Raw genomic sequence first — 57,671 nt, 5'->3', positions numbered from 1 at the left:
ACTACCGGTTGCAGGCGTGGCTTCAGAAATTTCTGGAGTCACCGCTGTTTATTGCGGTGATGGCAAAATCTTAAGTCCAGACTCAATACAATGTGGGAGGGAGCAAGCCCCTCCCACATCAGGCCTCTATTGTCTGAAGCTCAGTGCTGAGTCTTGTGATCCAGCGCTGCATAGAAATTGGCACTCTGTTGCAGGTATTTCTGGGTGTAGGCCGTGACACTGGATTTCTTGTCAGTGACTTCCACACTGGCGCTGGCAGGCAATGCCACGGTGGCGGAAACAGCGGAAGCGGCGATGATGGAGAAGAGATTCAAGTTCATGGCGGTAACCCTTGTGTTCGTTTGGTTGAGTGGCCGGTGGAGGCCTTGGAACCAAACTTACGCCCGAGGGTTGGACCTTAGAAATGCTTTGAAACAGTAGCCGCTATCAACCGAATTAATACAAAGGCTCAGGCCCCGCACTGCGGGGCCTGTGGCTTATTCACGCACCAGGAACTTGAGGTCGCTGGGGGCATCGATCGGCAATTGCTGCACGGTTTTACCCAACAAACCGGTCTTGGGGTCGCGTTCAACCACCACGATTTCATTGCTTTTCTGGTTGGCGATCAGCAGGAACTTGCCGCTCGGGTCGAGGCTGAACTCACGAGGGTGATCACCTTCGACAGAGCGACGCTGGATCTCCTTGAGGTGCGCGGTGGCCGGGTCGATGCTGAACACCAGCAACTGATTGGCCGTACCGCGGTTGCTCACGTAGAGGAACTTGCCGTCGCTTGACGCATGCAGCGCCGCGCCGGCTTTGTCGGACACCGGTTGGCCAGCGGCATAGTCCAGCAGTTGGGTTTGCGTCAGCTTGCCGTCGCTGTAATCGAACACCGCGACCTGAGCGCTCATTTCGGTGGTCAGCCAGGCGTGTTTGCCGTCGGCGCTGAACAGCAAATGACGTGGGCCGCTGCCGGGTGGCAGTTGCACCGAGGCCGGGTTGGCCGGCGTCAGCGGCAATTCGTGATTGGCCTTGGGATCGTACTGGTAGACAAACACTTTGTCCGCGCCCAGGTCCTGCACATATACGTACTTGCCATCCGGTGACGACACCACGGAATGCACGTGATTGGACGCCTGGCGCTCAGGATTTACCCGGCTGGCCGGATGCCCGCTCAACTGCACCGGGGCCGACAGCTTGCCCTCGGCGCCTATCGGCAGCACCGCCAGGCTGCCGCCCGGGTCTTCGAGTACCGAATAGTTGGCAACAAACAGGTGACGCCCATCGGCGGCGACGCTGGAATGGGTCGGCTCGTTGCCCAGGCTCTGCACCTGGTTGATCAGGGTGAGCTGATGATTTTGCGGGTCGATGCTGTAACTGCTGACACGACCCACCGGGTCTTTCTGGCCTGGACCGTTCTCGTTGACCACAAACAGGTACTTCTGGTCCTTGGAAACCGTCAACCACGACGGGTTGGCCGTCTTGGCAGCCAGCACCGGCTTGCCGCTGAACTGCCCGGTGCGGCTGTCGAATTGCAGGCGGTAGATACCTTCGCTGGTGCCGGCGGTATAGCTGCCCACCAGCAGCTCATAGGTGTCAGCCGGTGCAGCCTGCACCGACATGGCACCGACACTGCCCGCCATCAGCAAGGGCCAGAATTTACGCATCATCATCGGCTACATCCTCATCGTTATTGTTGCCGGTGAAGGCGCTCATGCAGATCAAGCGGTGCTCGCCCGATTCACCGGTAAGGGTCCAGCTTTGCAGGGTGCCGTCGAACGTGGCCGCCTGCACCTGGGCCAGGCTGAACGCCCAGCGTTTTTCTGCACGGCCGTCCATGGCGGTGATCAGCAACTTCTCGTTATCGAGTTCGAAGTCAAAGGCGTGCAAGCCATCGATTTCAAGCATGTCGCTGGTTTCAAGGGTGTCCGGCAGGGTGGCAGATTCGGCAGTCATCACATCAGTCGTTCAGAGGAAAGACCTCATGATAGGCCAAATTGTTGCATCGGCCTAAACGCTGCGTTCAACCATCGGGGGCGTTCACATGCCGCCATAATTACTCCCCCCTACGTCGGACTGCGCATTATCAGCTTTTGCCGCTGATACAGCGTTGCCGGAAACAGCTGATTACTCATTGTTCATTTGACGGTTAAGCACCGGTCGTTAATTTTCGCTCGCCTGTTCGCTTTAGGCGTTCAGGGTCAAATCGCTACGCCGAGCAAGATCTCAACGACAAGGAAGCTACACGATGATCCATGGAAACCACCCTCCAAGACTTTCCGACTACACCTTGAGCCCCGTACCGCTCCCCCCCGTTACCCACAAGTCGGGGAAAGTGCTTGAAATACCCCCTGGCAGCCACTCCGAGGCGTCGCTCCAAACGGACCACGATCAATCACTGCGCAGATCCCGGCGCGATACCAGCGTCCATTACGAAACATCGCCTCGGTCGTCATCGCTCAGATCCGGCTTGAACTTTGTGCCGCTAAGCCCAACGCCGGCCGCTACGGTCTCAACGCCGCAGCCCGCTGCCGACATCACAGCCAATACGGTTGCACACCAGTTCGCTGGCCGGCCCACGTTGCGCTCAGTGGTGTCGAACCTGCTCAGCGACGCCATCAAAAACCTGTATCCCACCCTGGCGTTTGACCCTCGATACACAGCGTTGGCCGAACCCATTTCCAACAATCCCCCCCAGTACTGCTTGACCCCTTTGCTGGACGTAGCACTCAAGCACCTGACCCGCGACGGCGAGCTGGACTTTACCGATAAACACTCACTGGCCTGCACGCTGATTGATCAAGCCACGGGCCATATGCTCAAACCGGGGCCCTTGGCGGGAGCGCTGGTGCCGGGCATTGATATGCAAGCCATCGAATTGATCATCCGCAGCCTGCGAACCACTCTCAAAAGCGGTTTCGAACAAGCGCTGGTTCGCCACTTCAACGGCAACGCCTATAACACCCAGGACATCCCCAACCTTGAGACAAACCGTTGGCTATGGCTGAGCGACACACTCAGGGACACCTTGCGAACCGCCGCATTGAAACAACCCGGGCTCACCGACACGCAACGCGAGACTCTCGATCAGCTCGCCACCTACCCGGATCAAGTGCACCGCCAAGCCGCAAAAGGCAACGCAGCGGCCAAGGTATTTATCCTCGACACCACCGTAAGCCATGGCGCCAGCAATTCAGCTCAACTGAGCCCGGATCTGTTGATCACACGAGAAGTCGACGGCCGTACGCAAGTGCTGCATACCACCCCCGCTGGAGTCGTCACACCGTATGACTCGTTGCAAGCATTCGGCGAAGCCTGGGGGAGAAACCTGGAGAAAGTGTTTGTTTTCGACAGCCTGAATTGGAAGCGCCAGGAAATCGATACAAACATTTTTGATACACAAGCGGCGCTCATCCTCAATGCCATGGTGGAAAACGTCGCATCCATTGAGCTCCCAACGTCGGGCACGCCTGATCAACTGGAGCAGGCCTTCTTCCGTGCAAGCGACCCGAGCCCCTGGTTCACCGGAGCCTATGCTGCAAATGCGGCCGAGCTTGGGCGGCTGCGCGATAATTTGCCAGGCTGGCTCAAAAACGCCAGCGAAGCAGATCGTGACACTTACCGGCGTCACTCGTTGGCACTGGCCAGCAGCGTACAACGTAACAACGGCCGGACGTTTCTCGACGGCATTCCCGATATCCGCACCTACGCCCAGCAGCAACTGGACGAGCAATTGTCCGGTAAGGGCTACACGGCAAAGGATGTGGAGGTGGTGTTCAAGGTCGCCGTGGGTAATCTGGGCAGCGGCTACATCGAGCGGGTGAAGATGAGCCTGGTGGATATGGCTCTGAACAATCTCGCCGGCTTGCCCAAGGGCGAGATGGAAGTCCATCTGCGTGGGCAACCGGTCAGCGATCCGCAAATGCCGCAGATGCTCAAGAACCTGATCAGCAGCGTGGATATCGGTCGCCACTACCCACAACTGCTCAATCGCGAACTGCTCAGCGAGACCCAGCAATCCCGGGACCGGGCAGCGCGTTTTGTCGAGCAGGTACCGATCCAGCTCGCCATGCAGGCGCTGGAGCTCAAGCTCAAGGGCGAAGCCAGCATGAGCGCCCAGGGTTACCGCTTTATTGAAGCACTCACCCAGCCCGGTGCGGGCAGCAAACAGGTGGACGGACAGGAGATTACCGTGCGCCCCCTGGCATTTGTGCGCAAACCAGGGGCAACGCCAGACGTTGTCGACAACATGTTCATCATCGAACCAGTGGCCGGCACCAGCGGCCCACATATTCTCTATCGTGCGCAACTGAAGCCCGCGTTGCTGGAGTTTGCAAGCCGCGACGCGCTGCTGGAAGCCATCCGCCAGCCGGGTGCGTTGCAAGACAGCGTGCTGGCCTGGTTGAAGGATGACAAGGTCAGAGCGGTGTATGGCAATGGCGGTTTTCGCACCCCCAATATTGCACGCTTCACCGTATTCAATGAGTTCGACCCACCCACCACGCCCAAGCCCACCACCCTCGCCGTCGACGGCTATGCTGAGGCCACCACGCTACGCCAGGACCAGCTCAACGGTGGTCTGTTCACGCATTGGTTCCGATCCAACGCCAACAGCCTCGTCACCCTGGCGGAAGGCCAATCCACCTCCGACGCTGAAAGCCGCTGGGCCTCGCACAAGGAACTCGGTTGGCTGCTGTTCAACACGTTGCTGCCGGTATTGCGCGGGCCGGGGGCTATGGCGGGCTGGTTACTGCAATTGGCCAACAGCGAAGAAGACATCAAGCGGCTCTCCACATCAAACGACCCGGACCCGACGTCGGCAGTGGTCGACCTGCTGATCAACCTGGGCATGACACTGGGCCACGCCTCCAGCGCGGAACCCGGCAAACCGGCGCACACGTTTGAACGCTTTGAGCCAGACTCTAATCCCGACCGTCCCGGGCCTGGGCGCCGTGACACTCAAGAGCCCGTTGTTCACCAAGCTGTCATCCGCCAGGACCCGCTCCCCCCTGTCACCACCAGTTTCGGTGGCGACGGTGCGGCCATCGATATCCGCCTATCCAGCCCACGCGGACTAACCCCAAGCCTGCTCGCACACATAGAGTCATTCAAAGTTCCTGCGCCTCAGCACCCTGGTTCCCCCATCGCTGAAGGCAGCAAAAAAGGTCTGTATCAAGTCGGTGACAAGGTATACGCCAACATAGATAACCAATGGTTTCGCACAGCGACTGATTTGGACGGTACCTTCATCATCGATGAACAAAACAAGTCACGTGTAGCCCCCTCAATAAAGAACGATGCGCAAGGCAAGTGGCGCTTTGATGTGGCGCCCAAACTCAAGGGCGGCATGGAGAACGCTGACAGGGCGACGACCAGTTTCAATAAAGCGTTTCAAGCGAAACAGCAAGCAAATGCTGCTTTTCAGCGCCTCTATGCGAAAGTTGGAAAAATTGCAGAAAGCCATACAGCGCTAGTGACCAAAATCGAAGTTGACATCGAGCAGTACAAAAAAGCTCGATTGAAACTCAAGACGCTTCGCAGCCTGGCCGTCACACAACCCGAGCGATTCAATGAGCCTTATCGACAACAGTTGCAGCAGACCGCAGTATTGATGGGCAACCTGAATCAACAACTTCGGGCACTGAAGACGTTGACACAAACACTCGTGGACACCAGCAAAAGTGCCGTTGACGCCATCGCTCCCAAGAAAATTGGTGGCATTGACGACATCACCGAATTCCAGAAAGCGCGCTCCCTGGAGTACCAGTACACCCTGCAAGCCATATCTAAAGTCATTAACCTGTACGAGAGCCTGATGAGTGACACGCGCATCCACGGAGTAAGTGGTGCCTCGATAGGTGATCTGGACCAGACGGCGATGACCGGTTCCCTGGAGGCTTACGGCGAACTGACTGAAGCGGTAAAAAAGATTTATCTCGAAAATGAACAACTACTGGAGTCGACGCAGGTATTCAATTCCGTATTGGAACGTTGGAAAAGCGATTCGCCCTTTGGCAAAAACAAAGCAGAAGAATTCCTCAATCACATGACCGGCAGGCCACTTGCCCAACATATGCTAATAAATAAGTTGAACCGCCTGGCCTATCTCAAGCGACTGACCACGACATGGGCTGGGCTGTCAGAGGGCTCTAAGCATTTACAGATGAGCAGGCTGTTGCATGAAAACCTGAAAACCGAAATTGTCGCTTTCACGGAATTACGTAACTACAGTGGCTATACACTGAACGAACAAAGTGCCACCTTGAGTAGCGTGATTACCAAGTTCAAGCAGGTAATGAACGATAGTCTCCTGATGCAAGAGGAACACCCAGAGTTTTTTCGTGCCGAGTATCAGCAACGTTTCATCGAGGTGCTCAAAGAGCTCATCGCGCAAACGGAAGCCGAGTTGACCGACGTTGTCAAAGAACAGCAGGTTCTTATTCCTGCAGCGCCCGAGCGCAGCGCCCGACGGACCAAACCGCAGAATCAACGCGTGTTCAAAACCGAACATCAGGAGACGCTGATCGGCACCCTACGGGCACCGCAGGCAGGTCAAACCGTCAACATCATTGATGTGGTCGACCCCACTAGCGGCCAACCGATCGCTAGCTACAGCGAACATCCCGGTGAGCGCGGCTGGGTGAAGATAGTGCGGGGGCAGCCCGTACAACCGCCTCACGCATTCCCGCCCAAATCCCTGGCAAGCTACCGCAGCGAGGCTCAGCGGTTGATTGACGGCTTACCAGCCATAGAACAGACGATTCTTTTCCAGAAAAAGAAGCTTGAAGATCCCTCCAGGCGAAACACCGTCAGCCCCCGTGATTGGAACGATATGCTGGAAACCCAGGCCGACCAGCTCAAGAAGATCGCGCAACAAGCAGAAGCCAGCCAGGGCGCCAAGACGGAAACCGCCGAATGGATTGCACGCTGGCGTGCAGCTGCCGATGAAATGCTTCAAAAGGCACGCCGACACACCGCCGATGGCTATCTGGTACAAACGCCTACCGCAGAAAATGTCGACTATTTATGGCGCCATGGTTTTGTCGACATCAACCTGGTCCGACGAGACATCCCTACAAAAAGTGGCGATGTATTCACTGAGTACGCCGTACGTAAAAAAGGCAAGGTCGACGTATTGTGGTATGCCCACTTCCACTATCCAAAAATGGGCACTCCAAGGGCCGATCACACAGCGGCGCACCTGAAAATTCCGTCCCAGCGCACCAAGACCCAAAAGGACTTGATCGCCGAGGCGGGAAGCAACGGTATCGTGGAGCAAATCATCAAATCCAGAATTACGCCGCCTTTGGATGAAAAACTGTTTCTACAATTGTGAGTCCGATCGACTGATGCACGAAAAAAAACCGCACTACGTGCGTTTTTTTTTCAGGGCTCAGTGGGCAAACAATGAATTGCCCTTCTGCCCCGCAAGCTTCTCGGGCTTGATCAGAAACCTTGCCAGTGCCGGCAACAGCCACAGCGCACCAAACATGTTCCACAGCAGCATGAAGGTCAGCATCAAGCCCATGTCGGCCTGGAACTTGATGGCCGAAAAGATCCAGGTACACACACCAATGGCCAGGCACAGGCCGGTGAACAGCACGGCTTTACCGGTGGACTTCAATGTCTGGTAGTACGCCTCTTGCAGCGGCAAACCTGCACGCAGGAAACTTTCCAGACGGCTGTAGATGTAGATACCGTAGTCCACGCCAATCCCCACGCCCAGGGCCACCACCGGCAAGGTCGCGACCTTGACGCCAATACCCATGAACGCCATCAGCGCGTTACCCAGCACCGAGGTCAGCACCAGCGGCAGCACAATGCACAAAGTCGCCGCCCAGGACCGGAAGGTGATCATGCACATGGTCGCCACACACAAGTACACCAGGATCAGGATGATCAGTTCCGACTCCTTGATCACCTCGTTGGTGGCCGCTTCGATCCCTGCGTTACCAGCAGCGAGGATGAACTCCAGGCCGTCCTTGTTGTTTTCCTTGGCGAATTCCTGCACAGCGTGCACCGCACGGTCGAGGGTTTCGGCCTTGTGATCGTTGAGGAACACCAGCACCGGCGCCAGGGAACAGTTGTTGTTGTACAGGCCATCGGCACGGGCGATGGAGTTGTTCAGCACATCGGGGTTGCGCGACAGGGTTTCCCATTTCAGGTTGCCCTCGTTCATGCCTTTGATCATTTGTTTGGATACGGTCACCAACGAGATCGCCGACTGCACCCCCTCGGTGTTCTGCATCTTCCACATCAACTGGTCGATGGGCGCCATGGCTTCATAGCGCGAGCAGCCTTCGGCACGGGTCTTGACCATCACTACCAGCACGTCGGAGCTGGTGGAGTAGTTGCTGATGATGAAGTTGTTATCTTTGTTGTAGCGCGAGTCCGGGCGCAGTTCCGGTGCGCCTTGGTCGAGGTCGCCGATCTTCAGGTTCTGGCTGTACCACAGGCCGCCGCCAAAGGCGACCAAGGCCAGGAAAATCGAGACCGGCGCGACTTTCGGGCTGGCGAATCCGGACAGCAGGCGCCAGAACGCATGTTCACGGTTCGCATCTTTCTTGCTTTTGGCGATGGCGCGTTTGCTGATGCCAACGTAGGAAATCGCCACCGGCAGCAGGATCAGGTTGGTGAACACGATCACCGCCACGCCGATCGATGCGCCGATGGCCAGTTCACGGATCACGCCGATATCAATGATCAGCAGGGTAATAAAGCCAACCGCATCCGCGAGAATCGCGATCATCCCCGGCAGGAACAGTTGCCGGAACGTGCGGCGCGCAGCCGTCAGGGCGTTGTCGGCCTCACCGGATTGCAGGGCGATGCCATTGATCTTCTGTACGCCGTGGGAAATACCGATGGCGAAGATCAGGAACGGTACCAGCATCGAGTAGGGATCCAGCCCGAAACCGGCGGCATGCATCAGGCCCAACTGCCATACCACCGCCACCAATGTGGTGCTCAACACCGCGATGGTGCTGCGCAGGCAGTTGGTGAACCACAGCAACAGGATCAGGGTGATGCCAAAGGCCACGCCAAAGAACAGCACCACCATGATCAGGCCGTCGATCAGGTCTCCGACTTTCTTGGCAAAGCCGACAATGTGGATTTTTACATTAGGGTTTTGCGCCTCGAACTTGTTGCGGATCTTGTCCTCAAGCTCGTGGGAAAACTTCTGGTAGTCCAGGGCCAGTAGCTTGCCCTGGTCCTGCGGGTCCGGGTAGGACTCCAGCAACGGGATATCGACAATGCTCGACTTGAAATCGTTAGCCACCAAACGCCCGACCTGGCCGGACTTGAGCACGTTGTTGCGCAGTTGGTCGAGGCTTTGCGGCGAGCCGTTGTAGCTCTGCGGGATCACTTCACCGCCGGCAAAGCCTTCTTCGGTCACTTCGGTCCAGCGCACGCTGGGGCTCCACAGCGACTTGAGGCCCGAACGATCGACGCCGGAGATGTAGAACACCTCGTCATTGATCTGACGCAGAGTCTCCATATAGTCCTTGGTGAAGATATCCCCATCCTTGGCCTCCACCGAAATGCGCACGGTGTTGCCCAGGTTGGCCAGGTCACTGCGGTGCTCCATCATCTTTTCGATGAAGGGGTGCTTGAGGGGGATCATCTTTTCAAAGCTGGTAGACGGGCGAATCAACGTCGCCTGCCAGAACAGGAAAATACTCACCAGCAGGCAGATGACGATCACCGCCGGGCGATTGTTAAAAATCAGGCGCTCAAGAAAGGTCGCTTTATCGTTGTGATGACTGCTCATGCGTTCCCCGCCCTTCTTATTGTTTTACGAGTTCGGCGCCGGCTGGCGTGGCGACACGAACGCCACCCTGCCCCACCAGAATCAAGTTGCCATTGCCTGCGGCTGTGACTGCCGAGAGTGAAATCCGGTCCGGGCGATTGAACACGCTGAACGTCTGGCCGTCGTCATGGCTGACCACCACGCTGCCACCGTTGCCGACGACGACGATGGCGCCATCATCAAGCAAGGTGGCGCCAGACAGGCCGAACTCAAGCGCACCGCGTGTGGCATTGAGTTCGACCTGTTCCCAGGTGCTGCCGAAATCCGTGGAGCGGTAGAGATTGCCGCGCAAGCCATAAGCCAGCAGGGTCTGCGGCTGCGCCGTACTGATCACGCCAAACAACGAGCCCTCGTAGGGGCCTTCGAGTTTCTCCCAGGTTTGGCCATCGTCGCTGGAGCGGAACATGCTGCCCTGTTCGCCGACGATAAACAGGCCGGCGTCCTTGATCCGGGCGATGGCGTTGAGGTGAAACTGGTCTTCGTTATCGAGGCGGTCACTGACGTCGGCCCAGGTGGTGCCGCCGTCGGTGGTTTCAATCAACGCACCGTAGGCGCCGACGGCCAGTCCGTGCTTGGCATCGTTGAACCACACATCGAGCAACGGCGCTTCGCGCTTGAGGTCTTCATATTGCTGGGTCCACGTGGCGCCGCCATCGGAACTGGCAAGAATTTGCGCATCATGGCCGACGGCCCAGCCCTGTTTGTCATCGACGAAAAACACCGCCGTGAGCAGTTGCCGGGTGGGGACTTTGGCTTGGGTCCAGGTGTTGCCCTGGTCATCGGAATACAGGATATGCCCACGATCACCGACCGCCACCAGGCGCTTGCCGGCGTGAACCACATCGATCATCAAGCCTTTGGCGGCCTTGGGGGATTGAATCGCAAATACCGCGGCGGCGGAGGTATCGCTGGCGGCCAGCACGGGCGTAGACAACACCGCACCGGCAAGCAGCGAGAGCGCTGTGGCCAGCAACGCAACCCTGCGTGCGGCGCGTGGGCGGCAAACAACCCAACCCATGACAGGCTCACTCATAGACCTTTCTCCCATTTATTATTGTTAGGTCGGCTTATCTTCCAGGACGTTGAAACCTGCAATCTAGAGCGCCTGGAGTCAGCACGGGCCATCCTATCGGGCTTTGGAATCGTCTGACAATCGGCGCTACGTTATCTTTTGTTAACTGGCGGCGTTTGGCTACGGCTGAATAGGTTCATATCAACTGAAGTGATGAGTGAATTTTTATTCCAACTATTGATATTTGCGAATTTTTATTCCATTAATGCCATCCCTGAAAACAATAATCAAAGGACCACGGCTATGCGTGAACTCGGAATCGGCTTGATCGGCACAGGCTTCATGGGCCGTGCCCACGCGTTAGCGTTCAATAACGCGCGCACAGTGTTCGAGTTGCCGGTACAGCTAAAGCTTGCTGCCCTGGCCGATGCCGACACCGAGCGAGCCCAACGCTGCGCCACGGCCTGGGGGTTTGACCAGGCTCATGGCGATTGGCAGGCGCTGATCGAGGACCCCAAGGTCGATGTCGTGGCCATCACCACCCCCAACCACCTGCACTACCCCATGGCCATGGCCGCGATTGCGGCGGGCAAAGCGGTGTATTGCGAGAAACCCCTGGCCATCAGCCTGGAGCAAGCCGATGCCATGCGCCGTGCAGCCAGCAACGCCGGGGTGGTGACGCGAGTGGGCTACAACTACCAGCACAACCCGATGATCGTGTTGGCGCGCCAGATGCTAGCCCGGGGTGAGCTGGGCCAGATCATCAGCTTCCAGGGTGAGTTCAGCGAAGACTTCATGGCCGATCCGGTCTCGCCGTGGTCGTGGCGTTGCGAAGTGGGACACGCCGGTGGTGCTCTGGCTGACCTGGGCAGCCATTTGCTGTCGATGGCGCGTTACCTGGTGGGCGATGTGATCAGTGTGTGTGCCGATACCCAGACCGTGCATGCTCAGCGCCCCACTACCCAAGGCAGCACTGATTTGAAATCCATCGCCGTGGATGACCATGTGCACGCCCTGCTGCGCTTCGCCAACGGTGCACGCGGCACGGTGAGCAGCAGTTGGCTCAAGCACGGCTACAAAAACCACCTGTGCTTTGAGATAAGCGGGACCAAAGGCACCTTGGCGTTCGATCAGGAGCGCTTGAATGAACTGCGCCTGCACCGCGTCGGCCAGGCCGGCTTTCAACGCGTGTTGGCAGGCCCTGCGCTGCCCGGCTATGCGGCGTTCAGCCCGGCGGCGGGGCATCAGTTGGGCTACAACGAGTTGAAGACGCTGGAGGTGCAGGAGTTGATCATGGCGCTGGCGGGGCAAGGTGCGGATGGCACGGACTTTGATGCTGCATGGGAGGTGGAGCGGTTGGCGACAGCGATTCGCGTGGCGGCCCTGGAGGAGCGCTGGGTCAAGGTCAGCGCACTTTAATCAATCACGGTGCTAGTAATCAATCACGTCGCCCTGTCTACGGGCGACGTCACTCACTGTTGCATGTTCTTTGCACGCACTCAGTGCTTGTTTTCTAAATAACGAAAATATGAGCGCACGAGCCATTCAACGCCCATTCCATCTGACAAGATAACCGTCGCCCTTCGCTTAAATAGCTTGGCACCTCCCCCACAAAGTAATTATTCCGACAACGCTTAGCACACTAACAACATGATCACAGTTACCTAACAACACAATCATATATCGAAATACTGTACCCCTAGAGCAGCCTCCCAAAAGCGTCTAACTTACCCCCACCTTCAACATCAATTGCAAGCATGGCCAGCAACTAACACCCACTTACTCAAGAGCCTCAATCATGTCGTCGATTCGCGCTTACTGCCCGCCCGCAAAATCGTTCTCTGTGACAGCCGAAACTTCCAACTTGTCCGCTAGCAACTCACTCTCTTCCGATCCTCCCAATGAAGTTGCTAAAAGTCTCACTCGCAGCAACTATAAAATACAAGATCGCAATGGTGACGGACAACTCACTGTGTCTTATGCATTTACCGAATTCAGCGAGACCAAAAAGAGAGCATTCAGGCAGGCACTTCGGTCTTGGGAAGATGTTATAAAAGTCAATTTTGTCGAAAATGGCAAAAATGCTGACACTCACCTGTCAGTTCGGGAAGTCTCAGGTGGGGGCGGTGACGCTACGTTGCCAAATGCTTACGGCGCTCAGGACGTAAATATCGGAAAAAATGAAGGGGCCGGGCTGCATGCGGCAATGGTCCACGAGATCGGGCACACCTTGGGACTTGAGCATCCGGATCTTGACCTCCCTCAAAGCAGCGACGTCTATAGCACTATGAGTTATAAATTCAGCTTGTTTCGCCCCAATGGAAATAATAAAAACTCGTTCGTATCGGACTCTTCCCAAACCCCGATGATGCGCGATATTGCCGGCGCTCATCTGCAATACAAGGCCAACGACGAAACCCGTAAAGGCAATACGACCTACGGTTTCAACTCCAACACAGAGCGCGACCACTACACGTTGACCTCCCCCAACGACTTGCCGTTCTTTTGTATCTGGGATAACGGCGGCGAAGACACTCTGGATTTTTCCGGATTCAAAAAAGATCAAAGGATCAACTTGAACGCGGGAAAAATCTCAGATGTCGGCGGCCGTCAGGGTAATGTATCAATCGCCAAGGGCGTTGTTATTGAAAATGCCATTGGCGGCTCGGGGCACGATGTGCTGATCGGCAATAATGCCAACAACCGCATGAGGGGAGGTGCTGGCGGCGACACGCTGACCGGTGGAGGTGGCGCAGATACGTTTGTATATAACAGTGTCAGCGACTCACCTGGTGAAAACCCCGATACACTCACAGACTTCACAAGTGGCATCGACAAGATTGACCTGACAACCATGTTGAAAGATGCGGGCATCCAGAAACCCAAGCTTGTTGACTGGCACACGGGGAAGAAAGGTGAACTGACGCTGGACTACGATGAGAGTATCAAGCGCTACAGGCTGATCATGAATGTAACTGGCGACCCCTATTCCATGCTGGTGATTCTGAGTGAAAAGCCCATAAAGCCCAAAGATATTTTGACGAATGCCACCCCAGTGGTGCCACCTGAATCAAAACCTACACGCCCTTCCGTTCCCACTCCGGTACCCACGACGCCACCCCCGGTTACGCCTCCACTTGCGCAATCCACAGCCGCCGACACTGTCTACGGCTTCAACTCCAACACGGGCAAGCCTGAAACCAGCCTTACGTCTCCCACCGACAGGCCCGGTTTCAGCGTGCACGACAAACAAGGCAATGACACGCTGGACTTCTCTGACTTCGCGCAAAACCAGCGAATCAACCTGACCCCGGATTCACGCTCCAGCGTGGGTGGTTTGACTAACAACGTGCACATCAGCGCCCAAACCCTTATCGAAAACGCGAAAGGCGGCACAGGCAACGATCGTATTACCGGAAACAGTGCGGACAACGTCCTGACTGGAGGTGGCGGAGCCGACATACTGACCGGCAACGGTGGCTCCAACACGTTTACTTATCATGCCGCCGGCGACTCCCCGCGCAACAACGCTGACTTGCTTATGGACTTCACCACAGGCCAAGACAAAATCGACTTGAGCAGCCTGAGCGAAAATTCGCAAGTCCAACTCAACTACGTCAGTCAGTACAGCGGACAACCGGGCGATACCATCCTGACATTCAACCCAAAAACCAATAGGTACTTCCTCGGTGTCGATTTGACGGGAAATGGCAAGACTGATTTCTTGATCAAAAGCATCCGACCGATCCACAGCCAGGATGTCATTGGTCTCAATTTCCCCGACGATGGTTACCTCTGACGATTGGCCAGCCCCGGTAAACCGAGTCAGCGCAATGCGCGCCGCAGTACCTTGCCAACCGTCGTCTTGGGCAGCTCGGTACTGCGGAACTCCACATACCGGGGCACCTTGTACCCCGTCAGGTATTCCCGGCAATGCGCAAGAATCTGCTCCTGGGTCAGGGCCGGATCCTTGCGCACCACGATGATCTTGACCTTCTCCCCACTCACGGCATCTTCCACACCGATCGCCGCCACTTCCGCGACACCCGGGTGCATCGCCACCACGTCCTCGATTTCATTGGGGTACACATTGAAACCCGAGACCAGGATCATGTCCTTCTTGCGGTCCACCAGGCGAATATAGCCGCGCGCGTCCATCACCCCGATATCACCGGTGGACAACCAACCGTCGGCATCCAATACCTCAGCGGTTTCCTTGGGCCGCTTCCAGTAGCCCTGCATCACTTGCGGGCCGCGTACTTGCAGCTCGCCTTGCTCGCCGATGTCAGCCAGCTCGCCGTCTTCGCGCATGAAACGCACCCAGGTCGACGGCAACGGCACGCCGATGCTGCCGGTAAATTCCATCTCGCGCATACGCGAAATATCGATAGGGCTGATGCTCACCACGGGCGAACACTCGGTCAGCCCGTAGCCTTCGATGATCGGCAGCCCGGTCACCTCCTTCCAGCGCTTGGCCACCGCGGTGTGGGTGGCCATACCGCCGGCGATCACCAGGCGCAGGTCGGAAAAATCCCGCGAGCAGAATTCCTTGTTCTCCAGCAAGCCATTAAACAGCGTGTTAACCCCGGCAATCCCGTTGAAGCGCTCCTTGCGCAGGATCATCTGCACCCGCTTCACGTCCCGCGGGTTGGCGATGAGGATATTGCGCCCGCCCAGGCACATGAACATCAGGCAATTCACGGTCAGCGAAAAGATGTGGTAAAGCGGCAGCAGGGTCACATTGGTTTCCTGCTTGTGCTGGTCCAGTTGGTCGCCGACCCAGGCCTTGGCTTGCAGCAGGTTGGCAATGATATTGCGATGGCTGAGCATCACGCCCTTGGCATCGCCGGTAGTGCCGCCGGTGTACTGCAGGAAGGCCAGCTCATCGCGATCCAGCGCAACCGGCAAGTGGTGCAGCCCCCTGCCCTGTTCAAGCACCTGATTGAAGCGCAGCGCACCGGGCAGCTTGAAAGCCGGCACCTGCTTCTGCACGCGGCGCAGGATAAAGTTCATCGCCGCGCCCTTGAAGGTCCCCAGCAAATCACCGATAGCCGCTAGCACCACGCGCTTGACGCTGCTGCCGGCCATGGCTTTTTCCAGGGTGTGGGCGAAGTTCTCGAAGATCACCACGGTTTCGGCGCCGCTGTCCTTAAGCAAGTGCTTGAGTTCATGGGCGGTGTACAACGGGTTGACGTTGACCACCACGGCACCGGCCAGGATCGTGCCCAACAGGCAGATCGGGTACTGCAAGCAGTTGGGCATCATCAGCGCCACGCGGTCGCCCTTCTTTACGCCCTGGCCCTGTAACCAAGCGGCAAAGGCGATGCCCTGAACCCGCCAGTCGGCGTAGGTCATTTCGGTGCCGATGCTGACGTAGGCCACCCGCTCGCTGAATTTTTCCAGATGCTCCAGGAACACTTCACGCAGCGACGGATACTCCTCGATCCCGGTCTCGATATCGGCTGGAACGCCGGGCAGGTAAGTGTTCAACCAGATACGTTCGGTATGTTCCAGGCTGATAGCGTTCATGGCAGTGTCCTTATTGTTGTTTTTAAAAGCGTTACTTTTCGACGATGGCGGTAATGCCCAATCCACCCGCCGCACAGATCGAGATCAGGCCGCGGCCACCACCGCGTTCATGGATCGCCTTGGCCAGCGCCGCCAATTGCCGACCGCCAGTGGCCGCGAACGGATGGCCGCAGCCCAGTGAGCCACCGTTGACGTTCATCTTGCTGCGCTCGATGGTGCCCAAGGGCGTCTCAAGGCCGAGCCGCTCGCGGCAATATTCAGGGTCTTCCCACGCTTTGAGCGTACACAGCACCTGGGCGGCAAACGCTTCGTGTATCTCGAATAAATCAAAGTCGGCAAAACTCAAGCCTTCCCGTTGCAACATGCGCGGCACGGCGTAGGCCGGTGCCATCAGCAGGCCCTCGGTGCCGTCGACAAAATTTACCGCCGCCGTCTCACCCGTGCGCAAGTAGGCCAGCACCGGCCAGCTATTGGCGGTGGCCCATTCTTCACTGGCAAGCAGCACCACCGAAGCGCCATCGGTCAAGGGCGTGGAGTTGCCGGCAGTGAGGGTGCCGTTCTGGCGGTCGAATACCGGCGACAGGCCCGCCAGTTTCTCCAGGCTGATATCGGAACGCAGGTTATTGTCGCGGGCCAGGCCGCGATGGGGGCTGATCAGGTCGTCGAAAAAACCGCGGTTGTAGGCCGCGTCCAATCGTTGGTGGCTGGTAAGGGTCAACTCGTCCTGGGCCAGGCGCTTGATCTGCCAGCGCTTGGCCATTTCTTCGCAGTGCTCGCCCATGGACAGCCCCGTACGCGGCTCGCCATTGCGCGGCAGCAGCGGCTTGAACAACATCGACGGGCGCACGTTGAGGAGTTGCTTGAGCTTGTCGCCCATGCCCTTGGCGCGATTGGCCGCAAGCAAGGTATGGCGCAAGGATTCGTTGATGCCGATAGGCGCGTCGGAGGTGGTGTCGGCGCCACCGGCAATGCCGACTTCGATCTGGCCCAGAGCGATTTTATTCGCCACCAGCAGCGCAGCTTCAAGCCCGGTGCCGCAGGCTTGCTGCACATCATAGGCCGGAGTTTGCGGCGACAGTGTGGTGGACAACAGCGCTTCACGGGCCAGGTTGAAATCCCGCGAATGCTTGATCACTGCCCCGGCGGCAAATTCGCCCAGGCGTTGGCCATGCAGGTTGTAACGGTCGACCAGGCCCTGGAGAGCGGCGACCAGCAGATCCTGGTTGCTGTCATGGGCATACACCGTGTTGGAGCGAGCAAACGGAATGCGATTGCCGCCGATAATCGCCACGCGGCGAGTTGGCGCCGGGTTGAAGCTGTAGTCACTCATCACGGGTTCTCTTTCCAAATAAACAGCCCGCGCATATGGGGTTTGTCCCCGGCGAAATTGCGCACTTCGAACTCACGGCGTGGGCCGGTCACCGGGTGGCTCCACAGGGCGACCTGGCCAGGCAGGAAAATCGGCAACTTGAAATCGCAATGCGCTTGCGCCTGCTCCAGGCCACCGGGCGGTTGTTGCGCCGCCAATGCACGGCCCAGCGTCCACATGCCATGGGCGATGGCACGGCGAAAACCAAAAAGCCTGGCCCCAATCACCGAGGTGTGAATCGGATTGAAATCCCCCGAGACCTTGGCAAAGCGTCGCCCCAGGTCGGCGGGAAGCACCCAGCGCTGGGTGCGCAACAAGCCTTCCTCCTGCAATGGCAATGGGTCATTCCATGGCTCACCCACGGGGTTGTTGACGTTACGGCGCAGGTACAGGCTGTCGCTTTCCCACACCAGCGCGCCCGCACTGAAGGCACGGGTGGCGATGCTCAATGCCTGCCCCTTGGGATGGGCGACCCAGCGCTCGCAGTACACCTCCACGCGCAACGCCTGGCCCTGGTGCAGGCGCTGGTGCTGACGAATACGATTGGCCAGATGCACCATGCCGCTGGCCGGGTACGGGAAGCTTGGCCGGGTCAGCAGCATCAAGTGCAAGGGAAAGGCCAATACATGGGGGTAGGACAGCGGCACGCCCTGTTCGGGACGAAAGCCACAGGCCCGTGCGTAAGCGGCGATACCCGCGGGGGAAAGCGCCACTGCAGAGCGCACCAGGCACGCCGTGGGTAACAGCGGCGCACCGTCGAGCTTGGGCTTGCGCATAGCGCGCATACCGTCGAGCAGCAGCTGCGTGCGCGACGGCAGCGGGTCGATAATCTGCGTCACATAGTCCATCGCTTCAGGCTCCCAACAGGCTTTGGCCACACACTCGCACGACCTGGCCATTCACTCCGCCCGACGCAGGATGAGCGAGCCAGGCGATGGTCTCGGCCACATCAATGGGCTGCCCGCCCTGGGACAATGAATTCATGCGCCGCCCCGCCTCACGGATCATCAACGGGATCTTCGCGGTCATCTGGGTCTCGATAAAGCCGGGCGCCACCGCATTCACTGTGACCTGCCGGGCCGCCGCACGCGGTGCCAGACCTTGCACCAGGCCAATCACGCCCGCCTTGGAGGTGGCGTAGTTGCTTTGCCCCAGGTTGCCGGCAATCCCTGAGATCGACGACACGCAGATGATGCGCCCACCGGCGTTGATGCCCTGGTTGTCGAGCAAGGCTTCACTGAGCTGCAACGGTGCCTGCAGGTTGACCGCCATCACGCTGCGCCAGGCGGCTTCGGTCATCTTGGCGATGGTCTTGTCACGGGTGATCCCGGCGTTGTGCACCACCACATCAAAGCCACCGTATTGGCTGACATGGGCTTGCAACAGCGCGGCGGTGTCGGCGGCGGTGATGTCCAGGGGCAACGACGACCCGCCGACGCTGGCGGCGGCCTGTTGCAAAGCTTGCTGGGCCTGGGGCACGTCCACGCACACCACATGGGCGCCGTCACGCGCCAGCACCTGGGCGATAGCCAGGCCGATGCCTCGGGAAGCACCGGTGACCAAGGCACGGCGACCGGCGAAGGGTTTGTCCCAATTGACGGTGGTGTTGCCATCCACAGGTCTTTCCAGGCGCACCACCTGCCCCGAGACATAGGCAGAGCGGCGTGACAGGAAGAAGCGCAAACTGCTGTCCAACGCCTCCTCGGCACCCGGCGCCACATACAACAATTGCACGGTGATCGCCCGACGCAGCTCCTTGGCCAGCGAGCGCACCAAACCCTCGAGGGCGCGCTGGGCGATGGCTTGGGGCAAGTCCTGGCAGTGTTCCGGCGCGGTGCCGAGCACCACCACTCGGCCATGTTGGCCTAGGCGTTTGGCATTGGCGTGGAAGAACAGGTAGAGCTCGTCCAACTGTTGCAGATCGACCACGCCACTGGCATCAAACACTGAGCCTTGCACCTTGACCGTGGATGGCGCCTTGAGGGTTGCCGCTGTGGCGGCGACGGTGTCGGTGGCGCTGAAGATACGCAGCACCGACGCCGCCAGGCGCCCTGCCCCGGCGATGATCACCGGGTTGGCCAGCCCGGCCTGGCCGCTGCGATGACGCTGCAGCGGCAAGGGTTGCGGCAAGCCAATAGCCTGGGCCAGGCGACGGCCCCAGGGGGAGTTGACGAATGAAAGGTAGTTGTCACTCATGGTAAGCACTCACTCACGCCACACATTTGCCTTGTAAACCCAATCAAATGTGGGAGGGGGCAAGCCCCCTCCCACACTGTCAATTCACCGGGGCGTTTTCGCTTTGGCTGCTGCGCCGTTTGGCGGCCGGTTCGAGCGCCTGCTTGCGCTGCTGCAACGCCTCCAGCAAACCAAAATCCTGGGGGAAGTCATCCACCTGGATACCGTGATCGGCGTATTCCACATAGCGGCCCAGCAAGGCGTCCTCGTCGTCGCTGATCAAGTCCAGCGCCCGCGCCTTGACGCGCCATTCGGTAAAGGCCGTGGCCGAAATCGGCAGCGGGCCAAGCAAACCTTGCTTGATGGCGGGTTTAAGCCGAGCCTCGATCGACTCCACCTGTGGCAGTAAACGAAAGCCCAATTCGCCGTAGGCCAGCTTGTCGATTTCCGGGCGCGGGATGTAGGAATTGGCCAGCAAGCGGTCGCGGGTTTCCCCAGGGGTTTGCACCACATCGGCCACTTGCGCCAACAGACGATCCGACGGTTTGTGCAGGGGAATGCCAAACGGAAAACTCAACGCGCGCACCACCGTCGCCGCTGGTTTCGACGGGTAGTTGTCGAGCACTTCGGCCAAGGCTTCATGGGCGCGCAGCAACGCGTCCTGCGCCGCCCAATGCACCAGCGGCAGATCTGCCTGGGGCCGGCCGTCGTCCTCGAAACGCTTGAGCACGCACGACAGGATGTACAGCTGCGACAGAATATCCCCCAAACGCCCGGTGATACTTTCCTTGCGCTTGAGGGCCCCCCCGAGCACGCCCATGGAAATGTCCGAGATCAACGCCAACACCACCGACAGCCGATTGGCCTGACGGTAGTAGGACGCCAGCGCCGGGTCGGTCTTGGCTGGCGCGGCGAGCAGGCGCCCGCCAGTCAGGGAATGCACCGCTGCGCGGACGGTGTTGGCCAGCACAAAACTCACATGGCCGAACATCGCGCTGTCGAAGTCTTCCAGCGCCTTGCGCCGGTCCGGGTTGCGCGCCGCTTCCATTTCGCGAAACACATAGGGGTGGCAACGAATCAGGCCCTGGCCAAAGATGATCAGGCAGCGGGTCATGATGTTGGCGCCTTCCACCGTAATGGCGATGGGGCTTTGCTGATAGGCACGGGCGAGGAAGTTATTGGGCCCCATGCAGATGCCCTTGCCGGCGACAATGTCCATGCCGTCGTTGACGATGATGCGCGCGCGCTCAGTGACGTGGTATTTGGCAATGGCTGAGATCACTGAAGGTTTCTCACCGGCATCCAGGGACGCTACCGACACCTTGCGCACCGCATCGCAGGCATACAGGTGCCCGGCCATGCGCGCCAACGGAGCCTGCACCCCTTCGAACTTGCCGATGGGCAAGCCGAACTGCTTGCGCATCGCCGCATAGGCTGTAGTGCCGCGCACGGCGACCTTGCCCAGGCCAACGTTAGCCGAAGGCAGGGAAATAGCCCGGCCCGCGGCCAGGCACTCCATCAACATGCGCCAGCCGTTACCGACTTGTTCACGGCCGCCAATCACCCACTCCAGTGGAATGAATACGTCCTTGCCGGTGGTAGGACCGTTCTGGAACACCGCATTCAGCGGCCAGTGACGACGACCGCTGTTCACCCCTGGATGAGAAGTCGGGATCAGCGCACAGGTAATACCCAGGGAACCGGCCGCGCCAAGCAGGCCGTCCGGGTCTTCGGCGCGAAATGCCAGGCCCAGTACCGTGGCAATCGGGCCAAGGGTGATGTAACGCTTGTCCCAGGTCACTTTGAAACCCAGCACTTCTTCGCCTTCGTGCAGACCTTTGCAGACAATGCCCAGGTCCGGGATCGCACCCGCGTCAGAGCCGGCATACGGGCTGGTCAAGGCAAAACACGGGATGTCTTCGCCCCGCGCCAGGCGCGGCAGGTAGTAATTGCGCTGGGCGTCGGTGCCGTAATGCAGCAGCAATTCGGCCGGGCCCAGGGAGTTGGGCACCATCACCGAAATCGCCGCCGCCGAGCAGCGAGTCGACAGCTTCATCACCACCTGGGAGTGGGCGTAGTGGGAGAAGCCTTTGCCTCCGTACTGCTTGGGAATAATCATGCCGAGGAACCCGGCGTCCTTGGTGTATCGCCAGCCTTCGGGGGACATGTCCTGCCAGACTTGGGTGGTTTCCCAGTCGTTGGCAATGTCGCACAGGGTTTCGACCTCATTGTCGAGAAAGGCTTGCTCCTCCGCACTCAGGCTGGCCGGCGCGGCTTGCAACAGGCGCTGCCAGTTGGGCTTGCCGCTGAACAGCTCGGCATCCCACCACACAGTGCCGGACTCGATGGCCGCACGCTCGGTGTCGGACATCGCCGGCATGATCGTGCGAAACTGGCCTAGGGCCTTGCTGGTCAACAGCGTGCGGCGCAGGGGTTTGAGCGCCAGCACCAGGGCCGGCAACACCACCAGTACCGCCGCGACGGCGGTGCCCAGGCCGGCCACGACGTTGAACAGGTAACCCGCTGCCAGCCAAACCAGGCCAGTGACCAGCCACAGGGTAGCGGCGGCTTGTCGATACGCCAGGGCAATCGCTGCTGCGAAACCCACCAATAACCAGATAAGCATAGGGATACCTCTACTTGATTCGAGATGTGGCCAAAGCACAGGCAGGTCGAGCTGCGCGGCGGCGTAAAACCACACTACAAACTTGAAAGACCAAATTCAAATTTTGTTTTGAAATTTTTATTTAGTCATTGAGCGCAATAATTTGAGGCCGAACGAAGGCCTCAAAACAGTTATCAAAATCGTTGAGCAGCGAGCACCAGATACTCTGGTACTCGCTGTCAGGATGGGCTCAGAACTTGTACGTGGCTGACAGGCTGACAATATCGCCTGAGGACTCGGCCTTGCCGTCAAGCCTGCCACCGCCCAGTCGGTCTACGTTCTGGGTCTTGATGTTGACCTTCTCGACAAATTGATGCGAGTACGCGGCGTCCAGAGTCAAGCCAGGAACGGCTTTGATATCGTAGCCCGCACCCAAAGAGAGAAAATAACGGTCACCGTCAGGAATACGCGGATCGCGCGTCGAATTGCGGGTTGGCGTTTGGTCATAGGCCACACCAGCGCGCAAGGTCAGCTCGTCCGTTGCCTTGAAATCTCCCCCCACCGAGTACATCCACGCATCTTTGTAGTTATAGGGAATGGCGACGATAGTCGAACCCTGAGACTTGAGCGTGAGGTCCTTGAAGGACGACCACTGGGTCCACATGGCGCTGACACCCAAGGTCCAGCGGTCGTTGAACTGGTGCACCCAGTCGAGCGCCGCGGTGGCTGGAATATCCAACTGAGTACTGGCATGGGCGCCACCGGGGTAAAGCGTCAGGCCCGGATAAGCCGTTTCGACCAGCGTCTTGCCGTTACCGAAGATCGTATCGTCAGTCATCAGGCCATTGTTCAAGGCATCAGCCCGGACGCTGTATTTGCCTGTCAGCTTGTTTTTGATTTTGGCGTGATAGTTAAGGCCCAGCGAGTCTCGATCAGTCGGCTTCCAGACAACACCGGTAAACCAGCCAGTGGAGATGTTATCGACCTTCACCCGCATCAGCGCGGTGCCGACGCCCGCCGGAAATGCCCCGTTACCCAAGCCTGGTGAGACTGACGCGGCCGAAAACAGGTCAACATTCTGGCTGACGAAGCCTTGACTGCGCTGAACGATAAGGCCCCCGCCGATGGAGAAGTCGTCACGCACCTTGAAGGATAAGGAGCCCGTCAGACCGACGGTCTCGATTTTGGTGTCCACGGCGAAGTCGCGAAACTTGGAGTTTTCATTCCAGGTGGTGCGCATACCTTGCGGCACGACCTGACTGAGGCCGAATGCAAAGCGGTCACCGATTGGAATAACGAGGAAGCCAGTAGGCAACCAGGCGGTGAAACCACCCTGGCCGCCATCGTTGTTATTGAGTGTTGCAGTGCTGGGGTCAAAGCTGCCATCAGGCATTACCGCCGTATTACTGACCGGGTTACCGGTGTAATCATAGGCTTGGCCGCTGTATTTGATTTTGACCCGGGCATAGTCAACGGTCTGTTGAACCACGGACTGGTCGACGAACGCCATGGCCGCCGGGTTGTTGTAGGCAGAACTTGGATCATTCTTGAACAGAGAGCCGCCGCCGAATGCCCGGCCCCAGCCTGGAGCACCATAAGTCGGCGTGGAGAAACCACCCGCCTGCGCGGGCGCAGTCGTCATCAAGCCTCCCAATATTGCCAGCCCCAGCAGTGTTTGAGCCTGTTGTTTCTTACTGATCATGCGGCACTCCTTATTATTATGCGCTCCCGGCATGGCCGGCTTTCCACGTCAGCCGGCACCTCTGGCGAGGTACCGGCCTTTCAGCGGGTGATCAACCCTTTTATCCTGCAATAAGCAGCCGTTATGGATTGACGGTCAGGCCAGCAGCAGTGGTGGTCAGCGAGACCACGTTGCAGCCACCGCTCAGAGCCTGGTTGGCAGCCGTAAGCGTGTGAGTCGCAGCATTCCAGGCCACGCTGATAGTGGATGGACCGCAGTCGGTACCTGGGATTACGATGGTCTTTTTAATGGTGTAACCAACGTTCTCTACTTGGCCGGTAGTGCCCGACAAGGCCGTCAGCTTCCAGCCTGGCGACGGGATGCTTTTCAAGGTGGGCAATGCACACAGGCCACCGCCGGTCAGCGAGGCATTGTTGATAGTCGCAACGCCGCCGCTGACATTGCCGCTGAAGGTAATGCCACAGGTCACAGGGCCCCCGAACGACGACGGTGACTGCACCACGATGGAGCCTGCGGTCGTGGTGAAAGGGCCTTCCGGGCTGATTGAAGCCGCACTGGCCATCGAAGCAGCACCCATGCAAACAGCCAGGGCAGTCAACGACACGAGAGTTTTCAAGCTTTTCATTGTTTTTCCTCACATGTTATGGCGATTCATTTCGCCAGGGGTAATGGCCATGATCGAGAGGTCACGGTGAAACTGCAGAACTTCCCTTTCCAGCCAAATTTCAATGCATTTACCGCTGCAACAGTTGGAACGGTTTATTCGACCACTTTGAAGTTGGGCGGCATCTTGATGGATACCGTGTTGATCTTGCAGTCTTCGCCAATAGCAACATTGGCGGCTTCCAACTTGCCGGTGGCGTTATCCCAAGTACCGTCGGCGGTTGAAGGGCCGCACTTGCCGCCCAGGCCAAAGGCGTGCACATCGACGCTGATCCTGGACATCGAGCCACTCTTTGTATCTTTGGCGACCAGCACCCAGGGCAAATTGATCGCTTCGACACGGCTGCATTTGAGGCCACCGTCAAACTCGACTTTATCGACATTCACCGATGAGCCATCGGCCGCGACCTTGCCGGCCACCTTGATCGTGCAGTCGGCGCTGATCAGCTTGCCTTTGGAAAAGCTGATGGGCCCTTGAGCCGTGAAGGCACTGCCAGCAGGTTCGATACGAGCAGCCTGGGCCTGGTGATAAACAATCAGGCCCATCGCTGCCAGCAGGATATGGGCGGTGAACTTGGCAGAACTTTGCATGGTGTACGTCCTTCCCTTGAAATTATTTTTGTAGGGTCAAACCACGTTCTTGCACCTGATACTGGGGGCGACAAGGACCTGCGCGATACACAGATCCCGAGTACGCCCGTACTGCTTACTTCATCTCAAAACGGCTTGGCGCTGTTGCTGTACTTCTCCAGATACTTCAAACGCTGTGACGGTTGAAGATTGGTCAGGGTGATATCCCCGGCATAATGATTGAGTACCCGATGGTCCATACGACGTCGCCACAGGTAAGGCACATAGGCCCAGACAATCATGCTCGCGTAACCATACGGAAGTTGCGGTGACTCATCGAAGTGGCGCAACGACTGATAACTGCGCGTGGGGTTGGCATGGTGATCGGAATGCCGCTGAAGTTGGAACAGGAAGATATTGGTGACAATCCGGTTACTGTTCCATGAATGGCGCGGCGAGCAGCGTTCGTAACGGCCATTGGGCAACTTCTGGCGCTTGAGGCCGTAATGCTCGACGTAGTTCACCACTTCCAGCAACGAGAACCCGTAGATGCCCTGGATGATCAGGAACGGAATCACCGCCGCGCCCAACCAGGCAATCATCGCGCCCCACAACACCACGCTGTACATCCAGGCACTGAGCACGGCGTTCTTCCAGTGCAAGGCCGGCAAACCGAGTTTGCGCAGGCGTTCGCGCTCCAAGTTCCAGGCCGACACGGCGCTGAACCACACCGAACGCGGCAGGAATGCCCAAAAACTTTCCCCCAGCCGCGAACTGGCGGGATCTTCCGGGGTGGCGACCCGAACGTGATGGCCGCGGTTATGTTCGGTGTAGAAGTGCCCGTAGAACGTCGGCGCCAGGGTGACCTTGGCCAGGAACACTTCCAGGGGCTTGGGTTTGTGCCCCAGTTCATGGGCGGTGTTGATCGCGATGCCCGTGGCAGCGCCGGTGGACATTGCCATACCCAGGTAAGTGAACACGCTGATGTGGCCATGCAGTTCAGTGCGTGCGGTGACGAATGCAGCAGCCTTGGCCAGCCAGCTCGACGGCTCAAGTGTGGCCGTGGCGTTCAGCAGGCCGCCGTTGATGATCCAGTCGATGCCACCGGCGGCCAGCCAGCCGGTGATAATCACTGAAGAGATCACAAACAGCACGCCGGTGTAGACGATCCAGCGATAATAACGTTGGGATTCAAGGTTGCTGACGGCAGATTCAGGCGGGTTGCTGACATCTTCGCCGAGCAAGCCGTCGATCAGGGGGATCAAGCCGAAGATCACCAGCACACCCACCCACCACAATTGCTGTACGCCCGTGCCGATCGCCAGGGCGCCGGAGAGCAAGGGGGTTGCCAGTGGCATGATGCCGAGCCACCACAGGTGGCGCTTTGCGTCGGTCCAGACGTGCGGGGCGGCCAGGGTCTGATTCATGGCAACCTCCGTACACATCCGGTGTGCATTGGGGCAGCAAACAGGTTTACGGAGCGCTGACTGCCCCGAGAAATCAACCATGCGATAAAAGGCGTTTTTTTCATTATTTTATTCGCTCTTAGGCATTTCAAAAATAATTTCAAATTACACATTGAAATAATTTTTTTAAATAAATAGCGCGGAATCGTTAGGTCGTCAACTAGTTTCTCCCGCCCTTTTTACCGTGACCGGGCAGTCTCTTTTTCAGCCGTCTGGTCAGGTGTCTAGGACAGGCATCAACGCCTTTGAACCGCGAGTCGGGTGCACCCTTATCTACTCGCCAGGGCCTTGGGAGGGTGCAACAGCCGGATGCCTGCCCCGGGCCTGACGCGCTTGGCGACCTGCTCCACCAGCGCCACCACTCGCTCTGTCGCGGTGATCGGCAACATATGCCCACAGCCTTCGACCACTTGCATTTTCAGCCCTGGCACCTTGCTCGCCAGGGCCTGGCCGTGTTTCTGAAAGTCGAGCACCTTGTCGCGGGTGCCATAGATCAGCCCGATGGGCAAGGTCAGTTGCGGGTAGCGCTTGACCATGTCGGGCAGGTGGTCGTTGACCCGGTTGATTTCGGTGGACGCGGCATAGAAGTTGTCTGGACGCATGCCCAGCAGCCCGCCGCCCCGGGTGGCGAAGTCCGGCGGTGCGGCATCGGGGCCGAAGACGCCTTTGACCACTGCATTTTTACTCAGCAGGCCAACGGGCATCGTCAGGGTGTGGGCCATCCAGCGTCGCAGCCAGGCCGGGCGCACCGATAATGACAGGAACACCAGCGGCAACATGCGTTGCGGGTGAGTCAAAGGCGCTACCAGTACCAACCCGGATACCGCATGGGGATGGTCGAGGGCCAGCGCCAGAGCAACCGCGCCACCCAGGGAATGGCCCAGCACCAACGGCTTGCCCAGGTCGAGCGTGTCGATAAAGGCCGCGATTTGTCGGGCCTGGCCCGGTAAGTCTGCGGCCGTGCCGCTGTGTCGGCTGGAATAGCCGGACCCCGGCCGGTCAAGGGTGATCACGCGAAAATGCTCTCGCAACTGACCGGACAAGGCATACGTGAGGTTACGGCTGCTGCCCATCAGCCCGTGGATCATCACCAGCGGCGGGCCCTTGCCCTCTTCGACATAATGAAAGCGCTCGCCATCCACCTCGACGAAACGCCCGTTGATCGGAACCCGCGCTTCAATGCGCCGCGTCATCCAGGCACTCAAGCCCCATAACGCCACGCTGGCGCCGGCCAGCACACCCGCAGCGACAACCCATTCCACAGCCATAGCTCGGTCCTCTGCTTCCCTGCTGCTGGCGACCCGACCGGAATTGATCAGGGCCTCAGCCATCGTCCACCCCTTGGACCTGGGCGCCCTGCATACCACGCTCGTCCGTCGGACAAATCGCACATGCGGAACAAGGTCCTAGCGTAGGCGAAATTTTCAGGTAGATTATTTAAAATCTTTTTTAAAATAATTAATTCAATTTTCCTTTGCAATGGTGTTCTATCTAAAAGACAAAACAAAAAGAGGAGCACATCCGATGCCCACCCGCTTTCTATCTATGAGGCACGCCCATGACTGCCCACAGTGATTCAATTGACATTGCCATCATTGGCTCGGGATTCGCTGGCCTGTGTATGGCGATCAAGCTCAAGGAAGCCGGGCTCACCGACTTCTTCATCGCCGAACAGGCCGAGACCCTCGGCGGTACCTGGCGCGATAACCACTACCCGGGTTGCGCCTGTGACGTGCAGTCCCATGTGTATTCATTTTCCTTCGCGCCCAACCCGGACTGGTCGCGACAGTTCGCGACACAACCTGAGATCCGCGCCTATCTGGAACACTGCGCCACACGTTTTGAGCTGGCGCCCTATCTGCGTTTTGGCATGGCCCTGCAACGTGCGGTGTTTGATGAGCAACAGCAGCGCTGGCACCTGAGCTTCAGCAATGGCCGCCAAGTCAGCGCACGGGTGCTGGTCTCGGCCATGGGCGGGCTGTCTCGCCCGGCGCTGCCGGATATCCCGGGGCTGGACAGCTTCAAGGGCAAGCGTTTTCACTCCCAGCAGTGGGACCATGACTACTCGTTGAAAGGCAAGCGCGTGGCCGTGATCGGCACCGGCGCCAGTGCCATCCAGTTCGTGCCGCAGATCGCGCCACAGGTGGCGCACCTGGACCTGTTCCAGCGCACGCCGCCCTGGATCATGCCCAAACCGGACCGGCCGATTTCAACGCTTGAACGCTGGCTGTTCAAACACTTGCCGTTCACCCAAAAGCTGGTGCGCGGCGCGTTTTATTGGGCACTGGAAGGCCGGGTGGTGGGTTTTGCCTTGCACCCACGCCTGATGAAGATGGTGCAGAAAATCGCCCTGCGGCATCTGCGCAAACAAGTGGCCCGCCCTTCCCTGCGCAAGACGCTGACGCCGGACTACACCATCGGCTGCAAGCGCGTGCTGATCTCCAATGACTACTACCCGGCGCTGTCGCGCAGTAATGTCGAGGTGGTCACCGACAGGGTGCTGCGCATCGAAGCTGACGGTGTGATCACCACCGACGGGATCAAGCATCCCGCTGACTGCCTGATCTTCGGCACCGGCTTCCAGGCCAGCGCCCCCTTGCCGCGAGACTGCATCATCGGCCGCGACGGCATCGACCTGATGGACGCCTGGAGCGACGGCGCCCATGCCTTCAAAGGCACCACCGTGCCGGGCTATCCCAACCTGTTTCTGATCGTCGGACCCAACACCGGCCTGGGGCATAACTCGATGATCCTGATGATCGAAGCTCAGGTCACCTACATCCTCGATGCCTTGAAACATATGCGGCGCCAGCGCATTGCCACGGTCGAGGTCAAACCCGCCGTAGAGCACGCCTACAACCACCAGTTGCAGGACAAGCTCAAGCGCACCATCTGGAACACCGGCGGCTGCCAGAGCTGGTACCTGGACCCACGCACCGGCAAGAACACCACGCTGTGGCCCGGTTCTACCTGGCGTTTCAAACAGCTCACCCGTCACTTTGCGCTCAAGGACTACGTCGCCAGCCCGTTGCCGGCGCCCGCTCTGCCACGTCCCGTACCAGCCCCTCACTCCGCAACAGAAGGCAGCCTGTCATGAAGTCATTCAATGGCCGCGTTGCGGCGATCACCGGTGCAGCCTCCGGCATGGGCCGCGCATTGGCTTTAGCCTTGGCACGCGAAGGCTGCCACCTGGCCTTGGCCGACAAGAACAGCCAGGGGTTGGAACAGACCCTGGAGCTGATCCGCACATCGACCTTGTCGCCCGTGACCGTTACCACGCAGGTGCTGGACGTCTCTGACCGCCAAGCCATGCAGGATTGGGCTGCACGCTGTGCCGCGGAACATGGCCAGGTCAACCTGGTGTTCAACAATGCCGGGGTGGCGCTGTCGAGTACCGTCGAAGGCGTGGACTACGCCGATCTGGAATGGATCGTCGGCATCAACTTCTGGGGCGTGGTGCATGGCACCAAGGCGTTCCTGCCATATCTCAAGGCCAGCGGCGAAGGCCACATAGTCAATACTTCCAGCGTGTTCGGCCTGTTCGCCCAACCCGGCATGAGCGGTTACAACGCCACCAAGTTTGCTGTGCGCGGGTTCACCGAGGCTCTGCGCCAGGAACTCGACCTGCAACGCTGCGGCGTATCGGCCACCTGTGTGCACCCCGGTGGCATTCGTACCGATATCTGCCGCAGCAGCCGTATCGACGCGAACATGACCGGTTTCCTCATCCACAGCGAACAACAGGCCCGCGCCGATTTCGAAAAGCTGTTCATTACCGACGCCGACCAGGCCGCCAAAGTGATCCTGCTAGGTGTACGCAAAAACAAGCGCCGTGTGTTGATCGGCCGCGACGCCTATTTTCTCGACCTGCTCGCCCGTTGCCTGCCTTCGGCCTATCAGGCACTGGTGGTGTTTGCCAGCAAACGCATGGCGCCCAAGCCGCGCACACAGGTCTTTGAAACCAACGACCAGTCCCATCTCTGAACAGGAGGACGCAGCATGTTGCCGATCCGTCGCGATATCCGTTTTGCCTTGCCTGCCGAGCGCATCAAAGACTGGCATGAACAAGGGCCGGTGATCAGCCACTTCTTCAACGCCCTGTCGTTGCTGTTTCCCCAGGGCGAGCTGTTTTTCATGGACAGCGTGCGCCACTACCGCGGGCAGATCGACGATCCCGAACTGAAAAAGGAAATCCAGGGTTTCATAGGCCAGGAGGCCATGCACAGCCGCGAACATGTGGCCTATAACGACCTGCTGCAAGCGGCGGGCTTGCCGGCGCACACCCTCGACCGACGCCTGAAGTTCTTCCTCGACTTGCAGAAGAAACACCTGCCGCCGTCGTTCAACCTGGCGGTGACCATCGCCCTTGAGCACTACACTGCGATGCTGGCGGAAATCCTGTTGAGCGACCCCTCGCGCTTTGGTGATTCACTCAAGGGTTACCAGCAGATGTGGTATTGGCACGCCTTGGAAGAAACCGAACATAAAGCCGTAGCCTTCGATGTATGGAACCAGGTGATCAAACCTGGCCCCGCACGCTACCTGCTGCGCACCGGCACCATGCTGACCACCACCGTCATGTTCTGGCTAGTGGTGCTGGACTTCCACGTGCGGCTGCTGATTGCCGACCGCACCTCGGGCGGCACGCTGAAGGGGCTGTGGCGCATGGTCAAATACTTGTACGGCCCCAAGGGCGTGTTCCCGCGGATGCTCAGGCCGTGGCTGCATTATTTCAAACCGGGGTTTCACCCCTGGGAACATGACAACCGCGCACGCCTGGCAGGCATAGATGGCTTGCTTGAAGAGATCGAGCGCACGCGGCGCGGCGCCAAAGGGGTGTAGCTACCGATGCCTATGCGCGCCATGGGTGCTAGACCTTTGGCTGCAGCAGCAAGGCGACCAGGGCGCTCCACCCCGTCTGGTGCGACGCCCCCAACCCTCGCCCTGTCTCGCCATGAAAGTATTCATGAAACAACACCAGATCGCGGCTGGCCGGGTCCGCCTCCAGCTGCGCATACCCTGCCATGGATGGCCGCAGGCCATTTTCATCGCGCAGGAATAATCCGGTCAGGCGCTGGCTGAGGCTGTCGGCCACGTCTTCCAGCGACGCCAGATAGCCGCTGCCTGTGGGGTACTCCACTGAGAAGTTATCCGCGTAGTAGCGGTGAAATTCGCGCAGCGATTCGATCAGCATGTAGTTCACCGGCATCCACAGCGGCCCGCGCCAATTGGAGTTGCCGCCGTACAGGCGAGAGTCGGATTCGCCGGGCTGGTAACTGGCGCACAGGGTGTCGCCATTCATCTTCAGCGCCAGGGGTTGCTCTGCAAAGGTCTTGGACAAGGCGCGCACACCGAAGGTCGACAAGAACTCCTGGTCATCCAACATGCGGCGCAGCAAATCCTTGGTACGCTCGCCACGCAGCAACGCCAACAACAGGCGATTGCCCTGCCCCGGTTCGTTCCAACGCGAGACCAGTTTGGCCAGGTCGGGCCGGTGATGCATAAACCCCAGCAGACGCTCGCGCAGGCCTTCCAAGCCTTCATGTTCGCGCTGCTCCAGCACCAGCACGGCGAATAGCGGCATCAGGCCGACGATAGACCGCAAACGCACCGGTTCGCTCTGGCCGTCGGGACGGTGCAGTACGTCGTAGAAGAACAGGTCCTGCTCATCCCACAAGCCTTCGGCACTGTCATCGACGCGGTTGATGGCGCCGGCGATATATAGGAAGTGCTCGAAAAACTTTACCGCAATGTCCACGTACACGGCGTTGCGCTTGGCCAGCTCCAGCCCGATGCGCATCAGGTCCAGGGCATAGGCCGCGACCCAGGCAGTGCCATCGGCCTGGTCCAACTGGTAACCCGGCGGCAGCGTGGCCGAGCGGTCGAACAAGGCGATATTGTCCAGGCCCAGAAAACCACCCTGGAACAGGTTGCGGCCTTCAGCGTCCTTGCGGTTGACCCACCAGGAAAAATTCAGCAGCAGCTTGTGGAAGATCCGCTCCAGAAAGTCCATATCGCCCACGCCGGTCAGCGCCTTGTCTTGCTGATACACGCGCCAGCTGGCCCAGGCATGCACTGGCGGGTTGGCATCGTCGAAGCGCCATTCGTAGGCGGGCAATTGGCCGTTGGGGTGCATGAAACGGTCTTTAACCAGCAACAGCAGCTGTTGCTTGGCGTAGCCGGGATCGATCAGCGCCATGGCCACCGCCTGGAAGCCTTGGTCCCAGGAGGCGTACCACGGGTATTCCCAGGTATCGGGCATGGACAGGATGTCGAAGTTGGACAGGTGGCGCCAATGGGTATTACGGATATGCAAACGCTCGGGCGGCGGCGCAGGCTGGGCCGGATCACCGTCGAGCCACTGGTTGACGTCGAAATAGTACAACTGCTTGGACCACAGCAAGCCGGCCAGGGCCTGGCGCTGCACATTGCGCGCATCGTCATTGGCGATACCCTGTTGCAGGGCTGCGTAGAAGTCATCGGCCTCGCGGCGGCGCTGTTCGAACAACTTGCGTGCGTTGACCTCGGGGGCGTCCAGAGGGGCAAAGCGCAGATAGAGGCTTTTGCTTTCCAGGCCCGCTAATTCAAGACTGAATCGCGCCGCCACCTTGGTGCCCGCGTCACCGCGAATGGCCCCTTGATCACCCTCCACCACGTAATCGTTGATGCCATCCTTGAACGGCCCGGACGTCGGCTGCCCGCCCAGTTTGGCGAAGTTGCTCTCGTTTTCGCAGAACAACCATTGCCACCCATCCTGGCCCCAGGCGGTGAGCTGGCGATCGTCCATCTCATGATGACGGGCGAGCACGCGGTCGCCGTCCAGCGTCAACCTGGGTTTGGGCGCATCAAAGGTCCAGCTCCAGTCATTGCGCGCCCACAACTGGGGCAGCACCTGCAGACGTGTCGGCTGCTCCGAGCGGTTGTGCACGGTGACACGCATGAAAATATCGTCGGGCTGGTGCTTGGCGTATTCGACGCTGATGTCGCAGTAACGGTTGTCTTCAAACACGCCGGTATCAAGGATTTCATACTCGGTATCGCCCAGCCCACGGCGAGCGTTTTCAGCGATCAGGTCGGCATAGGGAAAGGCGGCATGGGGGTATTTGTAGAGCATGCGCATGTAGGCATGGCTCGGTACGCCATCGACGAAAAAGTACAGTTCCTTGACGTCTTCACCGTGGTTGCCTTCAGCGTTATTGAGGCCGAACAGGCGCTCCTTGAGGATCGCATCCCGTTCGTTCCACAGCGCCAGGCCCAGGCACCAGCGTTGTGCCTTGTCGCTGAAACCGGCCAGGCCGTCCTCGCCCCAGCGATAAGCGCGGCTGCGCGCCTGTTCATGGGGGAAGTAGGCCCAGGCGTCGCCATCGGCGCTGTAGTCTTCGCGCACGGTGCCCCACTGGCGTTCGCTCAAGTACGGGCCCCACTCACGCCAACGCTCGGCATCTTGCGTCGCCAGGCGCTGGCCTTCAATCGTGTCAAGCAGGCGGTTTGCGGGTACGGCCGTCATTGAGTCCTCCATCACCTACACAGTGAGGCGCAGTGTAGAACCCAATGGTGCGCGGTTGCACATGAAGACTCAAAGCACCTGGCGTTGACAAGCCGCTGGGGCTGGGTTTGCTCCTGTTCATGGCATCTCATTCATTTGCAGAATGAAGTCCAGAAGAATCTTCGTTTGCAAGCCGGCCTGCGCCTCAACAAAATCGGGCGAAGGTCATTTTGCTCGCCACAGCCATCAGGAATTTTTCTATGCACGCCACTGCACATGTCAGCCCCGATGAGATCCGCAAGGGCTTTTCCAAGGCCATGTCCGACATGTACCGCGATGAAGTACCTCTGTACGGCGCGCTGCTGGAACTGGTGGCCCAAACCAATGCGCGCGTACTCGACAGCCAACCTGAGCTGGTGCAGCAGTTGCAGCGTACCGGAGAAATCCAGCGCCTGGACATGGAGCGCCATGGCGCCATCCGCCTGGGCACTGCCGCAGAACTGGCGACCATCAGCCGCCTATTCGCGGTGATGGGCATGCAACCGGTGGGCTACTACGACCTCACCCCCGCCGGTGTGCCGGTGCATTCCACGGCCTTTCGCGCCGTGCATGAGCACGCGCTGCAGACCAGCCCGTTCCGGGTGTTCACCTCGCTGCTGCGCCTGGAGCTGATCGAAAACCTGGAGCTGCGCGCCTTCGCCGAAAGTGCCCTGGCCAAGCGCTCGATCTTCACCCCCGGCGCCCTGGCGCTGATCGAACAGGCCGAAACACAGGGCGGGTTGAATGCCAGCGACGCCCAGGCTTTCATCGACGAGGCGCTGGAGACGTTCCGCTGGCATAACACCGCCACCGTGACAGGCGCGCAATACGAGCAACTGAGCAACCAGCACCGCCTGATCGCCGACGTGGTCGCCTTCAGGGGCCCGCATATCAACCATCTCACGCCACGCACCCTGGACATCGACCAGGTACAGGCCGCCATGCCCGGCAAAGGCATTACGCCCAAAGCCGTGATCGAAGGCCCACCACGGCGCCATTGCCCGATCCTGCTGCGCCAGACCAGCTTCAAGGCACTCGACGAACCGATCGCGTTCACCGACGCCCACGGCAGCCACAGCGCACGCTTTGGCGAAATCGAACAACGCGGTGTAGCGCTCACGCCTAAAGGCCGCGCCCTGTACGACCAACTGCTGAACGCCGCCCGCGATGAACTCGGCGCGTTCCCCAATGAGGCCAACGCCGAACGTTATGTGCAATTGATGGAACGGCACTTTACGGCGTTCCCGGATACCCCCGCACAGATGCGCGAGCAGGGCCTGGCGTACTTTCGTTACTTCGTTACCGCAAAAGGCCTGGCGGCACGCGGCCAGCCCGAGCAGCCGCGAACGTTGCAAGCGCTGGTCAACGCCGATCACGTGGCGGTGGAGCCATTGGTGTATGAGGATTTTCTGCCGGTCAGTGCGGCGGGGATTTTCCAGTCAAACCTGGGGGATGCGGCGCAGAGTCATTACGCGGCCAACGCCAACCAGGCGCAATTCGAACAGGCGCTGGGGCGCAAGACGATTGATGAGTTGCAGCTTTACGGCGAGACGCAGCAGCGCTCCATTGATGAATGTCTGGGCACACTGCTGGCCTGAAATAGGGTGTCCTCCCCGGCTCAGCGGCACAATCCTTGCGCCGCAACAGTCCCCAGAGCCGGGTGGACGGGGCGCATCATAAAGACACAGTCCTGCGATGTCCCGCATACAAATCTGAACAAATATTGCCGTTTTGAGCCTAGCCTAATCGCCCGGCGATTTCGTCCTTGATCAGCAGCCGTTTCTTCTTCAGGTTTTCCACTTTCTCATCGCTGGCACTGGCTTTTTCCGCCTCCAGCACATTCGCGTCGGCATCGTCATATTGAGTGAGCAGCGAATCCAGCCGTTTGTCGTCCGCCCTGCGCTTGTGAACGTCTTCCTTGCTGACACCCAAGTCCTGATACAGGTCGTGTTTCACTGGCATGGCGTACCTCCACAAATTGATCAATGGTCTACGCCCTTGAAGCTAGCCCATTCCAATGGGTCTTGTCATGTTTGAGGTCAATACAGTCCCGTTCGTCATGCAGCATGCGATGGGATCAAACCTTTGCCGTGCCCTGCCCTCCACTGTAGATCGCCACCCGAGGGAGACAGGTTTCATGAATCACGCTGCCACTGCTGCCGACACTCAATGCATCAACACGCTTCGCACCCTGGCCATGGACGCTGTACAGAAGGCCAATTCGGGGCATCCGGGCACGCCCATGGGCCTGGCGCCGGTGGGTTATACGTTGTGGAGTCGCTTCCTGCGTTATCACCCCGAACATCCCGATTGGCCTAACCGTGACCGTTTTGTGTTGTCAGTGGGGCATGCGTCGATGCTGCTGTATTCGCTGTTGCATCTGGCCGGTGTGGTGGAGATTGACGCCCACGGCCAGCGCTCCGGCCAGCCGGCCATCAGCCTCGACGATATCAAGCAGTTCCGGCAGATGGGTTCCAAGACCCCAGGCCACCCCGAATACCGCATGACCACCGGCGTGGAAACCACCACCGGCCCGCTCGGCCAGGGCTGCGCCAACAGCGTGGGCATGGCCATGGCCCAGCGTTGGCTGGCCGAACGCTTCAACCGCGACGGCCAGGTGCTGTTCGACTACGACGTCTACACCCTGTGCGGTGACGGCGACATGATGGAAGGCATCAGCAGCGAAGCGGCCTCCATGGCCGGCCACTTGAAGCTGGATAACCTGTGCTGGATCTACGACAACAACACCATCAGCATCGAGGGCCACACTGAACTGGCCTTCAGCGAAGACGTGATCAAACGCTTCCAGGCCTACGGCTGGCACACCCAGCACGTCACCGACGCCAATGACTTGCAGGCGTTGAGCGTGGCGCTGGAAACCTTCAAGGCCAATACCGGCGCGCCGACCCTGATCGTGGTCGACAGCGTGATCGGCTATGGCTCGCCGCACAAACACAACACCGCCGCCGCCCACGGCGAGCCTCTGGGCGAAGACGAGATTCGCCTGACCAAGGCTGCCTATGGCTGGCCGCAGGATTCGAACTTCCTGGTGCCCGACGAACCCCGCACGGTACTGCGCGATGCCCTCTACGAACGCGCCGAACCGCTGTTCGCCGAATGGAACCAGACCCTGGCATCCCTCGACCCGCAACGGGCCGATGAACTGCACCGGATGCGCGCCGGCGAAATGCCCGAGCAATGGCAGGCGCACCTGCCCAGCTTCGCCGCCGATGCCAAGGGCGTCGCCAGCCGGGCCTCCGGCGGCGAGGTATTGAATGCCTTCGCCCAACAGATCCCCTGGTTGCTGGGCGGCTCGGCGGATCTGTCGCCGTCGACCAAAACCAACCTGACGTTCGACGGCGCCGGGCGCTTCAGCGCCGATGACTACAGCGGGCGAAACCTGCACTTCGGCATCCGCGAGCACGCCATGGGCGCAATTGCCAATGGTATGGCGCTGTCCTACCTGCGCCCGTACACCTCGACCTTCCTGGTGTTCAGCGACTATATGAAGCCACCGATCCGCCTGGCGGCGATCATGGAATTGCCGGTGATTTTCGTGTTTACCCATGACTCCATCGGCGTGGGTGAAGACGGGCCGACGCACCAACCGATCGAACACCTGACCCAACTGCGCGCCACGCCAGGGCTGCTGACTCTGCGCCCGGGCGACGCCAATGAAACCCTGGAGTTGTGGAAGGTGGCCCTGGCGCAAACCCATCGGCCAAGCTGCATGGTGCTGTCGCGCCAGGCGCTGCCAACCCTGGATCGCACCCAGTATGCGTGCGCCTCCGGTGCGGCCAAAGGTGCCTATGTATTGGCCTCTGCGGATAAGCCTGAAGTCATTCTGATCGCGACAGGCAGTGAGGTCAGCCTGGCGGTGGCTGCCTACGAGCAACTCAAGGGCGAAGGCGTGGCCGCGCAAGTGGTATCGATGCCGAGTTGGGAGTTGTTTGAAGACCAGGATCAAGCCTACCGCGACGGCGTCTTGCCGCCTGCGATAAAAGCGCGGGTGGTGGTGGAACAGGCGGGGCCCCTGGGTTGGGATCGCTATGTCGGGCAAACCGGTGCCAAGGTGGTGATGAACAGCTTTGGCGCGTCGGCGCCATTGGCCAAGTTGCAGGAGAAGTTCGGGTTTACCGTGGAGAATGTGGTGAAGCTGGCCAAGGAGCAGATCCAGCATAACCTCACTGACTAGCGCTTGGCTTAATGCGGGAGGGGGCTTGCTCCCTCCCACATTTGGTCATCAACAACTGCTAGATCAGCGCCTGGGTTAGATAAGGCGCGGTTCGGCTGTGCTTGCTTTTGGCAACCTTGTGCGGCGTACCACACGCCACCACCTTCCCGCCCAGGTCCCCTGCCCCCGGCCCGATATCAATGACCCAGTCACTCTGGGCCACCACGCGCATCTCATGCTCGACCACGACCACGGTATGCCCCGCATCGACCAGTTGATTCAACTGGCTGAGCAAGCGATCGACATCCTTGGGGTGCAAGCCGGTGGTCGGCTCGTCGAGCACATACAACGTAGCGCCGCGGGCGTTGCGTTGCAGTTCGCTGGCGAGCTTGATGCGCTGGGCTTCACCGCCGGACAGTTCGGTGGCCGGCTGGCCAAGGCGCAGATAGCCCAGGCCGATATCGCGCAGCACCTGCAGCGAGCGCAGTACGCCAGGCTGCTCGGCAAAGACTTCCACTGCCTGCTCGACCGTCAAGCCCAGCACCTGGGCGATGTTCAAACCCTGCCATTTGATCGCCAGGGTTTCGGGGTTGTAACGCGCACCGTGGCAAGTGGGGCATGGCGCGTACACGCTGGGCATAAACAGCAGCTCAACGCTGACAAAGCCTTCACCCTCGCAGTTCGGGCACCGCCCCTTGGCGACATTGAACGAAAACTGCCCGGCGTCGTAAGCGCGTTTCTTGGCCGCCGGCGTAGCGGCGAACAGCTTGCGCACGTTGTCGAACAGCCCGGTGTAGGTCGCCAGGTTAGAGCGCGGCGTGCGGCCGATAGGTTTCTGGTCCACCTGCACCAGGCGGCGAATGTGTTCCAGCCCGGCACTGATGCGCCCGCCACTGGCTTGCGGTGCGGCGTCTTCCAGGCTTGGCTCGTCGTCATTTTCCAGCACGCGCCCAAGGCCCGTGGCCACCAGCTCCAGCAACGCCTGGCTGACCAGGCTGGATTTGCCCGAGCCGGAAATACCGGTTACCGCGGTAAAGCAGCCCAGCGGGAAGTCCACCTTCAGGTCATCGAGGTTATTGCGCGTCACGCCTTCGAGCTTCAGCCAGGCAGTGGGCGCGCGCCGCTCCACGTTGGCCGGGCGCTGTGGAGCAAACAGGTATTCACGGGTCTGCGACGCCTCGATAGCCTCCAACCCCGCAGGCGGCCCGCTGTACAGCACCTGCCCGCCATGTTCACCGGCTGCCGGGCCCACGTCGATCAACCAGTCGGCGCGGCGCATGGTTTCCAGGTCGTGCTCCACTACAAACAATGAATTGCCCGCGGCCTTCAAGCGCTCAAGCGCACTGAACAACGCTTCGCCATCCGCCGGATGCAGACCCGCCGAGGGCTCGTCCAGCACATAGATGACGCCGAACAGCTGTGAGCCCAACTGGGTGGCCAGGCGCAAACGCTGCAACTCTCCGGAGGACAAGGTCGGCGTGCTGCGTTCCAGCGACAGATAGCCCAGCCCCAACTCGATCAGGGTGTTCACCCGCTCGAGCAAGTCCTGGGCGATGCGTTGGGCTGCCAGGCGCTTTTCCACCGACAATTTCATCTTGTCCTGCCCCGCCGCCACCGGCCGCAGCAATTGGGCCAATTGCGCCAGGGACAGTTGCGACAACTCTCCAATATCCACCCCGGCAAACTTCACCGACAGTGCCGCCTGGGTCAGGCGCTTGCCGTGGCATAACGGGCAGGCACTGCCTTGCATGAACTGCGACACACGCTTTTTCATGAGCGCGCTTTGGGTATGGGCGAAGGTGTGCAGGATGTAGCGCCGTGCGCCGCTGAAAGTGCCCTGGTAGCTGGGTTCGAGCTTGCGTTTCAACGCATCGCGGGTCTGCTGCGGGGTAAAGCCGGCGTATACCGGCACGGTGGGGGTTTCTTCGGTGAACAGGATCCAGTCGCGCTGTTTTTTCGGCAGGTCACGCCAGGGGATGTCGACGTCATAGCCCAGGGTCACAAGGATGTCGCGCAGGTTCTGGCCCTGCCAGGCCAGCGGCCAGGACGCCACCGCACGCTGGCGGATGGTCAAGGACGGATCGGGCACCATCAGCGCTTCGGTCACTTCATACACGCGGCCCAAGCCATGGCATTGCGGGCACGCGCCCTGGGGCAGGTTCGGGGAAAAGTCCTCGGCATACAGCATGGCCTGCCCCGGCGGGTAGCTGCCGGCGCGTGAATACAGCATACGGATCAAGCTCGACAGCGTGGTGACGCTGCCCACCGAAGAGCGCGCACTCGGCGTGCCGCGTTGCTGTTGCAGGGCCACCGCCGGCGGCAAGCCCTCGATGCTGTCCACATCCGGCACGCCCACCTGGTCGATCAAGCGTCGCGCATAGGGCGCCACCGATTCGAAATAGCGACGCTGCGCCTCGGCATACACGGTGGAAAACGCCAGGGACGATTTGCCGGAGCCGGATACCCCGGTAAACACCACCAGGGCATCGCGTGGAATATCCACATCGACGTTACGCAGATTATGTTCACGGGCGCCACGCACCCTGACAAAGCCCGGTTGCTGGGCGGTAACCGCAGGGATGTTGCGCTGTGATGTCATGGGCAACCTTGTCTTGCACTGAGCACCCTGCGCACGCGTTGAGTCAGGGCCTCGGGGCTGTAGGGTTTGCTCAGCAAGTGGATGTCGGCGCCGAGCAAATGATTGGAGGACAGGATGTCGCGGGTGTGGCCGGAGGTGAACAGCACCGCCACCGGCGGGTTCTGCGTACGCGCCCAAGTGGCCAGGTCAGTGCTCTTGACCCGGCCTGGCATCACCACGTCGGTGAAGATCAGGTCCGGCGCTGCGCCGCGCTGCAACACCTGCATCGCGCGGTCGCCGTCTTCGGCGGTCAATACGGTATAACCCGACTGCTGCAGCAACTCGACCACCGTCAGGCGCACGCCTTCGTTGTCCTCGACCACCAGGATGGTTTCCTGGCCGCCACCTTGCGGGTCCACGTCACTGTAGTCGTCGAGGCACTCGGGCTCCAGGCTGTGGGGGAAGTACATCTGCACCAGTGAGCCCTTGCCCTCCTCGCTCCACATATCCACATGCCCGCCGCTTTGGCGCACAAAACCAAACACCATGCTCAACCCCAGACCGGTGCCGTGGCCTTCGCGTTTGGTGGTAAAGAAGGGTTCGAAGGCGCGCTTGAGGGTGGCCTGGGACATGCCCACACCGGTGTCAGCCACCGCCAGGCGCACGTACTCGCCGGGCTTGATGCTTTTGCCGATACAATCGTCAGGGTTGAGGATGACGTTTTCCCCGGTGATCCGAATCACCCCTTCGCCCTGCATGGCATCCCGGGCGTTGATAGCCAGGTTGAGCAAGGCGTTTTCCAGCTGGTTGCGGTCGACATTGATGCACCAGGAGTCCTGGGGCAATTGCACGTCGATATGGATGGTTTCCCCCAGCGCCCGTTGCAGCAACTCGCCCAGGCCGGCATAAATGCGCTGCGGGTTGTACACCGCGGGTGATAACGGTTGGCGACGGGCAAACGCCAGCAATTGCGATGACAACTTGGCCCCACGCTCGACTGCCGCGATGGCCGCGTTCACGCGACGTTGCACCTGGCAATTGTCCGGCTCATGCCGGGCAAGCAAATGCAGATTGCCGGCGATCACTTGCAGCAGGTTATTGAAGTCATGGGCCACGCCCCCGGTCAGGCCGCCAATCGCTTCCAGCTTTTGTGACTGGCGCAACTGGTCTTCGGCGGCAGAGCGCGCCTGCACCTCGGCGGCCACGCGTTGCTCCAGATTATGGGTAAGCTCCTGGCGCACCCGCTCGGACTTCACCAGCTCGGTGGTTTCCACCACAATCGCCAGCACGCCGGCCGGCTGCTGGTTGTCACCCGCCACCGGGCTGTAGTAGAGGTCCAGCCACACGCTTTCCGGTCGGCCGTGACGCGACAGCACCAGTTCCTTGTTATTGAACGACAAGGTACCGCCCGCCAGGCACGTATCCACCACATGCCGATTGAACTCGGCCACTTCCGGCCAGCCCAGTTCCACCGGCGTGCCCAACAGGTAAGGATGGCGCCCGCCGGCAAATGCCGAATAGCTGTCGTTGTAGATCATGTACCCCGCCTGCCCCCACAGCATCACCATCGGTACGGGTGAGGCCAGCATCATTTGCACGGTGCAAGCCAGGCTTGTGGACCACTGATCCAAAGGGCCAAGGTCGGTAGTTGACCAGTCAAAGGTGCGTATCCGCTGAGCCATTTCGCCGGCCCAGCCTTCACAGCCGTGGGGGTTGGATAAAAATTGCATCATTGGGCTCTGTGCGCAGGAGAGGACGATCGCAAGTTTTGGAGCGCGCCGACGGTGGATGGTTTCATCTTGTGTACGCTGGAATGCAGAAACCACTGAACTCAATGAAAATCCCGGCTGCGCACCACCATGCCATCCAACAGCGGCGTCAAATCGGTCAGGCGCCCTGCGATCAAATGCCGCACCTCGCCCACCGCCTCCCAGCGCCCATCCACCTTGAGCAGGCGCGACCCCACCAGCGCCCGGCGCTGGCGCTCGGCCAGGTCGCGCCAGACCACTACATTGAGGTTGCCGAATTCATCTTCGAGGGTGACAAAGGTCACGCCACTGGCCGTACCAGGGCGCTGGCGACCGGTCACCAACCCGGCGATGCTCACATTGCGCCCATGCGCCACCGCCAGCAACTCTTGGGAACTGCGGCAGCGTCGCTTGCGCAGCTCGGCGCGCAACAAGGCCAAGGGGTGCGGCCCAAGGGTGGTGCCCAGCGTGGCGTAATCGGCTTGCAGGTCCTCGCCTACGCTGGGCGCGGGTAATGCCACCACGGTTTCATCCTGACCTGGCTGGCCGGCAAACAAGCCGAGCTGCTTGTGCACACCGGCCACGTCCCAGCGCGCCTGGTGTCGGTTGCCGGCCAGGGCGCGCAACGCACCGGCATCCGCCAGCAGCGCCTGGGCCCGGGCATCCAGGCCGGCGCGTGCGTCCAGGTCGGCGATGTCGCTGAACGGTTGCCGGTGGCGTGCGGCTTCGATACGCCGCCCGTCGTCCTCGCGAAACCCCGAGATCATGCGCAAGCCCATACGAATCGCCGGTTGCTGGCCGTCGATGGGCTCCAGGCTGCAATCCCAGTCACTGGCCTGCACATCCACCGGGCGAATCTGCAAGCGATGGCGCCGGGCGTCCTGCAGGATCTGGTCCGGGCTGTAGAAACCCATGGGCCAGCTATTGATCAGGGCGCAGGCAAAGGCCGCCGGCTCATGGCATTTGAGCCAGCAACTGGCGTAGGTCAACAGGGCAAAACTGGCCGCGTGGGACTCGGGGAAACCATAGCTGCCAAAGCCTTTGATCTGCTCGAAAATCTGCGCGGCAAAGGCTTCGGTGTAGCCGTTGCCGAGCATACCGTCGCGCAGCCGCTTCTGGTGCGGCTCCAGGCCACCGTGACGTTTCCAGGCGGCCATGGAGCGGCGCAACTGGTCGGCCTCGCCAGGGCTGTAGTCGGCGGCGACCATCGCGATCTGCATCACTTGTTCCTGGAATAAAGGGATACCCAAGGTGCGTTTGAGCACGGCCTCCAATTCGGGTGAAGGATAGGTTTCTGCTTCCTCTTTGTTTCTGCGGCGCAAATACGGATGCACCATGCCGCCCTGAATCGGCCCAGGGCGCACGATGGCGACTTCGATCACCAGGTCATAGAACGTTTGCGGCTTGAGCCTGGGCAACATCGACATCTGCGCCCGCGATTCGATCTGGAACACGCCGATGGTGTCAGCCTTGCTGATCATGGCGTAGGTCGCCGGATCCTCCTTTGGGATGCCTGCCAGGCTCAAATCCAGGTTGCGATGCCGACGCAACAAATCGAAACAGCGGCGGATTGCGCTGAGCATACCGAGGGCGAGGATATCCACCTTGAGCAGGCCGACGGCATCGAGGTCATCCTTGTCCCACTGGATGATGGTGCGCTCGGCCATGGCCGCATTTTCCACTGGTACCAGGGTGTCCAGCGGGTATTCGGAAATCACGAAACCGCCGGGGTGCTGGGACAGGTGCCGGGGAAAGCCGATCAGTTGCCGGGTGAGCGTCAGCACGCGGCGCAGCAGTGGGCTGTCCGGATCGAAACCGCTTTCACGCAGGCGTTCAAGAGGTGGCGCGTCATCACTCCAGCGCCCGCAGCAGTCGGCCAACGCGTTGATCTGGTCTGGTGGCAGCCCGAGGGCCTTGGCTACATCGCGCACTGCGCCGGCGGCGTGGTAGCTGCTGACCACCGCCGTCAACGCTGCACGATTGCGGCCGTAGCGCTGGAATACGTATTGCAGCACTTCTTCGCGGCGCTCGTGCTCGAAGTCTACGTCGATGTCCGGCGGTTCATTGCGCTCTTTGGAAAGGAAGCGCTCGAACAGCAAGTCGCTCAAGCTCGGGTTGATTTCGGTGATACCCAAGGCAAAACACACCGCCGAATTGGCCGCCGAGCCACGGCCCTGACACAGGATCGAGCGGCTGCGGGCGAAGCGCACGATGTCGTGCACCGTGAGGAAATAACTTTCGTAGCCCAACTCGCTGATCAGCAGCAGTTCCTTGTCGATCTGCTGCAAGGTCTTGGCATCGACGCCCTCGGGCCAGCGCCGGGCAATGCCTTCTTCGGTCACCGCACGCAACCAGGAGGCGGCGTCATGACCTGTCGGCACCAGTTCGCGTGGGTAGTGATAGCGCAACTGGCTGAGGTCGAAGGTACAACGCCGCGCAATCGCCAGGGTTTCGTCAAGCAGCGCTTGCGGGTACAGCGCGGTCAGGGCATCGAGGCTGCGCAAGTGCCGCTCGCCATTGGGATGCAACAAGGTACCGGCGTCGGCCACCGCGACGTGATGGCGGATGGCGGTCATGGTGTCTTGCAGGGCACGGCGGCCACGAGCATGCATGTGCACATCGCCGCAAGCCACCGCCGGGATCTGCAACCGGGCGGCCAGGTCCAGGCGCTGCTCCAGGTGGCGCCCATCGTCCTGGCCGCAATGCAACTGCACTGCCAGCCACAGGCGCCCGTTGAAAGTGCGGCACAGCCATTGGATCGAGGCCTGGGTGTCATGGTCCTGCGCCACCCACAGCGCCAACAGGCCGGGCAATGGTTGCTCGAAGTCTTCCTGCAGCAGGCGGTAACGGCCTTTTTCAGCACGGCGACGGGCCAGGGTGATCAGACGGCACAGATGCTGGTAGCCGTTGAGGTCTTGCACCAGCAGCACCAGTTTGGGGCCGTTTTCGATGCGCACTTCACTGCCGATAATCAGCGGCAAATCCACCGCTTTCGCTGCTTGCCAGGCCCGTACGATGCCCGACAAGGTGCATTCATCAGTGATTGCCAGGGCGCTGTAGCCCTGGTGTTTGGCCCGCTGGAACAGCTCCAGTGCACTGGAGGCACCGCGCTGGAAGCTGAAGTTGGACAGGCAATGCAGTTCGGCGTAACTCATGCGCTACTCGCTCCTACCGAGCTCATGCAAACCAGCCTTGCAGCCACAGTCCATCGCTGCACCCCACATTGCGGTAGGCCCAGCCTTGCTGGCCGGCGCGGGTCTGGATCAGGTAATAGTCGCGGCGGATATCGGCGCCATCCCACCAGCCGGATTCGATGCGCTCCGGGCCCATCAGAATGTGCACGCCCTGCTCGGCCAGCAGCGTCGGTTCGGACAGCAACCAGCCGGGGCGCCGCACCTTGTTCAAGCTCGGGCATGGACGGCTGTCGGTCGCGGCTTGCCAGGCGCATTCGGGACGATGGTCAGCGTGAAAGCGCAGGCCCTGCACCGCCTCATCCCCCAGGCGCGCACGCAAGCGTTCGCGCAATTGTTCCCACGGCAGGGTTTGCTGCGGGCGGTCGTCGAACAGGTCCTGGCGCTGGGGCACGAACACCGGCAAGTCCTCGGCCACCAGACGCAAACCGCGCACCGGCGAGGTGACCTGGACCTGTTCCAGGCGGCCACGGGCCAGTTCGAACAGCATCAAAGGCTCACGCTCGGCACTGAGCAAGCCCACCTTGATCACGCTGTCGGGCGCCTGGGCATGTTCCAGGTGCAGGTCAAAGCGCTGCACGCCACTGTCGCGCCCGCAAAGGAAGGCCGACAAGTCGCCGGTCAAGCGCCGCAATGGAAACAGCAAGGCCTGGTGGGATTGCACATCGAAGTTCAACTCGATGCGCGCCTCGAACTGGTCCGGCGGCTGATAGAACGCCAGGGCCAAGGGGCGTTGCCCGCTCAGGGCGTCGAGGTGCTTGAGCAGGCTGGCGTCAAAACGTCGCGCCAGGGTATGCCGCGGCAATGCCTGCACCTGGGCCAGGGTGCGCAGGCCCATGCGTGACAAGGCGGTGGCGGCCTGCGGGTCAAGACCGGCGCGGTCGACAGGCAGTGGCGCCAGGGCCTGCATCAAGGCGTTGTCATCGGCCACGGCCAGGCCATCGTAAAGGTTTGCCAACACCCGCGCCGCCGCCGGATTGGGCGCTGCGACGATGCGGTGACGAAAGCCAAGGTCGGTCAACTCCTTGCGCAAGCGCGCCTCGAACTGCGACCAGGGCCCAAACAGGCCCAGGCTCGATTCGATCTCGAACAACAAGGCGCGCGGGTAATACAGGCTGACCTGGGAACTGAAACGGTAGGCCCAGGCGGCAAGCAACTGCTGCAAGCGCTCGATTTCCAGAGGGTCGTATTCCACACAGGCAAAGCCCTTGGCCAGGGCATGGGCTGCCGTCAACGATTGACCAGGGCGCAAGCCCAGGGCACGGGCGGCGGCGTTGACGGTTTGCAGCACACGCCGCTGCGGCGTGCCGGCCAGCAGTGCCAGAGGCTGGTCAGGTTCGGGATGCACACGCTGCGCCCCGTCCAGCGCCAATTGCGGGAATACGATACAGACCCAACGCATGGCAACCTCAATGCCCCGCCAGGGCAATCGGTGCCGGATGGGCCAACCCGCCTCGGCACTTGAGCACGCGCACTTGTGCAGGCTTTGCCTCGACCGCCAGGCGCAAGGCCGCGGGCGAGGCATTGACCGCCTCATTCAAGGAGCGCCAGGCAAATGCCAGGGTCTGTCCGGTTTCCGCCGCCACCTGCAAGCGCCGCAAGGCCCGATCATCGGCCTTGCGCGGCCAGCACAACACCGCACCGCAACTGCCGGAGCGCAGGCATTGTTCCACCGCCCACAGCGCATCGCGCTCCTGGGCCTGGATAATGGAAAGCTGACGCACATCTACCCCGGCGTTCTGCCAGGCATGGGGATACGGCGTATAGGGCGGCGCCACCAGCACAATGCGCTCACCCAGGGCCGACAAGCGTGCCAGGGTTGGCAGCACCAGTTGCAATTCGCCCACCCCGTCCTTGGCCATGAGGATTTCACTCAAGGCCGCTTCCGGCCAGCCGCCAGTGGGCAGCACCGCATCCAGCGCCGCCAGCCCCGTGGGGTGCACGCTGGCCGGTGGTGCGGCGGGCCGGCCCTTCCAGATTCGCCCGCCATTGAACAGCGAGTCCAGGGCAACCACGGCGCCCATCAGCCTTGCCTCACCAGGCCACAGAACACCCCTTCGATGGCCAGGTCCTGGTCGGGGCCGACCACAATGGGTTGATATGCCGGGTTGCGCGGCAATAAACGCACCCGCTCGCCGTTGCGCTCGAAGCGCTTGATGGTGACCTCACCATCCAGACGCGCCACCACAATCTGCCCGTTCAAGGCTTCGGCACTGCGACGTACGCCCACCAGGTCGCCGTCGAGAATGCCATCTTCGATCATCGAATCGCCCTGTACTCGCAGCAGGTAGTCAGGGGTCTTGGCGAAAGTGGCCGGATCCAGTTGCAAGTGGCTGTGCACGTCCGCATCGGCACCGATGGGCCGGCCAGCCGCCACGCGGCCAAGTACCGGGACATCCAGCCACTCGGGACGCGCGGGTTGATTGAGCAAACGAATGCCACGGGCCTGGTTGGGGTTGACCTCAATGAAACCGGCTTCGGTCAAGGCCACCACATGCTTGCGGGCGACGCTGCGCGAGGCGAAGCCGAACGTCTCGGCGATCTCGGCGAGGCTGGGGGGCTGGCCTTGGTGCGCGATGCGCTCGCGAATGAAGGTCAGGATGGCGGTACGGCGGGGAGTCAGGTTGGTCATGGAGTACATTTGTACTCCTGTAGGAAACTTCTGACAACAACCGTCAGTCGGCGATCAACTGCCTGGTCATCACCGCATAAATATCTACACAACTTTGTAGCTACCGCACGTAACCACGCGCTTCAGCCAGCAATTATTTGAAGCCGCCCAGCAACCCAAGCAATTGTTATGGGTGCCCGGTGCCAGCCATAACAACAGCATGAGCCTGGCCGCTCGCAACTATGGCAAGGCGCTGGAAAACCTGATGCGCACGCAGATACCCGCCCGGGAAGTGACACACTCCACAGGGCGCGACAACGCGTCATAAATACACTTTTCGACACTGGGTTCGCGTTTGGCTGTCAAGCGCAAACCCTGCCCATACTGGCCCGAAACACAAGTTGATCAAATAATGATCTTCACGCAAATCGCCAACGCAGCCGGGCCTTTGCAAAGTTATCCACAGAGATACCCACGGTTTTCGTGGACAACTCTTTTTATATTTTTACGTTTTTTTGCTCAGGCAGCACTTTCAGGAAAGGTGCCAGGCAGCAAAATTTCGCGGTTCACATCGCGTATATCGTTATAGCCACACAGCGCCATCGACACGTCCAACTCACGGGCGATGATATCGAGCGCCTTAGTCACGCCCGCCTCACCCATCGCCCCCAGGCCATACAAGTGCGGGCGACCGATCATGGTGCCCCTGGCGCCCAGCGCCATGGCCTTGAGCACGTCCTGGCCGGAACGAATACCACCGTCGAGCCACACTTCAATACGGTTGCCTACGGCCTCAACAATGGCGGGCAACTGGCTGATACTCGACGGCGCGCCATCGAGTTGCCGACCACCGTGGTTGCTCACCACCAACGCATCCGCGCCGGAGTCGGCCGCCAGGCGCGCATCCTCCACGTCAAGGATGCCCTTGATGATCAACTTGCCGCCCCAGCACCGCTTGATCCACTCCACATCGTCCCAACTCAGGCGCGGGTCAAATTGCTGGGCAGTCCAGGACGACAGCGAACTCATGTCGGCCACACCCTTCACATGCCCGACGATATTGCCGAAGCCACGCCGCTGGGTGCCGAGCATACCCATGACCCAGCGCGGTTTGGTCATCATGTTGAGGATATTGGGCAGGGTCAGTTTGGGCGGCGCCGACAAGCCGTTGATCAAGTCCTTGTGGCGTTGCCCCAGGATCTGCAAGTCCAGCGTCAGCACCAGCGCATCCACCCCGGCAGCCTTGGCGCGTTCGATCAGTTGCTCGATAAACCCACGGTCGCGCATCACATAAAGCTGGAACCAGAATGGCTGGCCGACATGCTCGGCAATGTCTTCCAGCGAGCAAATACTCATGGTCGACAAGGTGTAGCGCAGGCCGAACGCCGCAGCGGCTCGTGCGGTCAGGATCTCGCCATCGGCATGTTGCATGCCTGCCAGGCCGGTAGGTGCCAGGGCCACGGGCATGGCCATGTCCTGGCCAATCATGCTGGCGCGGATCGAACGCTCATCAATATTGCGCGCCACGCGCTGACGGAACTTGATGCGCGCAAAATCGCTTTCATTGGCGCGGTAGGTGCTCTCAGTCCAGGAGCCGGAATCGGCGTAGTCGTAGAACATCCGGGGCACACGTTTTTGCGCCAGCTTGCGTAAGTCTTCGATGGTTGTGATCAACGACATCGGGTCACCTCTCCCTGAACTGAACACAGAGAGTAACCGGCCATCGCCCACGCAACCAGCCGTTGCGTTTAACGCGCCCGACGATTAATCTCGCACAAACCCGCAAAACAGCGCACAAACATGCACAACACCCATCAAGCCATTGACCTGCCTTCCCTGCGCAAACAAAAAATTCTGTTGTTGCTCGAACGCGACGGCAAGGTCATGGCTTCCGAGCTGGTCGAGCATTTCGCCGTGTCCCAGGACACCATTCGCCGCGACCTCGGCGAACTCGCCGCCGCCGGTTTACTGCAGCGCGTACACGGCGGCGCCCTGCCCCGGCCCAAGGACACCGGCAAGGATTTCTTCACTCGTGTCGGCGAAACCACCGAGGTCAAACGCCACCTCGCGCGCCTGGCGGCCGAGCGAGTTGAAGACGGCCAGATCGTACTGTTCGACTCCGGCTCCACTACCCTGCAGATCGCTCAGTCACTGCCGCACGACATTCACCTGACGGTGGTCACCCCATCACCGATGATCGCCATCGCCCTGGCGGACCATCCGCATGTAACGGTGATCCTGGCCGGCGGCCAACTCAATCCCGCCACCCTTTCAACCGGCGGCCATGAAACGCTGCGCCTGATCCAGAGCGTCAAGGCCGACCTGCTGTTTACCGGCGTCTGCGCACTGCACCCGCAAGTGGGCATTACCTCGCTGCATTTTGCCGAAGTGGCAGTCAAGCAAGCCTTGATCGACAGCGCGTCCCAAGTGGTTGCAGTGACAACCTCAGACAAACTCGGTGCAGTGGAACCGTTTGTGGTGGCACCGTGCAGCCGTATTCATACGCTGATTACCGAGTGGGATGCGCCGGGGGTGGAGGCGTATGAGCAATTGGGCTTGGAGGTGCAGCGGGTGATGGTTCAGTGACGCAGCAACGACTGATGAATGCGGCGCTCTCCGGTTTTTCGCGAGCGAGCTCGCTCCTACAGAAAAGCAAAAACCTGCCGCTGGACATCACACGCAGGCTCAGAACAGCACATCCGCGGCATCGCGCATAAAAATCTCGACCGTCTTGGGACCTACGCCGTCGAACGCCGCCAAGCGTTGTTCAAACGCCTGGCGATCTTCGCTGGCCTGCCGAATCCCGGTAATCTTGCCGCCGTAATCGGCATTGAGCCGGGCACTCAGGTCCAACAGGCGCTGCGCCGTGGTTTCGTCATACCGCACGTAATGCGCCCGCCCCAACATCGCCACTAACTCCCGCGATGTACAGTGCTGCAATTTGCGCGGCGTATCACGCCCCTCCTCCTCAACGATCACCTTGTAAGCCTGGGCAGCGATGGGCGCCTGGATGCGTTTGCCCATCAGGAAGCTGGCGATGAACCACTTGAACAGACTGGCGTCATCATCGGGTTTTAGCTCGATGCCCAACTGGGCAGCGCTGATGGAGCGGGCCATGCTCAATGCCCTTTGTCGAGCTTCTCGTTGATCGCATCCGTCTGGCGTTCAATGTCCTTGATCGAGGTGGGTGTCACCACTTTGTCGATGGTTTCGGTCTTCGGGTTCGCACGCTCCAGCGTCTGCCCTTTCAAACCTTCAGCCTTACCCTTCTGCGCGTCTTCAGAGCTGACGGGGTCGGGGGTTTTATCGGCGCTCTTGTGTTCGTTCACAGTGCAATCTCCTGCCTATAACGGCCTTCCAAACAGTGGCGGCCTTATGCAGCAGAACACACTGAATTTGAATTGGTTCAAGGAAATTGCCACACCCTACCGCTGGGCAAACACGCGCAAAAAAAAAAATAAACCTTTTGCTCGCCCTCCCGCTCAACACTTGGGTACGGCATCGCGCCATTTCCTGAGGAGAGACACCATGACAACTCGACTGATGAAACAAATGGGCCTGACGTTCGCACTCGTTGCCGGCTCGATTTCGACCGCTATGGCGGCCACGTCCAACGACTTTGTCGACAACGCCGCCGAGGGCGGTATTACCGAGGTGGAAGCCGGCAAGCTGGCGCTGGAAAAAAGCAGCTCGGCAGACGTAAAAACCTTTGCGCAGCATATGGTGACCGACCATACCAAAGCCAATAACGAGCTGATGGCCTTGGCAAAAAAACTCGATATCGAGGTTCCGGATGACGCCGCCCTGACCGACAAGGCGAAGAAAGCGATTCTGGAAATGCGCGACGAATCGTTCGACAAGGCCTACGCCAACAACCAGGTGGCCGCCCATGAAAAAACCGTAGAACTGTTCAAGAAAGAAGCGGCCTCTTCGGACAATGCCGAGCTGAAGGCTTTCGCCACCAAGACGCTGCCAACCCTTGAAGCTCACTTGAAAATGGCCAAGGAACTGCAAAGCAAATACGCCAAATAATCAACCTGACACCGGAGGCATCTGAGTATGAGTTCGCAACTCACGGGTAAGAAAATCCTCGTCATCACGTCCAACACCGGGATCGAGCGCGACGAGCTGCTCAAACCCCTGGAAACCCTGCGTGGCTATGGCGCGACGGTGACGCACGCCTCCAGCAAGGGCGGCACCACCCAGACCTTTGTCGGCGATACCGAAAAGGACGGGACAGTTGAGTCCGATGTGCAATTGTCTGATGTGGTCGGCAGCAACTTCGATGCATTGGTCATCCCGGGCGGGACGGTGAATGCCGACACTTTGCGTCAGGATGCCGCGGCGCTGCGCTTGATCAACGAGTTCGCTCAGGCCGGCAAGACCATCGCAGCGATCTGCCACGGCCCGTGGGCGCTGATCGACGCAGGCCTGGTCAAGGGCAAAACCCTGACCTCGTACAAAAGCGTACGCATCGACTTGGAAAACGCTGGCGCTGCGGGCGTAGTGGATGCTGAGGTCAAGGAATGCAAAGCCAATGGCTGGACCTTGATCACCTCACGGACGCCGGACGATTTGCCGGCGTTCAATGAGGCGATTGCCAGAGCTGTGGCCGGCTGATCATGGTTAACGAATGACAACAGGCGCCCATGGGCGCCTGTTTTTATATGGCTCACCGACTCAGCTCTTGCGATGCTCGGCCATCTCGCGCTTGGGGCCGAACATCGCCCATGCGATCAACCCCAACAGCGGCACGAAAACCAGTACCACCACCCACAGTCCCTTGGTCTCCCAGCCACCGGTACTGCGCAAGACGATATTGATCGCCCACAGTTCCAAGAGCAGCAGAATCACTGCCAATATGATCCAGATATATTCTATTTGCATGATTCACCTCCTGAGGTCTAAAGGTTAGGTCAAGCAGATCGCTCAAGGGTTCCATTAGAATTTTCAGGAACGCTCACGCGAGCCCGGCACGTGACCGGCAGGAGTGCGTTGTGCAATCTCGAAAGGGCCAGACCATGCAAGCTGCACGACGAACCCGCCCCTATAGACCCCTATCTATTTGATTTAAATAGTTATTTAACCCCTATTAAAGTTGGTACGGCTGATGCAATTCCCTCACTACGAGGCGTGCGTTTCGACATGCCCGACAACTACCCGTGAGGTTGCACATGAATGCCATCGACCTGCTTAAAGCCGACCATGAACGCGTCAAGACCCTGCTGACCCAACTAAGCGAGTCCACCGAGCGCGGGGTTAAAAAGCGCACCGAGTTGCTAGCCAAGCTCGAGATGGAAATCACCCTGCACACCAAGCTCGAAGAAGAAATCCTTTATCCCGCTTTTAGAAAAGCCGGTGGCAAGGAACAAGACATCATGTACCACGAGGCCAAGGAAGAGCACCGTACCGTCGACTCGCTGGTGCTGCCCGACCTGAAGCAGACCGAACCCTCCTCCACCGAATTTTCAGGCCGTGTGAAAGTGGTCAAGGAACTGCTTGAGCACCACATCGAAGAGGAAGAAACGGAGATGTTTCCCCAGGCGAAAAAACTGCTGGGCAAGGCAATACTTGAAGAGCTGGGGGCCGAAATGGAGGCGATGAAAGCGGCCTACAAAAAATCCTCGACCAGTAAATCTCTTGCGGCCTGATAGGCCCAGGTACGATCAGCCGTAATACGCGCGAGGGTGCCCCGGCCTACCTCTGGGTGAAGCGCATCGAGTGGTGCGCTACATCCGCTTGAAGGCCACATGGCGGTGCCTGTGAAGCGTGCAGGCATTGCGTCTCTCTCATCAGCGCTTCAAGCCCTACGACCAAACATGCGTCGCAATACCTGAGGCTCGCCTCGCAGCGAATGCACAAGCACCGCGCCGATATGCCCGACCATCAATACCAGCATCGTCCACCCCAGTTCGCTGTGGAAGTCGCGGCCCAGATCAATCATCCACTGCACCTTTTCGCCTTCCAGGCCCTCCATGATCGTCAGGCCAAACGCCGAAAATTCGCGACCGGAGCCGTACTGGCGCAGCAGCCCGATCACGGGGATCAGCAACATCAGCGCATACAGCGCGCCATGCCCGATCGATGACCAGCGGTTCACGCTTGGAGGACGACGGTGCCGGTGCAACAGGTTCCAGCTGGCCCGCAGTATCAGCAGCACCAGCAATAACAACCCTGTGGGCTTGTGATAGGGCCACAGCAGTTTGTCCACCGTAGAGTCGGAAGCCAGGTAGTGGGCCACCGCCGTGCAATAGATCCAGGTGAAAACCAGGGCCATCAACCAGTGCAGCGCCCGACTGACAACATCGTAGTGATCACTGGGCAAAGGGGTTGTCTCGAACATCTTCTTCATCGCAGCCTCTTGTGTTTTTGGCGTCGAACGTGAACATCGCACTCTTGCGGGTAAAAAAATACCGTTCCCATCAGCAGTATGAAAAAACAGTTTCATCCTACAAAAAGTTCGCGTTTCTTACGTCGCCTCACGTCATAGTTCGACCAGCACTTCAAGGCACCGGTTGCCAGCCGCTGAAGCCGGCCTGGCGGGTCAACGGGCACCAGGCAAAATCCCCTGCCGGGGCAGGCAACACCTGGCGTTCGATATCAGCCAGCGGCCTGCCCTTCCAATCGACAATCCGTGCGTCTTGCCAGGCCAGAACCACGCCCTGGGCCTGGCTTTGATCGGTTGTCACCCAGCACGCCGCCGCGGCAGCCATAAAGGTTTCTATCGGCTCGTTATCTATTTGCGCACGGTACATCGAGCCCAGCAGCCAGCGGCAGACGTTCAGATGGTAGGTCCAATCCAACGGCGGCTGATTGCGATAGGCCCAGGTCATAAAGCTGCGGAACAGGTTCAGCCCCTCCGGCGGGTCAAGCTTGAGCAATGCCGGGCAGATATCGAACAAGGTATGCCAATGGGGCAACAGGCGTGCATCCAGGTGCACAAAGCAACGGGCATTACTCGGGTAGTCGGGCAGCGCGGGCTCCGCGCGCAGGCGACGGGACGCCTTGCTGACCAGGCGGCTGGCGCCTGCAGGCAATAGTTGATTCATGGATAGCACCCATAATCGTGACGGCAGAATGCCCCCTGGTCTCAGGAGGCCCAAGGCATACGTCAGAATGCAGGGGAGGCGCGGGGGTTGGCCGAGGGCCAGGAGTAACGCGGTGGCGCCTTGTTGCGCCGCTCATGGCCCGGGCGCGGGGTTTGCCCGAGGCCAAGAAGCCAGGCCAGGCCGATCAGGAATACGATAGCGACGGTAATGGCGTTGCAGACCGGGCAGGCAAAGTAGTTCGAGATGTTGCTGGAACTCGGATCAGCCAACCCTTTGTCGGAAATTGACAGTTGGCCACCCTCTACCGAACAGAACAGCCCACCGATGCCGTTGAGCTGCTGGCCCATCATCTGACCGTGCCCCAAACCGCAGGCGAACAGGTTCATCAGCACGCAGAAGTACAGGGCCCAGGCGATCAGCGAACGGTCAGAGTGATGCAGTTTCATGGCGGCGACTCTACCACCGAAGCCGCAAAAGGATGAAGTACGGTGCGCCCCTGTGGCAGAACGTCGCAGATTACGCGCAGTGGCCAGGGTTGATAGACTCTGCACCCTTCTCGTTACTCCTTTTCCAAGCCTGGTGAGGCAGCTCCATTGCTTCGCAGGCGTTTCACAGGATGCATAGTTGATGAGTACGTTATTCACCCGCCGCAAAGTGCTGACCGGCATGGGCCTGTTGGGCCTGGGCAGCCTGCTGGGCGGCTGTGACTACACCCCCAAGCTGAACTTCAAGTACGGCAAGGACCTCAGTGACAAGATCATGGGCCGCACCTTCAAGCTCAAGAACACCGACGGCGAAACCGTCACCCTGAGTTCGTACAGCGGTTTGATGCCGGTGGTGTTCTTCGGCTTCACCCAATGCCCGGCCGTCTGCCCGACAGCCCTGGCACGCGCCGCCCAGGCCAAGAAGCTGATGGGCCGCGAGGGCAGGATCATGCAGGTGCTGTTCATCACCCTGGACCCCGAGCGCGACACTCCCGAGATTCTCAACAACTACGTCAAGGCTTTCGACCCCACCTTCGAAGCGCTCTACGGCACCCCGGAAGAAATCGCCGTGGCCGCCAAGGAGTTCGGGATCTTTTATGAAAAGATCCCCGCCGGCGACACCTACACCCTGTCCCACACCGCCACCAGCTTCGTGTTCGACACCCGTGGCTACCTGCGCCTTGGCTTGCAGGCATCCCTTACCGCTCAAGAGTGCGCAGAAGACCTGCTCACCGTCATGGAGGTCTGCTAATGACTACCGCTCAATACCTGAAACGCTTTGCCTTCGGCCTTACCCTGCTCGGCCTCGCCGCCCACGCCAGCGCCCAGGTGCAAGTGACCGACGCCTGGGTGCGCGCCTCCGTACCGGGCCAGCCGTCCAGCGGTGCCTTCATGACTCTCACCGCCGACAGCGACAGCCAATTGCTCAGCGTGGCCTCGCCGGCGGCCAAGGACGTGCAGATCCATGAGATGAGCATGAAGGACGACGTGATGCGCATGGGCCCGGTGAAGTCGCTGGCGCTGCCGGCGGGTAAAGCCGTCAAGCTCGACCCCGACGGCTATCACGTCATGCTGATGGGCCTGACCGGCCAGATCAAGGAAGGCGACCAGGTGCCGCTGACCCTTACGGTGCAGAATGCCAAGGGTGAAAAGCAGGCCGTTGAGGTGACGGCCAATGCCCGTGGCCTGGACGGCATGGATCACAGCCAGATGGACCATAGCAAGATGCATTGATTGCCCTGTGTAGGCGGTCCTGTGGGAGGGGGCTTGCTCCCGATGGCGGCCTCGGGGCCGACCAGGATGTTGGATCAGGCCGAGTACATATCCGTTATTTAGGTAACGGCTGATATTGGTTCCGCTTTTACAGCGGGTCACTTTGGAAAAGAGCCCCAAAGTAACCAAAGGGCTCTTGCCCCACCACTCGGCACCTCGC

45 protein-coding genes and 1 pseudogene (1 of these 46 running past the window's edge) are annotated in these 57,671 nt (G+C 59.9%); 16 read left to right on the top strand and 30 right to left on the bottom strand.

The genetic code is table 11. The annotated features are described in order from the left end of the window. Positions 1-74: the final stretch of a glutathione S-transferase gene (locus E4O97_RS06815; protein WP_078821212.1), read on the top strand. 520 nt of this gene lie to the left of the window's left edge; only the last 74 of its 594 coding nucleotides appear in the window; its start codon lies beyond the left edge, outside the window; it ends in the stop codon at positions 72-74. 66 nt (positions 75-140) lie between these two features. Here E4O97_RS06815 and E4O97_RS06810 read toward each other — a convergent pair whose 3' ends face one another. The 3 genes from E4O97_RS06810 to E4O97_RS06800 form a co-directional block, all read right to left on the bottom strand. Further along, positions 141-320 (bottom strand): hypothetical protein, encoded by a 180-nt coding sequence (locus E4O97_RS06810; RefSeq protein WP_005787847.1) that lies wholly within the window; start codon positions 318-320, stop codon positions 141-143. A 156-nt stretch (positions 321-476) separates the two neighbouring features. After that, the gene (locus E4O97_RS06805; RefSeq protein ID WP_248161004.1) at positions 477-1,652 is read right to left on the bottom strand and encodes a lactonase family protein; all 1,176 of its coding nucleotides are present in this window, start codon (positions 1,650-1,652) and stop codon (positions 477-479) included. Next, on the bottom strand, positions 1,639-1,935 hold the full coding sequence (locus E4O97_RS06800; RefSeq protein ID WP_078821210.1) for a DUF5629 family protein: 297 nt from the start codon (positions 1,933-1,935) through the stop codon (positions 1,639-1,641). The genes E4O97_RS06805 and E4O97_RS06800 overlap by 14 nt, the downstream gene beginning before the upstream one ends. A gap of 523 nt (positions 1,936-2,458) precedes the next feature. On the opposite strand from E4O97_RS06800, the gene E4O97_RS06795 reads away from it, so the two are divergent. Next, positions 2,459-7,315, top strand: coding sequence for a DUF6543 domain-containing protein (locus E4O97_RS06795; protein WP_248161023.1), 4,857 nt, complete (start codon positions 2,459-2,461; stop codon positions 7,313-7,315). Positions 7,316-7,372: 57 nt separating this feature from the next. Here E4O97_RS06795 and E4O97_RS06790 read toward each other — a convergent pair whose 3' ends face one another. Beyond that, positions 7,373-9,748 carry an RND family transporter gene (locus E4O97_RS06790; RefSeq protein ID WP_216091266.1) on the bottom strand — a complete coding sequence of 792 codons (2,376 nt, stop codon included), beginning with the start codon at positions 9,746-9,748 and terminating at the stop codon, positions 7,373-7,375. A 16-nt stretch (positions 9,749-9,764) separates the two neighbouring features. Then, positions 9,765-10,805 carry a YCF48-related protein gene (locus E4O97_RS06785; protein WP_248161022.1) on the bottom strand — a complete coding sequence of 347 codons (1,041 nt, stop codon included), beginning with the start codon at positions 10,803-10,805 and terminating at the stop codon, positions 9,765-9,767. A 297-nt stretch (positions 10,806-11,102) separates the two neighbouring features. Between E4O97_RS06785 and E4O97_RS06780 the strand changes: the two genes are divergently transcribed. Continuing rightward, positions 11,103-12,218: a Gfo/Idh/MocA family oxidoreductase gene (locus tag E4O97_RS06780; protein ID WP_248161002.1), complete on the top strand. Its 1,116-nt coding sequence runs from the start codon at positions 11,103-11,105 to the stop codon at positions 12,216-12,218. Positions 12,219-12,597: 379 nt separating this feature from the next. Next, on the top strand, positions 12,598-14,598 hold the full coding sequence (locus E4O97_RS06775) for a M10 family metallopeptidase C-terminal domain-containing protein (protein ID WP_248161001.1): 2,001 nt from the start codon (positions 12,598-12,600) through the stop codon (positions 14,596-14,598). A gap of 26 nt (positions 14,599-14,624) precedes the next feature. Here the strand turns inward: E4O97_RS06775 and E4O97_RS06770 are convergent, their stop codons facing one another. From E4O97_RS06770 to E4O97_RS06725, 10 genes are all read right to left on the bottom strand, one after another. After that, positions 14,625-16,328 (bottom strand): AMP-binding protein, encoded by a 1,704-nt coding sequence (locus E4O97_RS06770; protein WP_216091263.1) that lies wholly within the window; start codon positions 16,326-16,328, stop codon positions 14,625-14,627. Between the two features lie 31 nt (positions 16,329-16,359). After that, positions 16,360-17,658 carry an acetyl-CoA C-acetyltransferase gene (locus tag E4O97_RS06765; RefSeq protein WP_248131430.1) on the bottom strand — a complete coding sequence of 433 codons (1,299 nt, stop codon included), beginning with the start codon at positions 17,656-17,658 and terminating at the stop codon, positions 16,360-16,362. Further along, on the bottom strand, positions 17,658-18,545 hold the full coding sequence (locus tag E4O97_RS06760; protein ID WP_248161000.1) for a MaoC/PaaZ C-terminal domain-containing protein: 888 nt from the start codon (positions 18,543-18,545) through the stop codon (positions 17,658-17,660). The genes E4O97_RS06765 and E4O97_RS06760 overlap by 1 nt, the downstream gene beginning before the upstream one ends. A 4-nt stretch (positions 18,546-18,549) precedes the next feature. Further along, positions 18,550-19,893 carry a 3-oxoacyl-ACP reductase gene (locus E4O97_RS06755; protein WP_248160999.1) on the bottom strand — a complete coding sequence of 448 codons (1,344 nt, stop codon included), beginning with the start codon at positions 19,891-19,893 and terminating at the stop codon, positions 18,550-18,552. A gap of 79 nt (positions 19,894-19,972) precedes the next feature. Then, complete coding sequence (locus tag E4O97_RS06750; protein WP_248160998.1) at positions 19,973-22,498, bottom strand: acyl-CoA dehydrogenase; 2,526 nt, start codon at positions 22,496-22,498, stop codon at positions 19,973-19,975. A gap of 229 nt (positions 22,499-22,727) precedes the next feature. Continuing rightward, complete coding sequence (locus E4O97_RS06745; RefSeq protein ID WP_078821201.1) at positions 22,728-24,179, bottom strand: outer membrane protein transport protein; 1,452 nt, start codon at positions 24,177-24,179, stop codon at positions 22,728-22,730. Positions 24,180-24,300: 121 nt separating this feature from the next. After that, entirely contained in the window at positions 24,301-24,804 is a 504-nt protein-coding gene (gene praB / locus E4O97_RS06740; RefSeq protein ID WP_078821200.1) for an alkane oxidation protein activator PraB, read from the bottom strand. A 134-nt stretch (positions 24,805-24,938) separates the two neighbouring features. Further along, complete coding sequence (praA, locus tag E4O97_RS06735) at positions 24,939-25,433, bottom strand: alkane oxidation protein activator PraA (protein ID WP_078821199.1); 495 nt, start codon at positions 25,431-25,433, stop codon at positions 24,939-24,941. A 125-nt stretch (positions 25,434-25,558) separates the two neighbouring features. Beyond that, a complete protein-coding gene (locus tag E4O97_RS06730; protein WP_032880808.1) occupies positions 25,559-26,839 on the bottom strand; it encodes an alkane 1-monooxygenase in 1,281 nt (426 codons plus the stop codon). Positions 26,840-27,147: 308 nt separating this feature from the next. Beyond that, positions 27,148-28,146, bottom strand: coding sequence for an alpha/beta hydrolase (locus E4O97_RS06725; RefSeq protein WP_148853912.1), 999 nt, complete (start codon positions 28,144-28,146; stop codon positions 27,148-27,150). 290 nt (positions 28,147-28,436) lie between these two features. Here E4O97_RS06725 and E4O97_RS06720 point away from each other — a divergent pair, with 290 nt between their 5' ends. Genes E4O97_RS06720 through E4O97_RS06710 form a run of 3 tightly spaced genes read left to right on the top strand, consistent with a single transcriptional unit; the run spans position 28,437 to position 31,720 of the window. Further along, positions 28,437-29,975 carry an NAD(P)/FAD-dependent oxidoreductase gene (locus E4O97_RS06720; RefSeq protein WP_248160997.1) on the top strand — a complete coding sequence of 513 codons (1,539 nt, stop codon included), beginning with the start codon at positions 28,437-28,439 and terminating at the stop codon, positions 29,973-29,975. Continuing rightward, on the top strand, positions 29,972-30,862 hold the full coding sequence (locus tag E4O97_RS06715; RefSeq protein ID WP_005787815.1) for an SDR family NAD(P)-dependent oxidoreductase: 891 nt from the start codon (positions 29,972-29,974) through the stop codon (positions 30,860-30,862). Before E4O97_RS06720 ends, E4O97_RS06715 begins: the two co-directional genes overlap by 4 nt. Before the next feature lie 15 nt (positions 30,863-30,877). Further along, on the top strand, positions 30,878-31,720 hold the full coding sequence (locus E4O97_RS06710; RefSeq protein WP_005787814.1) for a metal-dependent hydrolase: 843 nt from the start codon (positions 30,878-30,880) through the stop codon (positions 31,718-31,720). A 28-nt stretch (positions 31,721-31,748) separates the two neighbouring features. On the opposite strand, the gene E4O97_RS06705 is transcribed toward E4O97_RS06710, so the two are convergent. Next, complete coding sequence (locus E4O97_RS06705) at positions 31,749-34,385, bottom strand: glucosidase (RefSeq protein ID WP_216091256.1); 2,637 nt, start codon at positions 34,383-34,385, stop codon at positions 31,749-31,751. Between the two features lie 239 nt (positions 34,386-34,624). Between E4O97_RS06705 and E4O97_RS06700 the strand changes: the two genes are divergently transcribed. After that, the gene (locus tag E4O97_RS06700) at positions 34,625-36,001 is read left to right on the top strand and encodes a VOC family protein (RefSeq protein ID WP_148853908.1); all 1,377 of its coding nucleotides are present in this window, start codon (positions 34,625-34,627) and stop codon (positions 35,999-36,001) included. A gap of 139 nt (positions 36,002-36,140) precedes the next feature. On the opposite strand, the gene E4O97_RS06695 is transcribed toward E4O97_RS06700, so the two are convergent. After that, entirely contained in the window at positions 36,141-36,365 is a 225-nt protein-coding gene (locus tag E4O97_RS06695; RefSeq protein ID WP_216091255.1) for a DUF465 domain-containing protein, read from the bottom strand. A gap of 175 nt (positions 36,366-36,540) precedes the next feature. On the opposite strand from E4O97_RS06695, the gene tkt reads away from it, so the two are divergent. Continuing rightward, on the top strand, positions 36,541-38,598 hold the full coding sequence (gene tkt, locus E4O97_RS06690; protein ID WP_216091254.1) for a transketolase: 2,058 nt from the start codon (positions 36,541-36,543) through the stop codon (positions 38,596-38,598). A 58-nt stretch (positions 38,599-38,656) separates the two neighbouring features. On the opposite strand, the gene uvrA is transcribed toward tkt, so the two are convergent. The 6 genes from uvrA to lexA form a co-directional block, all read right to left on the bottom strand. Then, the gene (gene uvrA / locus E4O97_RS06685; RefSeq protein WP_078821193.1) at positions 38,657-41,176 is read right to left on the bottom strand and encodes an excinuclease ABC subunit UvrA; all 2,520 of its coding nucleotides are present in this window, start codon (positions 41,174-41,176) and stop codon (positions 38,657-38,659) included. Then, positions 41,173-42,885: an ATP-binding protein gene (locus tag E4O97_RS06680; RefSeq protein WP_078821192.1), complete on the bottom strand. Its 1,713-nt coding sequence runs from the start codon at positions 42,883-42,885 to the stop codon at positions 41,173-41,175. Before E4O97_RS06680 ends, uvrA begins: the two co-directional genes overlap by 4 nt. A gap of 101 nt (positions 42,886-42,986) precedes the next feature. Next, a complete protein-coding gene (locus E4O97_RS06675; RefSeq protein ID WP_078821191.1) occupies positions 42,987-46,058 on the bottom strand; it encodes an error-prone DNA polymerase in 3,072 nt (1,023 codons plus the stop codon). A 22-nt stretch (positions 46,059-46,080) separates the two neighbouring features. Continuing rightward, a complete protein-coding gene (locus E4O97_RS06670) occupies positions 46,081-47,496 on the bottom strand; it encodes a DNA polymerase Y family protein (protein WP_032880794.1) in 1,416 nt (471 codons plus the stop codon). Positions 47,497-47,503: 7 nt separating this feature from the next. Continuing rightward, positions 47,504-48,118: a translesion DNA synthesis-associated protein ImuA gene (gene imuA / locus E4O97_RS06665; RefSeq protein ID WP_248160996.1), complete on the bottom strand. Its 615-nt coding sequence runs from the start codon at positions 48,116-48,118 to the stop codon at positions 47,504-47,506. Then, complete coding sequence (gene lexA / locus E4O97_RS06660; protein WP_248160995.1) at positions 48,118-48,735, bottom strand: transcriptional repressor LexA; 618 nt, start codon at positions 48,733-48,735, stop codon at positions 48,118-48,120. Before lexA ends, imuA begins: the two co-directional genes overlap by 1 nt. Before the next feature lie 109 nt (positions 48,736-48,844). On the opposite strand from lexA, the pseudogene E4O97_RS06655 reads away from it, so the two are divergent. Beyond that, positions 48,845-49,033, top strand: a pseudogene (locus E4O97_RS06655) (alpha/beta hydrolase); the annotation flags it as partial. A 191-nt stretch (positions 49,034-49,224) separates the two neighbouring features. Here the strand turns inward: E4O97_RS06655 and E4O97_RS06650 are convergent. Continuing rightward, positions 49,225-50,385 carry an alpha-hydroxy acid oxidase gene (locus tag E4O97_RS06650; protein ID WP_032880790.1) on the bottom strand — a complete coding sequence of 387 codons (1,161 nt, stop codon included), beginning with the start codon at positions 50,383-50,385 and terminating at the stop codon, positions 49,225-49,227. Between the two features lie 120 nt (positions 50,386-50,505). Between E4O97_RS06650 and E4O97_RS06645 the strand changes: the two genes are divergently transcribed. After that, positions 50,506-51,291, top strand: a complete 786-nt coding sequence (locus tag E4O97_RS06645) for a DeoR/GlpR family DNA-binding transcription regulator (protein WP_248160993.1) — start codon at positions 50,506-50,508, stop codon at positions 51,289-51,291. 99 nt (positions 51,292-51,390) lie between these two features. Here E4O97_RS06645 and E4O97_RS06640 read toward each other — a convergent pair whose 3' ends face one another. Further along, the gene (locus E4O97_RS06640) at positions 51,391-51,822 is read right to left on the bottom strand and encodes a DNA methylase (protein ID WP_216091248.1); all 432 of its coding nucleotides are present in this window, start codon (positions 51,820-51,822) and stop codon (positions 51,391-51,393) included. Positions 51,823-51,824: 2 nt separating this feature from the next. Further along, complete coding sequence (locus E4O97_RS06635; protein WP_032880786.1) at positions 51,825-52,034, bottom strand: hypothetical protein; 210 nt, start codon at positions 52,032-52,034, stop codon at positions 51,825-51,827. A 199-nt stretch (positions 52,035-52,233) separates the two neighbouring features. On the opposite strand from E4O97_RS06635, the gene E4O97_RS06630 reads away from it, so the two are divergent. Together E4O97_RS06630 and E4O97_RS06625 are read left to right on the top strand one after the other, a co-directional pair. Then, entirely contained in the window at positions 52,234-52,737 is a 504-nt protein-coding gene (locus E4O97_RS06630) for a DUF4142 domain-containing protein (RefSeq protein WP_032880785.1), read from the top strand. Positions 52,738-52,764: 27 nt separating this feature from the next. Then, positions 52,765-53,325, top strand: a complete 561-nt coding sequence (locus E4O97_RS06625) for a type 1 glutamine amidotransferase domain-containing protein (RefSeq protein ID WP_216091247.1) — start codon at positions 52,765-52,767, stop codon at positions 53,323-53,325. Positions 53,326-53,385: 60 nt separating this feature from the next. Here E4O97_RS06625 and E4O97_RS06620 read toward each other — a convergent pair whose 3' ends face one another. Then, entirely contained in the window at positions 53,386-53,592 is a 207-nt protein-coding gene (locus E4O97_RS06620) for a hypothetical protein (RefSeq protein WP_005788888.1), read from the bottom strand. Between the two features lie 287 nt (positions 53,593-53,879). Here E4O97_RS06620 and E4O97_RS06615 point away from each other — a divergent pair, with 287 nt between their 5' ends. Continuing rightward, the gene (locus E4O97_RS06615; protein ID WP_078821185.1) at positions 53,880-54,356 is read left to right on the top strand and encodes a hemerythrin domain-containing protein; all 477 of its coding nucleotides are present in this window, start codon (positions 53,880-53,882) and stop codon (positions 54,354-54,356) included. 149 nt (positions 54,357-54,505) lie between these two features. Here the strand turns inward: E4O97_RS06615 and E4O97_RS06610 are convergent, their stop codons facing one another. The 3 genes from E4O97_RS06610 to E4O97_RS06600 form a co-directional block, all read right to left on the bottom strand. Then, positions 54,506-55,057 carry a cytochrome b gene (locus E4O97_RS06610; RefSeq protein WP_216091246.1) on the bottom strand — a complete coding sequence of 184 codons (552 nt, stop codon included), beginning with the start codon at positions 55,055-55,057 and terminating at the stop codon, positions 54,506-54,508. Between the two features lie 151 nt (positions 55,058-55,208). Then, positions 55,209-55,754 (bottom strand): putative natural product biosynthesis protein, encoded by a 546-nt coding sequence (locus E4O97_RS06605; protein WP_078821183.1) that lies wholly within the window; start codon positions 55,752-55,754, stop codon positions 55,209-55,211. Positions 55,755-55,816: 62 nt separating this feature from the next. Continuing rightward, positions 55,817-56,200, bottom strand: coding sequence for a DUF2946 domain-containing protein (locus tag E4O97_RS06600; RefSeq protein WP_248160992.1), 384 nt, complete (start codon positions 56,198-56,200; stop codon positions 55,817-55,819). A gap of 181 nt (positions 56,201-56,381) precedes the next feature. Here E4O97_RS06600 and E4O97_RS06595 point away from each other — a divergent pair, with 181 nt between their 5' ends. Then, the gene (locus E4O97_RS06595) at positions 56,382-56,990 is read left to right on the top strand and encodes an SCO family protein (protein WP_078821181.1); all 609 of its coding nucleotides are present in this window, start codon (positions 56,382-56,384) and stop codon (positions 56,988-56,990) included. Beyond that, a complete protein-coding gene (locus E4O97_RS06590) occupies positions 56,990-57,472 on the top strand; it encodes a copper chaperone PCu(A)C (RefSeq protein ID WP_248131461.1) in 483 nt (160 codons plus the stop codon). The genes E4O97_RS06595 and E4O97_RS06590 overlap by 1 nt, the downstream gene beginning before the upstream one ends. Positions 57,473-57,671: the final 199 nt, after the last annotated feature.

Origin of the sequence: Pseudomonas sp. W15Feb34 (assembly GCF_023127765.1) — a bacterium.
Classification (GTDB): Bacteria; Pseudomonadota; Gammaproteobacteria; order Pseudomonadales; family Pseudomonadaceae; genus Aquipseudomonas; species Aquipseudomonas synxantha_A.
This window is presented reverse-complemented; position numbering and strand designations above follow the sequence as displayed.

Coding starts and splice junctions, on each gene's coding strand:
- E4O97_RS06810 (WP_005787847.1), bottom strand. CDS start 320: ATGAACTTGAATCTCTTCTCCATCATCGCCGCTTCCGCTGTTTCCGCC.
- E4O97_RS06805 (WP_248161004.1), bottom strand. CDS start 1,652: ATGATGATGCGTAAATTCTGGCCCTTGCTGATGGCGGGCAGTGTCGGT.
- E4O97_RS06800 (WP_078821210.1), bottom strand. CDS start 1,935: ATGACTGCCGAATCTGCCACCCTGCCGGACACCCTTGAAACCAGCGAC.
- E4O97_RS06790 (WP_216091266.1), bottom strand. CDS start 9,748: ATGAGCAGTCATCACAACGATAAAGCGACCTTTCTTGAGCGCCTGATT.
- E4O97_RS06785 (WP_248161022.1), bottom strand. CDS start 10,805: ATGGGTTGGGTTGTTTGCCGCCCACGCGCCGCACGCAGGGTTGCGTTG.
- E4O97_RS06780 (WP_248161002.1), top strand. CDS start 11,103: ATGCGTGAACTCGGAATCGGCTTGATCGGCACAGGCTTCATGGGCCGT.
- E4O97_RS06775 (WP_248161001.1), top strand. CDS start 12,598: ATGTCGTCGATTCGCGCTTACTGCCCGCCCGCAAAATCGTTCTCTGTG.
- E4O97_RS06770 (WP_216091263.1), bottom strand. CDS start 16,328: ATGAACGCTATCAGCCTGGAACATACCGAACGTATCTGGTTGAACACT.
- E4O97_RS06765 (WP_248131430.1), bottom strand. CDS start 17,658: ATGAGTGACTACAGCTTCAACCCGGCGCCAACTCGCCGCGTGGCGATT.
- E4O97_RS06760 (WP_248161000.1), bottom strand. CDS start 18,545: ATGGACTATGTGACGCAGATTATCGACCCGCTGCCGTCGCGCACGCAG.
- E4O97_RS06755 (WP_248160999.1), bottom strand. CDS start 19,893: ATGAGTGACAACTACCTTTCATTCGTCAACTCCCCCTGGGGCCGTCGC.
- E4O97_RS06750 (WP_248160998.1), bottom strand. CDS start 22,498: ATGCTTATCTGGTTATTGGTGGGTTTCGCAGCAGCGATTGCCCTGGCG.
- E4O97_RS06745 (WP_078821201.1), bottom strand. CDS start 24,179: ATGATCAGTAAGAAACAACAGGCTCAAACACTGCTGGGGCTGGCAATA.
- praB (WP_078821200.1), bottom strand. CDS start 24,804: ATGAAAAGCTTGAAAACTCTCGTGTCGTTGACTGCCCTGGCTGTTTGC.
- praA (WP_078821199.1), bottom strand. CDS start 25,433: ATGCAAAGTTCTGCCAAGTTCACCGCCCATATCCTGCTGGCAGCGATG.
- E4O97_RS06730 (WP_032880808.1), bottom strand. CDS start 26,839: ATGAATCAGACCCTGGCCGCCCCGCACGTCTGGACCGACGCAAAGCGC.
- E4O97_RS06725 (WP_148853912.1), bottom strand. CDS start 28,146: ATGGCTGTGGAATGGGTTGTCGCTGCGGGTGTGCTGGCCGGCGCCAGC.
- E4O97_RS06720 (WP_248160997.1), top strand. CDS start 28,437: ATGACTGCCCACAGTGATTCAATTGACATTGCCATCATTGGCTCGGGA.
- E4O97_RS06715 (WP_005787815.1), top strand. CDS start 29,972: ATGAAGTCATTCAATGGCCGCGTTGCGGCGATCACCGGTGCAGCCTCC.
- E4O97_RS06710 (WP_005787814.1), top strand. CDS start 30,878: ATGTTGCCGATCCGTCGCGATATCCGTTTTGCCTTGCCTGCCGAGCGC.
- E4O97_RS06705 (WP_216091256.1), bottom strand. CDS start 34,385: ATGACGGCCGTACCCGCAAACCGCCTGCTTGACACGATTGAAGGCCAG.
- E4O97_RS06700 (WP_148853908.1), top strand. CDS start 34,625: ATGCACGCCACTGCACATGTCAGCCCCGATGAGATCCGCAAGGGCTTT.
- E4O97_RS06695 (WP_216091255.1), bottom strand. CDS start 36,365: ATGCCAGTGAAACACGACCTGTATCAGGACTTGGGTGTCAGCAAGGAA.
- tkt (WP_216091254.1), top strand. CDS start 36,541: ATGAATCACGCTGCCACTGCTGCCGACACTCAATGCATCAACACGCTT.
- uvrA (WP_078821193.1), bottom strand. CDS start 41,176: ATGACATCACAGCGCAACATCCCTGCGGTTACCGCCCAGCAACCGGGC.
- E4O97_RS06680 (WP_078821192.1), bottom strand. CDS start 42,885: ATGCAATTTTTATCCAACCCCCACGGCTGTGAAGGCTGGGCCGGCGAA.
- E4O97_RS06675 (WP_078821191.1), bottom strand. CDS start 46,058: ATGAGTTACGCCGAACTGCATTGCCTGTCCAACTTCAGCTTCCAGCGC.
- E4O97_RS06670 (WP_032880794.1), bottom strand. CDS start 47,496: ATGCGTTGGGTCTGTATCGTATTCCCGCAATTGGCGCTGGACGGGGCG.
- imuA (WP_248160996.1), bottom strand. CDS start 48,118: ATGGGCGCCGTGGTTGCCCTGGACTCGCTGTTCAATGGCGGGCGAATC.
- lexA (WP_248160995.1), bottom strand. CDS start 48,735: ATGTACTCCATGACCAACCTGACTCCCCGCCGTACCGCCATCCTGACC.
- E4O97_RS06650 (WP_032880790.1), bottom strand. CDS start 50,385: ATGTCGTTGATCACAACCATCGAAGACTTACGCAAGCTGGCGCAAAAA.
- E4O97_RS06645 (WP_248160993.1), top strand. CDS start 50,506: ATGCACAACACCCATCAAGCCATTGACCTGCCTTCCCTGCGCAAACAA.
- E4O97_RS06640 (WP_216091248.1), bottom strand. CDS start 51,822: ATGGCCCGCTCCATCAGCGCTGCCCAGTTGGGCATCGAGCTAAAACCC.
- E4O97_RS06630 (WP_032880785.1), top strand. CDS start 52,234: ATGACAACTCGACTGATGAAACAAATGGGCCTGACGTTCGCACTCGTT.
- E4O97_RS06625 (WP_216091247.1), top strand. CDS start 52,765: ATGAGTTCGCAACTCACGGGTAAGAAAATCCTCGTCATCACGTCCAAC.
- E4O97_RS06620 (WP_005788888.1), bottom strand. CDS start 53,592: ATGCAAATAGAATATATCTGGATCATATTGGCAGTGATTCTGCTGCTC.
- E4O97_RS06615 (WP_078821185.1), top strand. CDS start 53,880: ATGAATGCCATCGACCTGCTTAAAGCCGACCATGAACGCGTCAAGACC.
- E4O97_RS06610 (WP_216091246.1), bottom strand. CDS start 55,057: ATGAAGAAGATGTTCGAGACAACCCCTTTGCCCAGTGATCACTACGAT.
- E4O97_RS06605 (WP_078821183.1), bottom strand. CDS start 55,754: ATGAATCAACTATTGCCTGCAGGCGCCAGCCGCCTGGTCAGCAAGGCG.
- E4O97_RS06600 (WP_248160992.1), bottom strand. CDS start 56,200: ATGAAACTGCATCACTCTGACCGTTCGCTGATCGCCTGGGCCCTGTAC.
- E4O97_RS06595 (WP_078821181.1), top strand. CDS start 56,382: ATGAGTACGTTATTCACCCGCCGCAAAGTGCTGACCGGCATGGGCCTG.
- E4O97_RS06590 (WP_248131461.1), top strand. CDS start 56,990: ATGACTACCGCTCAATACCTGAAACGCTTTGCCTTCGGCCTTACCCTG.